At 51.7% G+C, this 57,671-nt stretch carries 47 protein-coding genes (1 of these 47 running past the window's edge); 24 read left to right on the top strand and 23 right to left on the bottom strand.

Going from position 1 to position 57,671, the window contains the following annotated elements:
- Positions 1–204, top strand: a 204-nt coding sequence (locus tag PsAD37_RS01775; RefSeq protein WP_193778197.1) for a transposase, incomplete at its 5' end; no start/stop codon positions are given.
- 206 nt (positions 205–410) lie between these two features.
- Here the strand turns inward: PsAD37_RS01775 and PsAD37_RS01780 are convergent.
- Together PsAD37_RS01780 and PsAD37_RS01785 are read right to left on the bottom strand one after the other, a co-directional pair.
- Positions 411–1,004, bottom strand: a complete 594-nt coding sequence (locus tag PsAD37_RS01780; protein ID WP_063294684.1) for a GNAT family N-acetyltransferase — start codon at positions 1,002–1,004, stop codon at positions 411–413.
- 157 nt (positions 1,005–1,161) lie between these two features.
- A complete protein-coding gene (locus PsAD37_RS01785) occupies positions 1,162–2,970 on the bottom strand; it encodes a M2 family metallopeptidase (RefSeq protein ID WP_084407633.1) in 1,809 nt (602 codons plus the stop codon).
- Between the two features lie 400 nt (positions 2,971–3,370).
- Between PsAD37_RS01785 and PsAD37_RS01790 the strand changes: the two genes are divergently transcribed.
- The 5 genes from PsAD37_RS01790 (at position 3,371) to PsAD37_RS01810 (ending at position 10,285) form a co-directional block, all read left to right on the top strand.
- Positions 3,371–4,699 (top strand): NAD(P)/FAD-dependent oxidoreductase, encoded by a 1,329-nt coding sequence (locus PsAD37_RS01790; RefSeq protein ID WP_063294724.1) that lies wholly within the window; start codon positions 3,371–3,373, stop codon positions 4,697–4,699.
- Positions 4,700–4,838: 139 nt separating this feature from the next.
- Entirely contained in the window at positions 4,839–5,435 is a 597-nt protein-coding gene (gene wrbA / locus PsAD37_RS01795; protein ID WP_063294686.1) for an NAD(P)H:quinone oxidoreductase, read from the top strand.
- A gap of 212 nt (positions 5,436–5,647) precedes the next feature.
- Positions 5,648–7,096, top strand: a complete 1,449-nt coding sequence (locus PsAD37_RS01800) for an MFS transporter (protein ID WP_063294687.1) — start codon at positions 5,648–5,650, stop codon at positions 7,094–7,096.
- Positions 7,097–7,242: 146 nt separating this feature from the next.
- Positions 7,243–7,962: an aquaporin Z gene (gene aqpZ / locus PsAD37_RS01805; protein ID WP_342633560.1), complete on the top strand. Its 720-nt coding sequence runs from the start codon at positions 7,243–7,245 to the stop codon at positions 7,960–7,962.
- 235 nt (positions 7,963–8,197) lie between these two features.
- Complete coding sequence (locus tag PsAD37_RS01810) at positions 8,198–10,285, top strand: TonB-dependent receptor domain-containing protein (RefSeq protein ID WP_063294689.1); 2,088 nt, start codon at positions 8,198–8,200, stop codon at positions 10,283–10,285.
- Positions 10,286–10,437: 152 nt separating this feature from the next.
- On the opposite strand, the gene PsAD37_RS01815 is transcribed toward PsAD37_RS01810, so the two are convergent.
- Both PsAD37_RS01815 and hrcA read right to left on the bottom strand, forming a co-directional pair.
- Complete coding sequence (locus PsAD37_RS01815; protein ID WP_063294367.1) at positions 10,438–11,256, bottom strand: molybdopterin-synthase adenylyltransferase MoeB; 819 nt, start codon at positions 11,254–11,256, stop codon at positions 10,438–10,440.
- Between the two features lie 16 nt (positions 11,257–11,272).
- The gene (gene hrcA, locus PsAD37_RS01820; protein ID WP_057463266.1) at positions 11,273–12,358 is read right to left on the bottom strand and encodes a heat-inducible transcriptional repressor HrcA; all 1,086 of its coding nucleotides are present in this window, start codon (positions 12,356–12,358) and stop codon (positions 11,273–11,275) included.
- A gap of 191 nt (positions 12,359–12,549) precedes the next feature.
- On the opposite strand from hrcA, the gene rph reads away from it, so the two are divergent.
- From rph to PsAD37_RS01850, 6 genes are all read left to right on the top strand, one after another.
- Positions 12,550–13,269 carry a ribonuclease PH gene (rph, locus tag PsAD37_RS01825; RefSeq protein WP_082596820.1) on the top strand — a complete coding sequence of 240 codons (720 nt, stop codon included), beginning with the start codon at positions 12,550–12,552 and terminating at the stop codon, positions 13,267–13,269.
- Positions 13,269–13,910, top strand: a complete 642-nt coding sequence (gene rdgB, locus PsAD37_RS01830) for an RdgB/HAM1 family non-canonical purine NTP pyrophosphatase (protein ID WP_063294690.1) — start codon at positions 13,269–13,271, stop codon at positions 13,908–13,910. Before rph ends, rdgB begins: the two co-directional genes overlap by 1 nt.
- Before the next feature lie 79 nt (positions 13,911–13,989).
- Positions 13,990–15,153: a radical SAM family heme chaperone HemW gene (hemW, locus tag PsAD37_RS01835; protein ID WP_063294691.1), complete on the top strand. Its 1,164-nt coding sequence runs from the start codon at positions 13,990–13,992 to the stop codon at positions 15,151–15,153.
- Between the two features lie 372 nt (positions 15,154–15,525).
- Positions 15,526–17,046 (top strand): polyhydroxyalkanoate depolymerase, encoded by a 1,521-nt coding sequence (gene phaZ / locus PsAD37_RS01840; protein ID WP_244272468.1) that lies wholly within the window; start codon positions 15,526–15,528, stop codon positions 17,044–17,046.
- 108 nt (positions 17,047–17,154) lie between these two features.
- Complete coding sequence (locus PsAD37_RS01845; RefSeq protein WP_063294363.1) at positions 17,155–17,568, top strand: DUF2852 domain-containing protein; 414 nt, start codon at positions 17,155–17,157, stop codon at positions 17,566–17,568.
- A 176-nt stretch (positions 17,569–17,744) separates the two neighbouring features.
- Positions 17,745–18,488, top strand: coding sequence for a M48 family metallopeptidase (locus PsAD37_RS01850; RefSeq protein WP_063294692.1), 744 nt, complete (start codon positions 17,745–17,747; stop codon positions 18,486–18,488).
- On the opposite strand, the gene PsAD37_RS01855 is transcribed toward PsAD37_RS01850, so the two are convergent.
- The 7 genes from PsAD37_RS01855 to rsmI all read right to left on the bottom strand — a co-directional run bounded on the left by PsAD37_RS01855 (position 18,489) and on the right by rsmI (position 28,796).
- Positions 18,489–20,891, bottom strand: a complete 2,403-nt coding sequence (locus PsAD37_RS01855) for a transglycosylase domain-containing protein (protein WP_244272466.1) — start codon at positions 20,889–20,891, stop codon at positions 18,489–18,491.
- Positions 20,892–21,186: 295 nt separating this feature from the next.
- Positions 21,187–22,029, bottom strand: a complete 843-nt coding sequence (locus PsAD37_RS01860) for a GNAT family N-acetyltransferase (protein WP_153039662.1) — start codon at positions 22,027–22,029, stop codon at positions 21,187–21,189.
- Between the two features lie 360 nt (positions 22,030–22,389).
- Positions 22,390–24,627 (bottom strand): PAS domain-containing hybrid sensor histidine kinase/response regulator, encoded by a 2,238-nt coding sequence (locus PsAD37_RS01865; RefSeq protein ID WP_208991638.1) that lies wholly within the window; start codon positions 24,625–24,627, stop codon positions 22,390–22,392.
- 64 nt (positions 24,628–24,691) lie between these two features.
- On the bottom strand, positions 24,692–26,218 hold the full coding sequence (locus PsAD37_RS01870; protein WP_063294728.1) for a YifB family Mg chelatase-like AAA ATPase: 1,527 nt from the start codon (positions 26,216–26,218) through the stop codon (positions 24,692–24,694).
- Positions 26,219–26,409: 191 nt separating this feature from the next.
- The gene (gene gshB / locus PsAD37_RS01875; RefSeq protein ID WP_082826980.1) at positions 26,410–27,384 is read right to left on the bottom strand and encodes a glutathione synthase; all 975 of its coding nucleotides are present in this window, start codon (positions 27,382–27,384) and stop codon (positions 26,410–26,412) included.
- A gap of 118 nt (positions 27,385–27,502) precedes the next feature.
- The gene (locus tag PsAD37_RS01880; protein ID WP_108818555.1) at positions 27,503–27,910 is read right to left on the bottom strand and encodes a YraN family protein; all 408 of its coding nucleotides are present in this window, start codon (positions 27,908–27,910) and stop codon (positions 27,503–27,505) included.
- Complete coding sequence (gene rsmI, locus PsAD37_RS01885) at positions 27,876–28,796, bottom strand: 16S rRNA (cytidine(1402)-2'-O)-methyltransferase (protein WP_063294729.1); 921 nt, start codon at positions 28,794–28,796, stop codon at positions 27,876–27,878. The genes PsAD37_RS01880 and rsmI overlap by 35 nt, the downstream gene beginning before the upstream one ends.
- A gap of 358 nt (positions 28,797–29,154) precedes the next feature.
- Between rsmI and PsAD37_RS01890 the strand changes: the two genes are divergently transcribed.
- The 3 genes from PsAD37_RS01890 to coaBC all read left to right on the top strand — a co-directional run bounded on the left by PsAD37_RS01890 (position 29,155) and on the right by coaBC (position 32,264).
- Entirely contained in the window at positions 29,155–30,387 is a 1,233-nt protein-coding gene (locus PsAD37_RS01890) for a penicillin-binding protein activator (protein WP_063294694.1), read from the top strand.
- Positions 30,388–30,546: 159 nt separating this feature from the next.
- Entirely contained in the window at positions 30,547–30,912 is a 366-nt protein-coding gene (locus tag PsAD37_RS01895; RefSeq protein ID WP_057463154.1) for a hypothetical protein, read from the top strand.
- 149 nt (positions 30,913–31,061) lie between these two features.
- On the top strand, positions 31,062–32,264 hold the full coding sequence (coaBC, locus tag PsAD37_RS01900) for a bifunctional phosphopantothenoylcysteine decarboxylase/phosphopantothenate--cysteine ligase CoaBC (protein ID WP_063294695.1): 1,203 nt from the start codon (positions 31,062–31,064) through the stop codon (positions 32,262–32,264).
- Positions 32,265–32,322: 58 nt separating this feature from the next.
- Here coaBC and PsAD37_RS01905 read toward each other — a convergent pair whose 3' ends face one another.
- From PsAD37_RS01905 to PsAD37_RS01920, 4 genes are all read right to left on the bottom strand, one after another.
- The gene (locus PsAD37_RS01905; RefSeq protein WP_063294696.1) at positions 32,323–33,969 is read right to left on the bottom strand and encodes a GMC family oxidoreductase; all 1,647 of its coding nucleotides are present in this window, start codon (positions 33,967–33,969) and stop codon (positions 32,323–32,325) included.
- Between the two features lie 251 nt (positions 33,970–34,220).
- Positions 34,221–34,721 carry an MmcB family DNA repair protein gene (locus PsAD37_RS01910; RefSeq protein ID WP_063294697.1) on the bottom strand — a complete coding sequence of 167 codons (501 nt, stop codon included), beginning with the start codon at positions 34,719–34,721 and terminating at the stop codon, positions 34,221–34,223.
- Between the two features lie 75 nt (positions 34,722–34,796).
- Positions 34,797–35,822 (bottom strand): hypothetical protein, encoded by a 1,026-nt coding sequence (locus tag PsAD37_RS01915; RefSeq protein WP_208991639.1) that lies wholly within the window; start codon positions 35,820–35,822, stop codon positions 34,797–34,799.
- Between the two features lie 59 nt (positions 35,823–35,881).
- Positions 35,882–37,252 carry a DEAD/DEAH box helicase gene (locus PsAD37_RS01920; protein WP_063294699.1) on the bottom strand — a complete coding sequence of 457 codons (1,371 nt, stop codon included), beginning with the start codon at positions 37,250–37,252 and terminating at the stop codon, positions 35,882–35,884.
- Positions 37,253–37,691: 439 nt separating this feature from the next.
- Here PsAD37_RS01920 and PsAD37_RS01925 point away from each other — a divergent pair, with 439 nt between their 5' ends.
- A complete protein-coding gene (locus PsAD37_RS01925; RefSeq protein WP_063294700.1) occupies positions 37,692–38,009 on the top strand; it encodes a helix-turn-helix transcriptional regulator in 318 nt (105 codons plus the stop codon).
- A gap of 11 nt (positions 38,010–38,020) precedes the next feature.
- On the opposite strand, the gene PsAD37_RS01930 is transcribed toward PsAD37_RS01925, so the two are convergent.
- On the bottom strand, positions 38,021–40,024 hold the full coding sequence (locus PsAD37_RS01930; protein WP_063294701.1) for a bifunctional DedA family/phosphatase PAP2 family protein: 2,004 nt from the start codon (positions 40,022–40,024) through the stop codon (positions 38,021–38,023).
- A 324-nt stretch (positions 40,025–40,348) separates the two neighbouring features.
- On the opposite strand from PsAD37_RS01930, the gene pap reads away from it, so the two are divergent.
- Positions 40,349–41,836: a polyphosphate:AMP phosphotransferase gene (gene pap, locus PsAD37_RS01935; protein WP_063294702.1), complete on the top strand. Its 1,488-nt coding sequence runs from the start codon at positions 40,349–40,351 to the stop codon at positions 41,834–41,836.
- A 38-nt stretch (positions 41,837–41,874) separates the two neighbouring features.
- Here the strand turns inward: pap and PsAD37_RS01940 are convergent, their stop codons facing one another.
- Positions 41,875–42,765 (bottom strand): hypothetical protein, encoded by an 891-nt coding sequence (locus tag PsAD37_RS01940; RefSeq protein ID WP_063294703.1) that lies wholly within the window; start codon positions 42,763–42,765, stop codon positions 41,875–41,877.
- A 663-nt stretch (positions 42,766–43,428) separates the two neighbouring features.
- A complete protein-coding gene (locus tag PsAD37_RS01945; protein ID WP_063294704.1) occupies positions 43,429–44,412 on the bottom strand; it encodes an aldo/keto reductase in 984 nt (327 codons plus the stop codon).
- 73 nt (positions 44,413–44,485) lie between these two features.
- On the opposite strand from PsAD37_RS01945, the gene PsAD37_RS01950 reads away from it, so the two are divergent.
- Positions 44,486–45,409: a LysR family transcriptional regulator gene (locus PsAD37_RS01950; protein ID WP_244272467.1), complete on the top strand. Its 924-nt coding sequence runs from the start codon at positions 44,486–44,488 to the stop codon at positions 45,407–45,409.
- Positions 45,410–45,419: 10 nt separating this feature from the next.
- Here the strand turns inward: PsAD37_RS01950 and PsAD37_RS01955 are convergent, their stop codons facing one another.
- The 3 genes from PsAD37_RS01955 to PsAD37_RS01965 all read right to left on the bottom strand — a co-directional run bounded on the left by PsAD37_RS01955 (position 45,420) and on the right by PsAD37_RS01965 (position 49,529).
- A complete protein-coding gene (locus tag PsAD37_RS01955; protein WP_063294705.1) occupies positions 45,420–46,604 on the bottom strand; it encodes an FAD-binding oxidoreductase in 1,185 nt (394 codons plus the stop codon).
- A 174-nt stretch (positions 46,605–46,778) separates the two neighbouring features.
- Positions 46,779–47,978, bottom strand: coding sequence for an acyl-CoA dehydrogenase (locus PsAD37_RS01960; RefSeq protein WP_057463143.1), 1,200 nt, complete (start codon positions 47,976–47,978; stop codon positions 46,779–46,781).
- Between the two features lie 12 nt (positions 47,979–47,990).
- Positions 47,991–49,529 (bottom strand): aldehyde dehydrogenase family protein, encoded by a 1,539-nt coding sequence (locus PsAD37_RS01965; protein ID WP_063294706.1) that lies wholly within the window; start codon positions 49,527–49,529, stop codon positions 47,991–47,993.
- A gap of 310 nt (positions 49,530–49,839) precedes the next feature.
- Here PsAD37_RS01965 and PsAD37_RS01970 point away from each other — a divergent pair, with 310 nt between their 5' ends.
- Positions 49,840–50,763 carry a LysR substrate-binding domain-containing protein gene (locus PsAD37_RS01970; protein ID WP_063294707.1) on the top strand — a complete coding sequence of 308 codons (924 nt, stop codon included), beginning with the start codon at positions 49,840–49,842 and terminating at the stop codon, positions 50,761–50,763.
- A 64-nt stretch (positions 50,764–50,827) separates the two neighbouring features.
- Here the strand turns inward: PsAD37_RS01970 and PsAD37_RS01975 are convergent, their stop codons facing one another.
- Both PsAD37_RS01975 and PsAD37_RS01980 read right to left on the bottom strand, forming a co-directional pair.
- On the bottom strand, positions 50,828–51,247 hold the full coding sequence (locus PsAD37_RS01975; RefSeq protein ID WP_063294708.1) for a PaaI family thioesterase: 420 nt from the start codon (positions 51,245–51,247) through the stop codon (positions 50,828–50,830).
- Positions 51,248–51,473: 226 nt separating this feature from the next.
- Positions 51,474–52,328 carry a GNAT family N-acetyltransferase gene (locus tag PsAD37_RS01980; protein WP_063294709.1) on the bottom strand — a complete coding sequence of 285 codons (855 nt, stop codon included), beginning with the start codon at positions 52,326–52,328 and terminating at the stop codon, positions 51,474–51,476.
- A 238-nt stretch (positions 52,329–52,566) separates the two neighbouring features.
- Here PsAD37_RS01980 and mtnA point away from each other — a divergent pair, with 238 nt between their 5' ends.
- The 5 genes from mtnA to dnaA form a co-directional block, all read left to right on the top strand.
- Complete coding sequence (gene mtnA / locus PsAD37_RS01985; RefSeq protein ID WP_063294710.1) at positions 52,567–53,673, top strand: S-methyl-5-thioribose-1-phosphate isomerase; 1,107 nt, start codon at positions 52,567–52,569, stop codon at positions 53,671–53,673.
- 89 nt (positions 53,674–53,762) lie between these two features.
- A complete protein-coding gene (locus PsAD37_RS01990) occupies positions 53,763–54,536 on the top strand; it encodes an enoyl-CoA hydratase (RefSeq protein ID WP_057463137.1) in 774 nt (257 codons plus the stop codon).
- A gap of 178 nt (positions 54,537–54,714) precedes the next feature.
- Positions 54,715–54,981: a 30S ribosomal protein S20 gene (gene rpsT, locus PsAD37_RS01995; protein WP_063294711.1), complete on the top strand. Its 267-nt coding sequence runs from the start codon at positions 54,715–54,717 to the stop codon at positions 54,979–54,981.
- 679 nt (positions 54,982–55,660) lie between these two features.
- Positions 55,661–56,095 (top strand): rhodanese-like domain-containing protein, encoded by a 435-nt coding sequence (locus tag PsAD37_RS02000; RefSeq protein ID WP_063294712.1) that lies wholly within the window; start codon positions 55,661–55,663, stop codon positions 56,093–56,095.
- 176 nt (positions 56,096–56,271) lie between these two features.
- A protein-coding gene (gene dnaA, locus PsAD37_RS02005) for a chromosomal replication initiator protein DnaA (RefSeq protein ID WP_057463134.1) crosses the window boundary here: on the top strand, positions 56,272–57,671 show its 5' portion. Its footprint extends 67 nt past the window's final position; 1,400 of the gene's 1,467 nt are visible here — the first part of the coding sequence; its start codon is at positions 56,272–56,274; the stop codon falls past the right edge of the window.

The following is a 57,671-nucleotide window of genomic DNA, read 5'->3' on the forward strand; positions in this document are numbered from 1 at the left end:
GGTGCATGGTTTTTATTCCTCCCACCTTACAGTCCGGATCTCAATCCCATCGAGATGGCATTTTCCAAACTCAAGGCCTTGATCCGCAAGGCCGCAGCAAGAAGTTATCAAGCACTGTGGCAGGCCGCAGGCCAAGTCTGCGACCTCTTCACAAAGCAAGAGTGCAACAACTTCTTCAAAACAGCTGGATACATGACCGATTAAACGCGACAAGCTCTAAGAAAGACCTGCGGAACACTGGAGCGGGTCGCCCATCCGCAGCCAAAAAAATCCAAACTATCGCTTCTTGAATAAGTCACTGTGATCGGTGCCTGAGGTGTCTGCCATTACACCCCGCACGATCACCTCTCATGGGCGCCCTGCTGGTCTGCGGCCCACCCTCCGCAGGCCAGCACACCACACAATTGCGTCTAAGTCTCTGACCAACTGAGGCTTCTGCTTAACTTAATCCTGTTCTGAATACGCAAGCCACTAGGTTCTCTCATCCCTCTCATAAAGCTCGTGGGGCAATCCATCCTCTGTGAAGTCTTTGCAATAGCAAAAGCCTGCGCGTTGAGAGCAGTGCAGTGCAGAAGTGTTTTCGGTCGGTGACCAACGCAAAAGAACTGATCCTCAGCGCAGACAAGCGGCTTCACATGCTCAACTGCAGCATTCAGCATGACTGTTCCTAGTTGTTGGCCTAGGGAAGCAGGATCGCCGATGTAGTAATCGAAGCTAACACCAGCTATTATGCCAATTGTACCGGTGCCGTACTCTGGAAAGTCGCGGTTCAGATACCATTGCAGATAATCGAAGGGCGCGCCGTTAAGCTCCGCGATCAGGCAGTTGGTTGGATGATTGTTCGAAACGCGGCACGCATAGCGCTCTGTTACTTGCTCAAGCGTGCTGGGCTCACGCTCATAAAAGGGCCGCAGATGGGGTTGGTTGAGCCATTCATGCAATAAAGGCATGTCCGAGACGGTAAGGGCCCTCAGTTGAACAGTGATGCTTTGCGCCTCGCTCATGACCAATGCCTCCGTTTTCCCTGCGTTCAAAACTCTAGCCCATCCAAACTTGCTCCAACAGGCCTCCAAATAAAACAAACCCCGCCATGAAAGACGGGGTTTGATAATATCCGGCGGACTTGCAGGCCATTAAGGCCGGCAGGATTACCTTGCTGGTCTACCAGCCGCAGGATTTGCCAGAATTTTGCTCGTCCAGATAAGCTTGGAGTGGAGCAAAATATTCAAGAATAGCTGTCGCGTCGGCTTCACGGCTTCCGGTGAAGGCCTCCAGGCTGTCCTGCCATGGAAGCGCAGCGCCTGTTTCCAACATCGCGTTGAATTTCTCGCCAACTTCCTTGTTGCCATAGATGGAGCACGCCGCCAGCGGTCCTTCCCATCCGGCAAGGCGACAAGCCTCACGGTAAAACTGGAACTGGAAGATATGCGCCAGAAAATAGCGAGTGTACGGCACGTTGTTTGGAATGTGGTACTTGGCACCTGGATCAAACGCATCCGCAGCACGGTCAACCGGAGCCGCAACACCTTGATACTTCTCGCGAAGGTCCCACCAACCGTCGTTATAGGTGTCTGGAGTCAGCTCACCGTTAAACACCTTCCAGCGCCACTGGTCCACCAGCAGGCCAAATGGCAGAAATGCGATCTTGTCCAGTGCCTGAGCCAACAGGATGTTGGTGTTCACCTCTTCTGAAGCATCAAGCGACAGAAGGCCGATCTGCTTCAGGTAGTTAGGTGTAATAGACAGGCTCACCATGTCCCCAATAGCTTCATGGAACCCGTCGTTCGGGTCATCTTGATACATGGGCGATTGGTGGTTATAGGCGCGCTGGTAGAAGTTGTGACCCAGCTCATGGTGAACGGTGTTGAAGTCCGACCCCGTCACCTCGGTGCACATCTTAATGCGCAGATCATCCTTACCATCCACATTCCATGCAGATGCATGGCACTGCACATCCCGGTCGCGCGGCTCGGTAATCAACGAGCGCTCGTAAAACGTTTCAGGCAGCGGGTCAAAGCCAAGCGAGGTGAAGAACCCTTCCGCCGTCTTCACCATCTTGAGCGGCGTATAGTTCTGTTCTTCCAGCAGCTTGGTCAGGTCGTAGCCCTGCTCGTTCCCGTCTGCAGCAACAAGCGGATAGATGTTGCCCCAGGACTGAGCCCACATATTACCCAGCAAATGCGCGGGGATTGGCCCGTCTGCAGGCACTTTATCGGCTCCGTAATGATCCACCAGCTTATCACGCACATAACAATGCAAACTGTCGTAAAGCGGCTTCACTTCACCCCAGAGACGATCAACGTCCTGCCGAAAATCATCCGGGTCCATGTCGTACTTGGAGCGCCACATGGAGCCTGTGTCTTTAAAGCCAAGCTCGCTGGACCCCTGGTTGGCGATGCCGACCATCTCCGTGTACATGTCCTTCATAGGCGGAGAAACAGTGCGCCAGCCTTTCCAGACTTCCAGCAGTTTGTCGTAATCACGACTCGTCGCCATGATGCGGCTGAGCTTGGAAAGAGACAGCGCCTCGCCATCAATCTCAAACTTGCCCGTACCGTAAATGGTTTCCATCTGGGTATTGATCTGCGCAAGCTTCTTGATCTTTGCAGGATCATTCTCAGGGGCAGGCAATGTCAGGTTCAGCTTCAAAAGCTTCATCTTGCGAGCAAGGTCTGGCGGAAGGTCAAGGCCGTCATACTGCTTGGTCTGATTGGCAAGAGAAACGTAGAGCTTCGTGGTGCGCTCCGACATTAACGCATTCAGCCAGTTGGTGTCATAGGTGATGAAATTGGCATTCACCCAGGCAACGCGGCCTGCTTCCTCGCCGATCTCCTGAATGGCTTTCTCGGAGGTTTCAATAAACGTTCTCGCATCCTCAACGCTGACTTTCTTCTCGGCGTCAGCCTGTGCTGAACTCAGCGGAATGAGCGCAAGTGAAAGTGCGGGTAATACAGATAATAACCGCTTCAAAGCAGCCTCCCCAACCATGGCATATTTTAGAGATTTCAGACGAATTTCTAGTGCATAATCTCTCTGTTATGCCGTTACGGTAATGGTTTTATCCTGTAAGTCTATCCCGTTTTACCGCGATATTTCTCCTATTTTGGGTTCCAACTAGCAAAATTATTGCATTAGCAATTTAGAAGAATCTTCAACACTGAACCCGTTTCACGCACAAAGCCGCAATGCCTGAAAACGTATAATGATTGTGCTTGAAACCACGTTTGGGATGAGCGGCAGCTCCCTGCGCGAGTCGCAGCAAATACCGTGTGGGTCAGGTCCACACAGTGATCACGCCGCGTTCACTCATCTGGTGGTATGTCCCACAATTAATGCCCCGGGCCATCACCCCTCATCATTTGAGTTGAACATGACAGACATGTCCAGAAGACAATTGCTGCTCTCCGGTGCCGCCTTCTCTGCCGCCCCTCTCTTTGTTGGCCGAGCACAGGCAGCAGATACGGATGTTGTGGTTGTTGGCGCTGGAGCGGCGGGCATCTCTGCTGCACGCTCACTGAAAAGCCGCGGCTACTCTGTCATCACAATCGAAGCATCAGGCCGCATCGGTGGTAGAATTCTCACAGACACCGAGAGCTTTGGTGTTCCGTTCGACATGGGGGCGTCTCGCCTTCACAACAGAGCAAACAACCCGTTTGCCGATTATGGCATCGCCAACGGGTTTGATATCTATCGCGCACCTGATGAAACCCTCATGTATGTGGGTGATCACCCCATAAACCAGAATGAGCAGGCAGAATTGCTGTTGGCACAGCGGAAGGCTCTGCAAGCAATGTGGCGTGCTGGTCGCAATGGGCTGGATGTCTCCCCCGCCAGCGTCATTCCAGATCTGGGCAATTGGAGCCTGACCGTTGATTTTCTGATTGGTGCCTACGAAATCGCAAAGGATCTCGACAGCTTCTCGTGTGTCGACTGGTTTTCAGCAGAAGGGGGTAGTGATTTCTATTGCCGGCAGGGCATTGGCGCGCTGTTCCAGCACTCAGCGCAGGACGTAGCGGTACAAACCGATGTCACTGCAGAGAAAATTCGCTGGGGAGGTCAGGGCGTACAGGTAGAAACCAGCGATGGCACCCTAACCGCTAAGGCTGTGGTTGTAACAGTTTCAACGGGCGTTCTTGCTTCTGGCGATATCCAGTTTGACCCTCCTCGGCCTGCGCGAAAGCAAGAGGCAATTCAAGAGCTTCCAATGGGTCACTACTTCCACGTTGGTTTGCTATTGAGTGAAAATATCTTCGGCACCAGTTCAGATGCCTACTTCAACTACAAGGTGGAGGAAGAACTCAACGGCTCTCCGAAAGCCTTTGGAGCATTGACCAATGCAGGTGGAACAGGCCTCTGCTATTTCGATATGGGCGGAGATTTCGCAAAACATCTGCTCGAAGCAGGCAACAACGCTGCCTACGACTTCGTCGTCTCTGAACTGAAACGCATGTTTGGCAACCAGATCGAAAAATACATCATAGAGTCAAACAGCTACGACTGGCTTCATAACCCATACACCTATGGCTCATACGCCGCGGCCAAACCAGGCGGTTTCTGGGCCAGAGATGAAATGAGCGAGAGCATTGCAGATCGCATCTGGTTTGCAGGAGAAGCCATGAGCCCGGATGACTGGTCAACAATCGCCGGCGCCCACAAATCCGGCATTACTGCTGCGCAGGAAATTGCGGAAACTGTTTAACCTCAGATGCTCAGCGGTGCTTGAACTTGGTGTTCTCACAGCCCCGGAATTTCTGGATATGATAGAGGTGTAGTTTCTGTAGGGTTGCAGTGCCGATGACGGGATCAGCTGGTCATCGTTTATCCCTGCAGGAGCAAACATGACCAAAATTCTCATTCTCTACTACTCAGCCTATGGACACATAGAAACTCTCGCCAACGCCTTCGCGGAAGGTGTTGAAGAAGCTGGCGTCACCCCCACAATCAAACGCGTACCAGAGCTGACGCCGGAAGAAGTTGCGCGTGCACACCATTTCAAAATGGACCAGCCCGCCCCAATCGCTGACCCTAATGAGCTTGCAGACTATGATGCCATCATTTTTGGTACTCCCACCCGGTTTGGAAATATGGCCTCGCAAATGCGCAGCTTTTTGGACCAGACCGGCGGATTGTGGGTTCAGGGCAAACTGGCAGGCAAGGTGGCAAGCGTTTTCACGTCCACTGGATCAGGGTCTGGCAATGAGACCACAATCACATCCTTTTGGAGTACGCTGGCCCACCAGGGAATGGTCATTGTGGGATTGCCTTACACCTGTCCTGAGTTGTCAGACATATCTGAAGTGTTAGGTGGGTCACCCTATGGAGCCGGCACCATTGCGGGAGGTGACGGTTCCCTCAAGCCAAAAGAAAAAGAGCTGAAAATGGCTCGCTTCCAAGGAAAACATGTGACCGAAATAGCGAAAAAACTCAGTGCCTAAACCCTAAGAAGAGTGCCAGCAATTGCGGAGGATGCCCGGAGGCAATTACGCCGATGAAGCTTGCAAAATCCTCAATCGCAGTTCAGGATCCTGGAAAATATCTCAGACAATGTCCTTGACCTCAACTTAACCTGAGGAGTTAGAACGCTCCAAAACACCAGCAAAGAAACATAACAAATATGTTGGTTGGAACGTTCTTGAAAGGAATTTAAATGCAGGAAACGGGCGCAGGCCCCAGCAGCAGTTGGGGTGAACTATTTACGGGTAAACAGGCCATTGCTTCATTGGTTTTGTCAGGTGGGATCGCGTTGCATGCCGTGAACACTTACATCTCTGCAACCATGCTCCCTTCCATCACCGCTGACATTGGTGGGTTGGACTATTACGCATGGAACACCAGTCTCTTCATCCTTGCTGCAATTATAAGCGCAGCCGTTGCAGGCAAAGTATTGCAGCGTATTGGTGCGCGGCAGTCCTTCTTCCTCGCAGGCCTTGTGTTCATGACGGGCAGTGGCTTGGCCGCGATTGCACCCAACATGGCAATCATGCTGCTGGGGCGTTCCGTTCAAGGAGCTGGCGGAGGTCTTATCTTCACCTTCTGCTATTCCATGATTGCATTTATGTATCCAGAACGGCTCTGGTCTCGTGCTTTCGCTCTACTTTCAGGCACATGGGGCATCACCACACTGTTTGGCCCGGCCATTGGCGGCATTTTTGCTGAGCTGGGTGTATGGCGTGCCGGGTTTGGAGTTCTGGTTCCCATCACAATCCTCTACATCATCGCCACGCTTTCCCTTTTGCTAAAACATCAGGAAAACGGTGGCTCTGTGCACGCCGTACCTGTTGGTCAGCTGGGCCTACTTGCAGGGTCCGTGCTCGTACTCTCTATAACCAGCGTGTTTGAAGAGGTGATCTGGAGCATTCTGGGCGCTGCCCTTTCTGTTGCAATGATCTTGTTGCTGATGAAGCGTGAGCAGAAGGCATCCACTCGCCTTTTTCCCAAAGGCGCCTTGGTTTGGGGATCGCCGCTTTTCTTTGTATTTGCCAGCATGGCCCTGTTGATCCTCTGCGTGAATACGGAATTTTTCATGCCGTTCTATCTCCAGAAGTTGTTCGCTGTTTCTCCGTTATGGGCTGGATACATTGCAGCAACGGTTTCAATTGGGTGGGCTTCAATGGAGGTCTATAGCGCTCGTTTCACAGATCAGGCCATGCGCAGAGTGGTAAATGTTGGTCCAGTCCTCATGGCCTTAGGTCTCATCACGCTGGCTGTTGTCCTCCCAACCGGGACTGAAGGCAACCTCATGTTACTCTCCGTAGTGACGTTGGCCCTCATCTGCATTGGTGCAGGCATTGGCATCGGCTGGCCGCATCTGGGTGTGTTCGCTCTTCATTTGACGCCGGATGATGACAAAGAAAACGCTGCTTCTGCTCTGGCAACGGTTCAAACATTCGCCGTAGCGTTCGGTACCGCGCTCGCTGGCCTCATTGCCAACTCAACCGGCTTCAACAGTACGGTTGGGACTGCAGGTATTGCCAACTCAGCCTTCTGGCTCTTCTCCAGTTTTGCGGTCTTTGGCATTCTCGGCATATTCAGCGCACGCAAAATCACCAATTGGCATGTAAGTGCCGATCTGAAAGAGGCTGAGACACACTTCTAACTATATGAAGAAAAAAGAAGTTCCGCCTCCATCCGTGCTGGTGCCTTCCGAAAGATCTAGCAATGCATGCTTAAGGCAATCGTTAGAGTTCAGGTTGCCCTAAACGTAAGTTGGAAATTTCACTGTGATACGTCCCTCAGATCAATATGAGGAGAAGTGCCATGTTGAGGAAGCTAGGAGCAGAATTTGTAGGTACCTTTGCTCTGGTCTCCGCTGTGTGCGGCGGGGCATTGGTATCCTACGCACCGGTTGAATGGTATGGCGGATCTGGCCTGCTGGGTGTTGCTTTTGCCGTTGGTCTTTCAGTTGTCTGTATGGCTTATGCGTTCGGCAATGTGTCAGGTGCTCATTTCAATCCATCGGTGACCATCGGCCTTTGGGCTGCAAAACGGTTCCCAACCTCAGATGTGGTCCCCTACATCATCGTGCAGGTGATTGGCGGTACAGCAGCAGCCTTTGTATTCTGGATCATTCTCGCCCATGGCCCGAGCGACCCTCCGGGCTTTGCCTCCAACGGTTATGGGGAGCATTCAAACGGTGGCTTTTCCGAAATAGCAGTCGGCATTACCGAAATCACAGTCACAGCGATGTTCCTGATCGTCATTATTGGTGCAACTTCCCAAAAAGCACCCGCAGCCCTCGCTCCGCTTGCCATTGGGCTCATGCTCGCGTGCATGCACATCATCGCGATTCCGATTTCCGGCGCGTCTTTGAAACCGGCTCGGTCCACGGCGACCGCTGTTATTAATGGAGGTTGGGCACTTGAGCAGCTTTGGTTGTTCTGGCTGGCACCAATAGTTGGAGCGCTCATCGGAGCGGCAGTCTGCTGGATAATCGGCACCTGTGGTCGTGAGGAAACAGATTAACCAACGGAGATGCAATCGTTTTTTGGCCTCCTTCGCAATCAGGAACCTGCGAAGGAGGCTTTTCTGATGAATGCACTCAATCCCCAGCTAGGGAAAAACCCTCAATTTAAAACTTGACTATTATATTCATGTTTATAAAACACGGATAGAAACAACGTTTGCAAAACGCAAACACAAGCTAGCCAAAGCAGCGTCTCAGCCAGCCACTCCCATAAAAATTCAGACTGAGGCGACCATGTCCATTTCGCGCTATTCCCGTGCGGCCCTCCTGGCCAGCACAACCCTCTCGCTCGCCCTGATTTCTGCGGCTGTTTCAGCGCAGGAAGCTAAACAGCCTGTTGCTGCCGACAGCCCTGCAACCATGCTGGATGAAATCATTGTTTCAGCAGGTAAAGAGAAGGTGGCGATTGATACACCTCAGGCTGTGACTTCAGTCTCTCAGGAGCAAATTGAAGCAGCCCAAGCAAGCACATTGGGTGAGATCCTCGATGCGGTCCCGGGGATCACCACTATAAATGCTGACAATGCGCTGGGGCAGTCCATTAATATTCGCGGTATCGGCTCTGCTCTCGGTTCCGGTGAAAATCGTAATATCATTCAAGTGGATGGCGTCACCTCCTACTTCGAGATGTACCGTGCTGGCTCTTTCTTCTTCGATTCTGAATTGCTTAAGGAAGTCGAGGTTCTACGTGGGCCAGCTGCCTCCACATTATTCAGCGCAGGCGCGCTTGGTGGTGTGGTCAGTGCGCGTACGAAAGATGCTAGCGATTTGCTGGAGGGAGATGACAAACTGGCCGTCCGCACCAAAGCTATGTGGGACTCGAACGGCAATGGTGCGCGAAGCACAGTTACAGTCGCTGCCCGACCTCTGGAAAATCTGGAGCTATTGGTCAATCTGAACTATGGCCGTGATGGAGACTATGAGGGTGCTGATGGCGCAGACCTCGGCAACTCCCGCATGACAGATCTCTCAGGCCTCGCCAAGCTGAAATACAGCTTCGGTGTCGATAACGATCAATCTCTTACTGCAAGCTATTTCAACGTCAATAAGTCTGGGTATGGCCTATATGACCAGACCACCTTTAGTCCCGGATTTGGTTATGCGGACCAAACCACAAGCGAACAACAGGCACTGCTTGCTTACGAAAACGCTTTTTCTGGCAATGATTTGTTAGATGTAAAAGCGCAGGTATCCTGGAGCCAGACCAAGCGTGATCTAAATGATATCACCTATCGCAATACTCGGCCAGGTGGTCCGCCAGCTCCATTGGGTACTGAAGCAGAGTATGTCTACAACAACTGGCAGGCAAAACTGGAAAACACATCGGAATTTCGGCTTTCCGAAGGCGTAGAAACCTACTTCACCTACGGGGTGGAAGGGAAATATCAGGAGCGTCTTAACCCGCGTCTGAATCCGGATGGAAGCTCAACGCCGGGCTCCTCATCTCATCCAGAAGGTGAAACACATACTCTTGGTGTGTTCGGGCAGGCTGAGTTTGTAATTCATGACCGCCTTACACTCATTCCTGGAATGCGTGTTGACCATTCTCGCCTGAAGCCGGGGACTGGCGTGGCTCTGCGTAAAGATCTGGATGAGACGGCTTATTCTCCAAAACTTGCGGCAATTTATGAGCTGACAAACTGGCTGAATGTCTTTGGTTCTGTTGCACACACAGAACGCATGCCAGTTTTGGATGAAGTTTTCTCGGGTGATGGCTTTACCGATCTCGGAAAAGAGAAATCTAACAATTTTGAAGCTGGCTTAGGCTTTAAATTCAATGACGTATTGTTGGAAAATGATAGCCTTCGCTTCAAAGTAACGGGCTTTTACAACAACATCGACAACTACCTCTATTCCTCTCGCGATCATGCAACGGGCAAGACAATCACAACTGCTATTGATGAGGCGCGGATCAAAGGCATCGAATTAGAAGCAGGTTATTCCTCTGACAGCTGGTACGGCAATCTGGGTGCTTCAGTCACACGGGGTGACAACCTTTCTGATGATGAATATCTGGATAGCGTAGCGGCAGATAATCTTTTTCTTTCAGTAGGATATAAGATTACAGACTATAATCTAGATGTTTCCTGGCGCTCTGATTTATACGCAGAACAGGACCGCGTGAACGAATCTGACGATGCTTCGCCAGGTTATGCGCTGCACAGTGCGCGTTTAGCCTGGAAGCCTGAAGATGGATTCCTTGCAGGCTCAGAAGTACGCGCTAGCGTGACTAATATCTTCGATCAGAAACACACAGCGCATCTGAGTGAAACCGAAGGCAAAGGTCGGTCCTTTAAGCTTAGCTTGGCGAAAACGTTCTAAGCCTCACGGCGGTGCGCTGTAAATGCAGCGCGTCTGGCAATGCTGGTGAGACAGGTTTGCCTGAATGAGGCTAGGCCTTCTGTGGCGGAAAGGCTGGGATCGGCGGGGAAGAAATTCTCCGCCGTTTTCTTTTGTAACTCAATTACGCTGGATCAGCCGTGCTCAATTTCCAGCATTTCACTCCATGTTTTTGGGGTGTCGCCGTTGAGCGGGTTCTTTGCAGAGCGTTTGTACTTGATGGTTTCAAAATGCATGCTCAGTGTGTCTGCCAGCAACAAGCGCCCAACCAGACCTTCACCAAACCCAACGATTTCTTTGATCACCTCAAGCGCCTGCAATGTGCCAACCAGACCTGTCAATGCACCCAAAACACCCGCCTCTGTGCAGGTTGGGATGGAGCCAGCCTCAGGGCGTTTGGGGAACAGGCAGCGATAAGTTGGGTTGATGTAGTTGCCCTCATCATCGCGCTCAAATGGTTTCAGCAGCGTAACAGAGCCGTCAAACTGACCCACAGCAGCCGTAACCAAAGGACGGCCAGCATAAAAGCACGCATCCGAAACGAGATAGCGAGTGGCAAAGTTATCAGAGCCATCAACAACGATATGGTAATCGTTGATCAACGCCATGGCATTTTGCCCACTAATGCGTGTCGGATGCGGAACAACGCGCACATTCGGGTTCAGCCGAGCAATTGCCTCTGCCGCACTGGCAACCTTAGGCTCGCCAAGTTTTTCCGTGTCATGGATGATCTGACGCTGAAGGTTAGACAGCGAAACAACATCATCATCAACAATACCGATAGTGCCGACGCCAGCCGCCGCCAGGTATTGCAGCACTGGTGCGCCAAGTCCTCCAGCGCCGATTACCAGAACGCGCGCAGCTTTAAGTTTCTGTTGCCCAGGACCACCGACATCTCGCAGGACGATGTGGCGGGCATAACGTTCCAGTTCAGAAGCTGTAAGGGAAAGCAATTGGGACTCCAGTAGTTTAACCGAGCATACGGCTCACCAGTCGGGCTGTGTAATCCACCATGGGAATGACACGCGCATAATTGAGACGAGTCGGCCCGATAACACCAAGAACGCCCACAACGCGCTGTTCACTATCGCGGTATGGGGACACGATCAAGGAAGAACCGGAAAGCGAGAACAGCTTGTTTTCTGACCCGATAAAAATACGTACGCCTTCGCCGCCCTTTGCAAGATCAAGCAGGCGGATCAGTTCACTCTTGTTTTCCAAATCATCAAACAGTAGGCGAATACGCTCCAGATCTTCCTTCGCACCCACGTTTTCCAGCAGGTTGGAGCGTCCCCGCACGATCAGTGTTCCGGGATCATTCTTGTCTCCACCCCAAACAGCAACACCCGCATCCACCACTTTGGATGTCAGCGTGTCTAGTTCGGCCTGAAATTCGTTTCGCTGCCGAACTAGCTCAGATTGCGCATCGGCTAGCGTGCGGTTTCTGATGATGGAGTTGAGGTAATTCGAGGCTTCGGTCAACGCAGACGGTGGCAAGCCAGCAGGCAGATCGACAACACGATTTTCAACGGAACCGTCCTCACTCACTAGCACAACAAGCGCTTTAAGCGGTTCAATCTGCACAAACTCGATATGGCGAAGGGTAGTGTCTGTCTTGTTGGAAAGAACAACCCCTGCCCCGCGGCTCAGGCCAGATAGCATCTGACTGGCTTCGGTCAGGACTTGCTCCGGTGTTTTCTCACCACCTTTAGCCTTCACCTGAACCGCAATCTGCTCGCGCTCTTCCTTGGTCAGGTCGCCAACTTCCAAAAAACCGTCCACGAACAGACGAAGACCAGACTGCGTCGGCAAGCGTCCGGCACTGGTGTGCGGAGAGTAGAGCAGCCCATGGTGCTCCAGATCTGCCATTACGTTGCGAATAGAGGCCGGAGACAGAGGCTGCGAAAGCCCGCGTGCAAGGTTGCGAGACCCCAACGGTTCGCCGGTATCAAGGTAGTTCTCTACAATGCGCCGGAAGACCTCACGGGAACGCTCATCAAGATCCTCAAGAGGGACAGAAGGAGGAACGCTCGTCACGGTATCGGTACTCCACATCAACAGCAGGTTTGGGCCAAAGCCTGTATTCAATCCCTAACACAGGACAATTGAACAGCCAAAACTCATTTTTAGCAGAAAATAGCCTCTCAAACCAAAACCAGCCTTTGCGCTAACGGCAATCCGCAGCTAAAAGATCCGCAATACCATTTGTGAATTTGTAGCTATTAAGCAACCCGAGGGAGCTTGCCTTGAACCGTCCATCCAAACGTACACCAGAAGAAATGCGTCCAGTCAGCCTGGAGCGCGGTGTTGCCAAACATGCCGAAGGCTCCTGCCTGATCAAATTCGGCGATACCCATGTTCTGTGTACCGCAAGTTTGGAAGAGCGTGTTCCGCCGTGGCTCCGTGGTCAGAACCGTGGCTGGGTAACTGCAGAATACGGCATGCTGCCACGCGCAACTCATGACCGTATGCGCCGTGAATCCTCTGCAGGCAAGCAGTCTGGCCGTACTCAGGAAATCCAACGCCTCATCGGCCGCTCTCTGCGTGCTGTCGTTGATCTGGGGGCACTGGGCGAGCGTCAGATCTCCGTTGACTGTGATGTCATTCAGGCAGATGGCGGCACCCGTACAGCATCCATCACCGGCGCATGGGTCGCTCTGCACGACTGTCTGAAATGGATGGAAGCGCGCGACATGGTCAAAACCGATAAGGTTCTAAAAGACCACATCGCAGCGATCTCCTGCGGCATCTACGAAGGTACTCCGGTTGCTGATCTGGATTACATCGAAGACTCCTCTGCTGACACTGACGCAAACTTCGTCATGACTGGCAAAGGCGGCATCGTTGAAATTCAGGGTACTGCTGAAGGTGAGCCATTCTCCGAAGAAGAACTCGGCCAGCTCATGGGTCTTGCAAAACAGTCCATTTCCAAACTGGTTGAGCTGCAAAAGCTGACGGTGCTCTGATGCAGGCAGACACAACAGAAAACCGCCGTCTGGAACCTGGCAAGCTCGTGCTTGCCAGTCACAACAAGGGCAAGCTGCGCGAAATTCAGGATATGCTTGCACCGCATGGCTTTGAAGTTCTCTCTGCTGGTGATCTGGACCTGCCAGAGCCGGTGGAAGATGGCGACACGTTTGAAGCAAACGCTGCAATCAAAGCACTTGCTGCGGCAACGGCCACTGGCCTGCCTGCCCTTGCAGATGACAGCGGTTTTTGTGTAAACGGCCTCAACGGCGATCCGGGCATCTACTCCGCACGTTGGGCCGGGCCAGGCAAAGACTTTGGCGTGGCCATGCAGGCCGTGCAGGACAAGTTGACCGAAACGAACGCTACAGACCGGACCGCTTACTTCGTTGCTGTGCTGTGCATGGCATGGCCGGATGGGCACACTCAGTTCTACCGTGGTGAGATCCATGGAGAACTGGCATGGCCTCCGCGCGGTCTGGAAGGCTTCGGCTACGACCCAATGTTCGTTCCGGAGGGTTTTGATAGAACCTTCGGTGAGATGGACAAGCAAGAAAAACACAAAACAAAAGAAGGCGAAGCGCTGTCACATCGCGCCCGCGCCTTTGTTAAGTTTCAAAAAGAGTGTTTGCCAGCGTAATGCGTGTTCCCGAAAAGTGGATACCGGTTTTCGGATAAGAACTCGTGCAAAATACGTTGGCAATCACAAAGGAAAAAGAATGACTGTGTCACCGGTTGGCGGCTTTGGGATTTACGTGCATTGGCCTTTTTGTTTGGCAAAATGCCCATATTGCGACTTTAACTCCCACGTGCGCCACCAGCCGGTTTCGCAGGAACATTACGCCAAAGCTCTGGCGACAGAGCTGGCACGCTGTGCGCAGATGGTGCCGGGTCGCACGGTTGACTCCGTCTTCTTCGGCGGCGGTACACCATCTTTGATGGAGCCGAAAACCGTTGAGACAATCCTCAATGAAGTTGCGCGCCTCTGGCATCTGCCGTCCACCGCTGAAATCTCCATGGAAGCCAACCCAACCAGCGTGGAAGCAACCCGCTTTGCAGGCTATAGATCTGCAGGCGTAAACCGCCTCTCCGTCGGTATTCAGGCGTTGGATGACAATGAACTGAAGATCCTTGGTCGCCAGCACTCTGTTTCGGAGGCGATTCAAGCCGTTGAAATTGCACGTAAAACTTTCCCGCACATCTCATTTGATCTGATCTACGCCCGCCCAAATCAAACCTTGACGGCATGGGAGCAAGAGCTCAACCGTGCTATCGATCTGGCCGCTGATCACCTCTCCATGTATCAGCTCACCATCGAAAGCGGCACCATGTTCCAGCGCTTGTATGCGGCTGGAAAGCTGGAGATGCTGGACCCTGATCTAGCCGCAGACATGTTTGACCTGACACAGAAGGTCACCGCAGCACGCGGTTTGCCGGCCTATGAGGTCTCAAACCATGCGGTGCCTGACGCTCAGTGCCAGCACAACCTCATTTACTGGCGTTATGGTGATTACGTCGGTGTTGGACCGGGTGCACACGGCCGATTGACGCTGGAAGATGGCACCAAGCTGGCAACCTCGACTGAAAAACATCCGGAAACATGGCTAGGTTTGGTTGAAAGTCAGGGCCACGGCTCTATTTCTGAAGACATACTTGGTCATGGCGAGCAGGGTGACGAGTTGTTGTTGATGGGTATGCGATTGCATGAAGGCATTGACGTACCACGTTATGAACAGCTCTCTGGCCGTCAGTTCAATCCGCAGAGATTGTTAAATCTGCAGGAAAACGGCATGGTAGAATGGGTAAGCAACACTCGCCTGCGTGCAACGCAAGCTGGCTTTCCCCTACTGGATGCCGTAATTGCTGAGCTGGCTTCCGATTAGCATTCCCAAATAAAATTCATTAGCGATTTCAACTTAGTGAAATAATTGCAGTCGAATTACTCGATTCGATTGGGGTATTAATTTACATATTGTGCAATGCAACATAATTGATTACACTGACATGTACCTCAGCGATGGTGAAGAACCTATTGATCTTCAATGCAAGTTAAGGTTGGTTTGAATTTCTCCATGAGTCTATGTTGCTGAAAAGGTATAGAGCTGTCTATACTTTTGCGGTGCAGCACTTCGGGCTAAAGTGTATTCGTGTTGCGGAAATCAAGAATTACATGAACAAGAGTTGGCTGAAGCGAACGTCTTGGGAGGAAACATTCTGTGCTGTTCTACCACTTGTATGAAATGAACCATGCAGCGATGTCCCCTGTCCGGGCTGCAGCGGACATGACAAGATTGTGCTTTCAAAACCCGCTCAATCCCATGTCACACACGCAGGTTGGTCGCACGGTTGCTGCATCCTGTGAGATGCTTGAGCGCGTAACCCGTCGTTATGGCAAGCCGGAGTTTGAGCTCGACTCCACTGTCGTGGATGGCAAAGAAGTAGACATCACGGAAGAAATTATCTGGGCGAAACCATTTTGCGGCCTGTTACACTTCAAGCGTGATTTACCTCAAAGCAGAAAAGGCGATCCTAAAATTCTGATCGTCTCACCCATGTCTGGCCACTATGCAACTCTTCTGCGCGGCACTGTTGAAGCCTTACTGCCAAATCTGGATGTTTACATCACGGACTGGGAAGACGCGCGACAGGTGCCTGTCGCTGATGGCCGTTTCGACCTGGACGATTACATCGAATACATCATGCAGATGCTGCATTATCTGGGACCAAATACGCACGTTCTGGCGGTTTGCCAGCCATCCGTTCCAGTTTATGCAGCCGTTGCCTTGATGGAAGAGAACGGAGACAAATGCGCTCCGGCGACTATGACGCTGATGGGTGGCCCAATTGACACCCGCGAAGCGCCAACCGCCGTGAATGATCTGGCCGTCGAAAAAGGTATCGACTGGTTCAAGCGCAATGTTGTCATGGAAGTTCCCTTCCCGCACAAAGGCTTCACGCGACAGGTTTATCCGGGCTTCCTCCAGCTCTCTGGATTCATGAGCATGAATCTGGATCGGCATATGGTTGCCCACCGCGATTTCTTCCAGCATCTGATTGAGGGTGATGGCGACAGCGCTGAGAAGCACCGTGACTTCTATGATGAATATCTCGCTGTTATGGATCTGACCTCCGAATTCTATCTCCAGACCGTGGAAACCGTGTTCATCGAGCATTCGCTGCCAAAAGGCGAAATGATGCATCGTGGCAAGATGGTTGATCCGAAAAAGATCACCGGCACGGCGCTGTTTACCGTTGAAGGCGAAAACGACGACATTTCTGGTGTTGGCCAAACCCAAGCGGCTCAAAAGCTGGCTGAAAACATCCCATCCAACCGCCGGTTGCACTACATCCAGCCCGGTGTAGGCCACTACGGTGTGTTTAACGGTTCAAAGTATCGTTCTGAAATCGCGCCACGTATCGTCAAATTCATTCAGGATAATCCAAGAAACGTGCGTGCGGAGCAAGTTTCCAAACGTGCAGCGAAAAAGACCCTGCGTGAAAACACCTCTGAGAAAATTGCGGGTGACCCACTACGCGAAATCCTGCTTGCTGAGCCAAAAGGCGCTGCAGATGACCTGCAGTTGATCAGCGGTGTTGGACCTAAACTAGAGCGGGCTTTGAACGGCGCAGGTATCTTCCACTACTGGCAAATTGCAAATCTGACAGAACATCAGGCCGCGGCGCTGGACGATCGTTTGGATATTCGCGGACGCATGGTTCGGGATAATTGGGTTGAGCAGGCACGCCGTCTCAATGAAACAGTGCATTCCAACTGAACGTAAGTGAAGATAACTCATCGTCTAATAAAATTTCATTCTATCTCTTGAAAGTAAAATAAAATCATCCCATCTCAAGCTTGTTGATTTGAGAAAGGGGTGATTTTAATGAATGTAAATGCAATAAAACCCTCCTGGAATCCTCTAAGTATTGCACTTATGGTTCTTGGATTCGTAGTTTTCTGGCCTCTTGGCCTTGCTATGCTTGCCTACATCTTATGGGGCGACAACTTTAATGGCTGGAAGCGTGAAGCTAAATGCCAGTGGAATCGTAGCAACTTGAAAAATACGATGGACAATATGCAAAATGCGACCCGCAGCGGTAATGCTGCATTTGACGACTACCGTGAAAAAGAGCTGACCCGCTTGGAAGAAGAGCGCAGAAAGCTTGATAGCATGCGTCAGGAATTCGATGATTACATGAACGACCTGCGTCGGGCTAAAGATCAGGAAGAATTCGACCGCTTCATGAGAAACCGCCACAACCGTCCAGGCGAGCCATCTGCTGGTGAAGCAATCTAGTGGTTCTCAAAGGCTCATAACAAGCCTCTGGTGCTCTGCTTTTGCAGGGCACCCTTTTGTGCGTTGAGGCTTACTCGCAAAGCAACACACACGCTAAAGTAATTCGCACTGGTCGACTTTTAAATCGCCCCTTTCTCTGCAATAACGAGAGCGACCAGTGCAATTTTTGAGGTGATATGGGGTTCTTTGCGACAAAGGTTTTGCCGGAGTTTATTGAGGTGGATCTGGGGCATAAGCCTCTGCAAATCCGCCTGAAACGCAACTCCAGAGCAAAACGCTATATCCTTAGAATTCCCCCTGGAGACCCAACACCCGTCATCACTGTTCCTGCCCGTGGCAATTTGAAGACAGCACAGGATTTCGCCAACCGGCAAATCGACTGGTTGAAGCAAAGATTGGGTGCTCGCCCGGATACAATCAAATTTGAAGAAGGTGCTCGCATCCCAATCAAAGGTGTGTCGCACACCCTGCGCTCTTCCGGCAAGTTACGTGGGCTCGCGAAGCTTGATCTTGAAGACCAGACGGAGGAACCGCTGCTGTTACTACCCGGAGAAACCCAAAGCTTTCACCGCAAAACCAAAGACTTCCTGCGCAAGTTAGCTAAAGAAGATCTTGAAGCACACGTACAGCACTTCACGAACAAGCTTGGACGCAACTATCACAGCATCACACTGCGAGACACCAAGAGCCGTTGGGGCTCCTGTTCGCATGATGGGAAACTATCGTTCTCCTGGCGCCTTGTGATGGCGCCACCCGACATTTTGGAGTACGTAGCCGCTCACGAAGTTGCTCACTTGGTGAAACTGGATCATTCACCAGAGTTCTGGCGTGTTTGTGAGCAGTTAGCACCCCACACAAAGCAAGCCCAACGCTGGCTCAAAGAGCACGGCTCTCAACTTCACCTTTACGGACAGGAATAGCTAACCACCGCCAAACAACCTTCCAAGCAGGTCCAGCGGGCTTGTGCTGGTGTTGTTTTGTGGGCGCGGAGCTGTTGTTGCTTGAACTGCAGGCCTTGGTGGCTGTGGTTGCTGAGGAGCTGCCACAAATGTTGGTTGACGACGCTTAGGCGCAGTGCCCGGTTTCAACAATGGTGATGTTTCGGCAAGATTAATCGGCACACCCGGCAGTCTGGCAATCGGGATACCCTGATGCTCTGTCTCCATCACCCATGCCCAGATTTCTGCTGGCAGTGTACCCCCACTCACCTTCTTCATCGGCTTGTTATTATCATTCCCAAGCCAAACCGCAGTGGTGAGTGAGTTTGTATAACCAATGAACCACGCATCTTTGTAGCCTTGCGTTGTACCGGTTTTGCCTCCCGCCGGTCGTCCAGCCAACAGAGCGCGTTTTCCTGTGCCTCCATAGACTGTTTGTGCCATCATAGTATTGATTTCACTCAGCTTATCTCCACGAACAACGCGTCCTGTACCATCACCGGAACGGCGATAAAGCACTTTGCCATGTTCATTTCGAATTTGCCGTACCACATGAGGAACGACACCATATCCGCCATTGGAGAAAGGCACATACGCAGCTGCAATCTCAAGCGGGGTAACCTCTGACGTTCCAAGAGCGATGGATGGATTGGACTTGAGCGCGGATGTAATGCCCAGACGACGTGCTGTACGCGCCACATTGGCTGGGCCAACCTCATGCGCCAGCTTTGCTGCAACGGTGTTGATCGAAAATGCAAGCGCTTGCGTCAATGTCACATCGCCGTAGTATCGCTTGGTGTAGTTCTTCGGCGTCCAGCCCCTGTAGGTGACACGAGCATCCCTGCGGACAGTATTAGGGGTCATACCCCGTTCTAACGCCGCAAGATAGACAAACGGTTTGAAAGCAGATCCCGGCTGTCTGCGTGCATAAACAGCGCGGTTGAACTGGCTTTTCCTATAATCAACACCGCCAACAAGAGCACGGATTGCACCACTGCGATTGAGCGTAACAACCGCGCCTTGTGTCACATTAAACTCTTGGCGAGACTCCGCAATTCGAGTGGTCAGCGCCGTTTCTGCCGCTTGCTGCATGTCCCAATCGATGGTGGTATCGACGATGATGTCCTCGCCAATAGAGCCGACGAAGCCAGGTAGCAACTCCATCACATAATCAGCAACATAATTGCCACTGCTACTGTTGTGGCTTGTGACCACGTGCGCCGGGTTGAACAGGGCATTCTTGGCGTCATCAGCGGTGATGAAGCCAGCCTTGTGCATGGATGCGATCACCACCTGCGCACGACCTTCTGCAAGAGCGGCATTGCGTGTGGGGGCATATTTACTAGGTGCTTTCAGCAGGCCTGCAATGGTTGCCGCTTCAGCAAGGTTGATGAGATGAGCGGATTTTCCAAAATAAACCCGCGACGCGGCATCAACACCATAAGCCCCTGCGCCGAGATAAACCCGGTTAAGGTACATCTCCAGAATTTCGTCCTTGCTGTAATTCCACTCCAACCACAGCGCCATCACCACTTCCTGCATCTTACGTCGCATGGTGCGCTCAGGCTTTAGGAACAGGTTCTTCGCCAGCTGCTGTGTGAGTGTTGATCCGCCCTGCACAGTTCGCCCGCTGGTGTAATTGACAAATGCAGCGCGGGCGAGACCAATTGGATCGATGCCGAAATGATATCTGAACCGCCTGTCTTCGATAGCCATCACAGCTTCAGGCAGATACGTAGGTAACTGCTCCAAACGGACGGCCTCTCCGCCGGTATCCCCACGATTGGCGATCAAAGTGCCGTTTGCTGAAACGATGCGCACGTTAGGTGGGCGTTGCGGAACAGCCCACTCCGAAGCTGGTGGCAAATGCGCAGCGTAATAGGTGAGAATACCGCCAACAACGACGATCCCCCAAATGCCAAGTACGACGCTCCAATACATGGAAAAGCGAAAGGACTTCCACAAAAACCGTCGAAATTTGCTTTGGCTCTTTGGTTTGCCAGAGGAGGTTGCTGCATCAAGAGCTGCCAGTGTCTGTTGACGTGCCTTGCGGCTAGGTTTCTTGGCAGGCTTCTTTGCTGACGCTGCTTGCGCAGGCCTGGGACGCTGAGGAGCAGGTTTTCTGGCCTGTGCCGTTGGGTTTTGAGGTGAAGAGCGTTGCCCTGATGATGATTGCTTGCTTGGAGCACTGGCCTTGCTCGGACGGCGAATATAATCTTCGACCTCGTCCGGACGCAATGCGACACCCTGCAAGCGTGGGCGTTGAGGTTGTGCTGGGCGTTTTGGCCGCTGTCCTTCGGGATGTTGAGGTGGCTTGCCGGAAGGGCGTTGCCCGGGGCGCACTGGCCTCCGTTTTCTGCCATTTCCATTTTGGCCTGTCGCCATAACTCTAAAACACCTCAGTACCAATCACTCAAATTTTGGGCAAATATTGCCATTAAAGATTGAGCAAGCCTGAACAAACTCAGGCTGCTGACCGCTTGGGAGAGAGGTCGCAACCTGGATACAAAACACGAACGATTTTAGGGAAACACGCTTAATTGAGCGTTAAGCTATTGAGGTGAATTGCGCGCAGTTGGCCGGGAAATGCCACAAATATGCAGAGATGCTAGCGCTTCTACGCAAATATAACAGGGCGGAAACCCGCCCTCTCCATTTTGAGACACTGATCGCTCTGTGATCAGCTGGAATACCGACTGGCATCTTGGCCATAGTAATTCACATAGCGTGAGTTCAGCTTGGACACTGGCATGATGATCAAAACATCAGTGGTGCCGAACTGGTGATCAACAACTGCTCCGTTACCGATATAGGCGCCAAGGCGTAGATATCCTTTAATCAGCGGTGGCAGAGAACGAAGCGCAGCGCGTTGATCCACCTGATCTTTCGCAATGCGGTTCATTTCCACATACTGGTCTGGCAGCGCTGATACGTGCCATTCTTCCGGTGTACTAGCAAAGTGGTGCAGGAAGGAAAGTTGCTCAGCAAGAAGATCAGGATCGGTACCTTCGATAGAGGCGCAGCCAATCATTACATCTACATTGTGCGTCAGCACATAAGACCAGATGCCATGCCATAGCAATTCTACGGTCTTCTTGGTGCGATAAGGTTTCAAAACACAAGAACGACCGAGTTCCATGAAATTCAGATCACTGTGACGATCCAGAATCCCTTGAATATCAAACTCGCCTGCTGTGTAGAAACCGCCATTGAGCTGTGCAAGTTCCTGACGGAGCAATCGGTATGTGCCTACAATCTGCGGCTTGAGTTTGGAAAACGGTTTGTTGCGAACCTGACTGTTGTGATCAACGACCAATAGATGATCACAAATCTCGTCATAACTGTCGCGATCAAGACGCGATAACTGCGTTTGTGCATCTGCAATAGCGGACATCTCTTCGTAAAACACTTCGTAGCGTAAACGTTGAGATTGCTTGAGTTCTTTGGCTCCGTTGGAAAGACGAACCTCGAGTGGGCCGACCTTACCGAGGCTTTGTCTTGCCTCCGGCATTTTTCCAAGCATTGCCTGAGGGATCCACCGTGGCGCAGGTCGCCCTGACAGTTTGCTCGGTGTAATTTTTTTTAGGACTTTCATCGGGGAGATATGTCCAGATCCAGCCATACTATTATTATCTCATATTGCTTAGGTATTTAAGAAACATTGCAATAATGAGAACGCCTTTCTGAATTTGCACCAATCGAGTCACCCATGTCAATTTTGGGTAGTCAATTTGTGATATAAGCCCATTTTAGGACAGTTGAGTGACATAACACCAACATTTACCCGGGTAACGACGCTCACATCTGCTAAACAATGCTGCGGTCGCGGTTAATCTGAGTATAACAACCGCCTCGTGATATTGAACAGGCTAAATATACCGAGCTATCCCTTAGCATAGCGTTTTAAAACAGCTTCGAGATCCTGCTTTTTTAGGGGTTTGCTTAAAAAACCGTCTGCTCCGGCATTAAGAGCCTCTTCTTTTGCGTCTGGCATAACATCTGCTGAAACAACATAAATTGGCACCTGCGATGCGGTTTTTTCTTCTCGGCCTCTAATTTTTGAGATGGCTTCAAGTCCATCCAGACCGGGCATGTGCAGATCCATGAGCACAATATCAAACGAGCCGCTGGCACAGAGCGAAACAGCCTTATGCCCATCCTCAGCAAGCTCGGATGTGTGGCCCAGTTTGTCCAGTAGTGCTTGAACCAGCATCCAGTTAATTGGGTTGTCTTCGGCCACTAACACATTAAGGTTTGTGCTTTGGCCTTGATGTGTAGACGCCACCTCTTCTTCTGTTACATCGTTACCAACCTCGTCAGTCTGCAGCGAGGTGGGTGAGAACACCCGAAGTAATGAGCTGCGACGAACAGGACGGGTCAAGTAACCAGAAAACTCTCCGGTCTTGATATCGGCAATCCGCGCCCGTTCCTGAGGTTTAATGAGGACAAATATCTCGGGTGCACTCTCAGATTGCTGCCCATAGAAATTGCGAATGCGTTCTACATATTCTTCACCAACAAGCAAACGGTCAAACTGTGTCGTAAGAGACAAACCTTCTAGTTCAGCTGCTGCCAGAACCTTGGTGTGATTGAAACCGCTTGTGCTCAGCGTTTTATAGACGAGGTCGGCCTCAATCTTATTGCTGGTCATGATCGCGATACGATCATCATGGTCTTTTACAAGGTCCTCTGAAATCTCATCAACTGGCATCTCAAGAAGGAAAGTGGAGCCACAACCCAGCTGACTCTGAACGGTGAGTGAACTTCCCATAAGCTCCGCTAGCCGTTTGGAAATTGCCAAGCCCAGGCCAGCTCCATCGAACTTACGGTCACGCCCATATTCACCCTGTTCAAACTCCCGGAAGATGCGAGCTGCTGTGACGTCATCCATGCCGGGGCCAGTGTCTTGAACAGCGAACTCCAGCAAGTGGTGGCCTGTAGTATCTGTAGTGACTTGCAGGGCTAAAGAAACACCGCCTTCTTCTGTAAATTTGATCGCGTTTCCAACCAGATTATATAGGATTTGCTGCAACCGTGCCGGGTCACTCTGGATGGTTTTTGGTACGGCTGGATTGATAAATGAACCAATCTGCAGCCCCTTTGCATGGGCTTTGGGAGAGAGCAGCTCCACAACGCGCTCCACTAACGGAGCAAGCTCAACATTGCCAGTCTCTAACTCCAACTTTCCCGCTTCGATCTTGGAGTAATCAAGAACCTCATCAATGAGCATCAAAAGTGTGGAGCCTGAAGTTCTGATCGCATTAATGTAATTTTGCTGCTCTGCAGTGGTTGTCGTGTCATCCAACAAATCCGCCATGCCCAAGACACCGTTTAAGGGCGTGCGAATTTCGTGACTGACCATCGCGAGGAAGCGAGATTTTGCCTCGCTGGCATTTGCAGCATGGTCACGGTCTTCCCGTAGCTTTTGCTCAGCTTGTCGCCTATCTGTGACATCAGTCAGGATCCACTGAATGATAGGAGCTCCACCGCTGCCATCGCGAATGCTCAGGCGCAGGAGTGAATACCAGCGGGTGCCATGTTTTGTGCGCAAGGCAACGTCTTCGGTGGTCCCAGCAGCCCCTTCCTCAAGATCAGGAGTAAAGTCTTCGGCATAAGGCAGATGAATGGCCCCTCCGATCTCAACTCCAAACCCAGCTGGAAAATTGCGTTTTCCTGCATCATTGACAGACAGCACCACTCCATTGCTATCACAACGGATTACAATGGCGCCCAGCGCATCCAGAATAGAACGGTGCCGATCATCCGCTTCACGCAGCTGCCAGTCAGTATCGCTAGCTAATTCTGATGGGTCTTCAAGTTGCTCCACTTCACTCTGGATTTGAGCCGCTTTCCAACTTTGGGCGATAACGTCACTTGCTGGAAACCGGCGAAACAAGACAGCGCCAGCCCCAAAAGCAAGCAACACAACATAGAAACCTTGCAAGGACTGCCAATCAGTTAGCAGCAGCGCAATCAGCAAGCATATAACGCCCACGAAAATGGAGAGGCTCTTTAGAACAAAGGATGATTTCTCGGTGATTTCGCTTTGCTTAATCAGAGACACGCGAGCCTGAGTAACAACATGGGTGCTCTCCTCAGTTTTCAGTCTCCGTTTCAACACAGCTTTTGCTCCACCTGAACTATTTCGGTAAATCAGTAAAATTCAATTGGTAGGATATAACAGATTATGCTGCGGCCAAATAGGCGGAAGAGCGTTTGAAACTCAGGGCCTCGGCCAAGTGAATGCGCTGAACGGCCTCTGACCCGTCCATATCTGCAATTGTCCGTGATAGTTTCAAAACACGATGGTATCCACGTGCAGAAAGACCAAATTGTATGGAGGCCTGTTCAATCAACTCCTTACTGCCTTGATCCAATGCAACAATTTGCTCAATAGTCCGCGCACTGGCATGTGCGTTGACAGTGATATCTAACCCAAGAGAGGCATAGCGAGCTTGCTGTATTGCACGAGCACGTGCCACACGTTGAGCAACCACCTGCGAACTCTCAGAAGTGCACGGGCTGATCAGGTCTCTTGCAGAAACCGCGGGAACATGCAGTTGCAAATCCATCCGGTCAAGGAATGGCCCGGACACTCGTGATTGATAAGAACTGGCGCATTTTTCGCCTCGCCTGCAAGTGTGTCCCGGCTCTCCTGCATAACCGCAACGGCAAGGGTTCATCGCAGCAACCACTTGCACCATAGATGGGTAGCTCACACGATAATTGGCACGAACAATCGTCACCACACCGTTCTCAATAGGCTGTCTCAAGCTGTCCAGAACGGAACTATCGAACTCTGGCAGCTCATCCAAAAAAAGCACACCATTGTGAGCCATGGACACTTCGCCGGGTCTGGCTTTTATGCCACCGCCAACCAGTGAGGCCATGGAGGCAGAGTGATGCGGTGCCCGGAAGGGACGTTGATTGCTCAAGGCACCATCTTCCAGCTCACCTGATATGGAAGCGATCATGGAAACTTCCAGCAGTTCGCGAGCTGATAGTGGCGGCAAAAGAGCAGGTAACCTGCTCGCGAGTAAGGTCTTCCCAGAGCCTGGAGGGCCAACCATCATCAGGTTATGAGAGCCAGCCGCTGCAATCTCCAGTGCTCGCTTCGCTGTTTCTTGCCCTCGAATATCGGCAAGGTCCAGTGAACTAGCAGCTTGTGGAGAGCTACGCGGTTTTGGGGCAGAAAGAGTAATGTCACCTTTCAATGCGCGGTAGAGCTGAACCAGTGATCCCGCAGCCATAATTTTCAGGTTCTCATCCGCCCATGCCGCTTCAGAGCCGCAACTTGCTGGGCAGATCAAACCTTTCCCGTTTGCAACAGCAGCGATTGCAGCTGGAAGGGCTCCGTTTACGTGCGAAATGCTGCCATCCAGTGAGAGCTCACCTAGAACGAGGAAGCCTTCGACAGCTTCCGCAGGCAATGCCCCCATCGCCACCAAGAGGCCAAGTGCAATCGGAAGGTCATAATGTGATCCTTCCTTAGGTAGGTCAGCCGGAGCCAGATTAACCGTCACACGTTTGGTTGGTAGCGCGAGGCCGGTAGCAATGAGTGCTGACCGAACCCGCTCCTTGCTTTCTGCAATCGCCTTGTCAGGCAGGCCAACAAGAGTGAAATAGACGGATCCGGGGCTAATCTGGACCTGCACGTCAACATTTGCAGCGTCGACACCCTGAAAGGAAACGGTAGAGATGCGAGCGAACACCAGACACTCCTGCGACCACAATTTATCATCATTGTAGTAATTAAGCAGGAACGAACAGGAAACACACAAGCCTTGAATACTCAGAAATACGAAAGCCCCCATAAGAAGCTTTATCTGAAATCTCTGAGTTCATAATTGAAAGTCACTGGGAAAAGAAAAGCCCTGTCAACCAACAGGGCCTTTGATATTTTTTAGCCTTCCAGCTTTTTTTCAAGCACATCCCAGACCATGCCGGCCACATCTGGCCCGCCCAGCTTTTGGATTGCGCGAATGCCAGTCGGAGCTGTCACGTTGATTTCAGTGAGGTTTCCGTCAATCACGTCGATACCAACGAGAATGAGTCCTTGCTCCTTCAGTGTCGGCCCAAGGCGCGCGCAAATCTCTCTTTCGCGTTCAGTCAGGTCACTGTCTTTTGGAGACCCACCGCGTACCATGTTGGAGCGCAGGTCACCTTCTGCAGGGACACGGTTTACTGCACCAGCAAACTCGCCATCGACCAACAAAATGCGCTTATCGCCGTGTTTCACATTCGGTAGGAACTTCTGAATCACCCAAGGCTCGCGAAATGTGACGGAGAAGAAGTCGTAAAGAGAACCGTAGTTCAGGTCATCCTTGGTCACGCGGAATACAGCAGCGCCGCCATGTCCAAACAGCGGCTTCATTACGATATCGCTATGGATATTGCGGAACTCGTCGATCTCTTCACGATCATGAGTGATCAGCGTTGGTGGCATCAGGTCGGCAAACTGGGTCACAAACAATTTTTCTGGCGCATTACGCACAGAGACTGGATTATTCAGGACCAGCGTTGTCTCGGAAAGCTTTTCGAGAATATGGGTTGCAGCGATATAAGCCAGATCAAACGGAGGATCCTGACGCATCAGAACGACATCCATATCAGACATGTCAACGCGCTGAGGCTCACCAAAACTGAAGTGATTGCCAGCTTCGTCGCGCACGGTTACCGGCTCAACGCGGCACATAACCTTTTCACCCCACAGCGCCAGACGCTCTGGGGTGTAGTGATACAGTTCATAACCACGATCCTGCGCTTCCAGCATCAGTGCAAAAGCACTGTCGCCCGCAATGTTGATGGTTGAGATATGGTCCATCTGAACGGCGACTTTAAGCGGCCGCTTGGCACCAGAAGAAGCTGCTTTGGACATGAGGCACTCCTGAAATAACGCTGGGATAGAAATCCATGTAAATAAAAATGGATGTTAGCTGCAGATATGTGGGTCAGAAAGCAATTTGTCTACATTTTTGCGATAAAATATTTGTTTCCTAAAAAATTTCAGCTTCAAAAAGATTAGGGAAGTGCTGGGCTTCTCCATGTTTGGGAAGAATAACCGCATCAAATCTCAAGGTTTTTCCAACCACATCGTTGTGATGGGAAACCCATTCTCGGGCAGCATTTGCAATCCTTCGTTGAGAGCGTTGCGTGATTGCATATAAGCCATCATCCACACCCCGCCTGGCTTTCACCTCTACAAACACGATCGTCTGGTCTTGTTCGGCGATCAAATCGATCTCGCCCTGCTTGGTTTTGTAGCGTCTTTCAAGAATCTGCCAGCCTGCTTGGCGAAGCAGCATCTCTGCTTTTAGCTCCGCCTGTAGTCCTTTTCGATAAGCAGCCTGCTTCTTAAGAAGGTTGCTTTTAGTCGCTCTCGGGCTCTTCTGCGGTTCCTGCATTTTTAAGCTCCATAGCACGGGCATAAATCGTCTTTCGATCCACCCCGGTTGCTTTGGAGACTTTCTTCGCTGCTGCGCTTACTGGCATTTCTTTCAATGCCTCGAGCAACAGTTCGTCTGCATCAACCTCGGTCAGTTCCTGCTCTTCAGGTGGTGAAACAAGAATAACAATTTCTCCCTTAGGGCGATCCCCCGAATAGAAATCACTCAGTTCTGCAAGGGTACCACGCTGGAAGGTCTCAAACCGCTTGGTCAGCTCGCGTGCAACAGCAGCCTTACGCTTCCCAAGAATTTCAGTCATATCGACAAGAGAAGCCCCAACTCTGTGAGGGCTCTCATAAAACACCAGTGTCGCTGGAATATCTCTCAGTTCTTCAAGACGTTTCTTTCTGCCGTGGGTCTTATTGGGCAGAAAACCAGCAAACAAAATAGTGTCAGAGGGTAAACCGGCGCCAACCAGACCGCTCAACATGGCTGAGGCACCTGGAATTGGCACAACCTTGTGCCCGTGCTCTACGACATCACCAACAAGCCGAAAGCCGGGATCAGAAATGAGCGGCGTACCAGCATCGGAAACCAATGCAACGGCTCGTCCAGCACCCAATGTCTCCAAAATCTTAGGCAGTTGTCTGTGGGCATTGTGCTCGTGATAGGTCATCATCTGCGTGCGGATGCCATAACGCTGCAACAAGACACCCGTCACACGAGTATCCTCGCAGGCAATAAGATCACAAGCAGCCAAGGTTTCTAGCGCACGGATTGTGATGTCTTGCAGATTGCCGATTGGGGTCGAAACGATGTGCAATCCCGGTTCAATCCGTTTAGCCGTTAGCGAATGCTCGCCAATATAGTATTTCCGCTCGGATGCAGCTTCGGAATGATCCATGGTCGCCTCGTGAGAGCTCCAGAATGGAGCAAGTTTTGCACAGTAGAGAGTGCACATCTAACCAACAAACCGCAAAATGACTAATTACAACGGGGAGTTTTTGACAGAATCCTTAAAAAAATCTCGGATTTCCTTGGGTTGAGGCTGTATTAACTGCGTTGGATCTGTAGAAATAAACCAAACTAAGGCATATCTTCTGAGAAGTGGGGTCCGGTTTTCGGATAAGAGTGTGCGCATAATAATCGATTAGAGCATGGCGCGTGAGCAATCGCGACGAGTTCTAAATGTAAATTGCCGGATTTCATCCCTTGCAAAACGAGGGATTGATCGAACGGCCTTCGGAATAGATGGGGCATCCATGAGCTTAGGATCAGCCACACTGCGTGGAATGAGCTTCCGCAAACTTGTGACAGGGGCTGCGCTCGGCGTCTCCGTCCTGTTGGCTGGCTGTGTTAATTCACCTAACTTCTCATCGGTGAACACTCCTTTTCAGCCTGATTTAAACCCAAACGGCCAGCCGCAGCTGGTCTCGGGCCGTGCCATTGGCAATGGTTCCGTTCGCGTTGGCCTGTTGCTGCCATACTCTGGCGAAGGTCAATCAGCAGCTTCTGTTGCCACTCTTTTCGAAAATTCCGCCAAGCTCGCGCTTGAGGATTTTCAGGGTGCTGACATCCAGCTGCTCGTAAAAGACACTGGTGGAACCTCTGAGGGCGCAAGCATTGCTGCCCAGCAGGCGATCAGTGAAGGCGCAGAACTCCTCATTGGTCCGGTTTTTGCCCCGGCTGTTCAGGGTGCATCTGCTGTTGCACGCCGGTCTGGTGTTCCAATCGTTGCATTCTCCTCTGATACCAATGCAGCAAAGCCGGGCACATATCTGCTCAGCTATCTGCCTGTATCTGACGTAAACCGCATCGTGTCCTACGCAGCAGAACAGGAGCGCCGCTCCTATTCCGCGCTGTTGCCAAACAATGCCTATGGTGCGGTTGCTGAAGCTGCATTCCGTCAGGTTGTTGGGCAGACAAATGGCCGTATCATCACCATTGAGCGCTATATCCCGGGCAATGCTGAAGACATCCGCGCCCGCGTTGCTAGCCTGAGCCGCTCTATTTCGCAGGTGGACACTCTGTTTGTTCCTGAAGGTGGCGGCGTTCCTCCTTTTGTGATGCAGGTGATGACCGAAATGGGTGCAAGCCTTGGTGAAGTGAAGATGATTGGCAGTGGTCAATGGAACACACCGGACATCCTCCAGTCTCCTGTCATGGTTGGTAGTTGGTTCCCAGGTCCGGATAACCAGAGCTTCGAGCGTCTCGCGACCCGTTATCGTGAAACCTATGGCTCCCAGCCACCGCGCAACGCTTCTTTGGCTTATGATGCAACAATTCTGGCCGCTGGGCTGGTCCGCTCCGCTGGGCCTGATCGCTTCTCTGACCGTGTGTTGACCAATCGTGATGGTTTCCTCGGCATTGATGGTATCTTCCGCTTCCAGCAAGATGGCCTGAATGACCGTGGACTTGCGGTTTATGCTGTTTCTGGCAAGAGGACTGCAGAACCAATTGCTCCAGCACCTCGCAGCTTCTCCGGCCAATTCTAGGCTCTGGAACTCCTGATGCTGAAAGCCTCGCTCGCAAGAGCGGGGCTTTTTTGTGTTTAGCTCTGAAAACTCTCTCCAATTGCACTTGTTATCTTGGGGCTGTGGTGATCGAAAAAGCCTAATCTGCATTGGCAAAATCGCCATTAGAGGCAAGGAGCCATGCAGGAACTACGCTTTCATCATGTCGGTATTCCAACCAGCGAAAAGCTGCCGGAAACGCACCACAACAAAACCCTCAAACTCACTGCAACGGGTTATTTTGAGGGGCCCTATGCCATTGAGTGGATGAACTTTGATGATGACAACCCACTCCCCGAGATAATCAAGACAACCCCTCATGTTGCCTATGTGGTTGATGACCTTACCGAAGCTTTGCAAGGTAAGAACGTTATTTTGTCTCCGGAAAGTCCGGCCAAAGGCGTTTGGGTCGCCTTCATTCTGGAGGGTAGAAACCTCATCGAACTCATGCAATTTGACAAGCCCGAAGAAGAAATTTGGCCTCATCCCGGAAAATTCAGGATCTGAAGGCGCTGCACTGTTACCGCGATTTACCCAATGGGACGAAAGGCCTTTAGGAAACTAATGAAATCCGGAATGAAAACGGGTAGAAATACCTCAGGAAATGAGTTGGCGGGCCTGATGGTGATCAAGCCTGCGCAAAAGGTGGTTTTAAAATGCTTTCAGACAAGCGCATTCTCCTCATCATCACAGGCGGTATTGCAGCCTATAAATCGCTGGATCTGATCCGCCGCCTGCAAGAGCGAGGTGCGAAAGTTCGGGCAGTTCTGACCAACGGTGGTTCTCAGTTCATCACACCGCTTGCTGTTGGTGCATTGACGGGCGACACAGTCTTCACCGAGCTGTTTGATAGAGAAGCCGAACACGATGTTGGCCACATTCGCTTGTCGCGTGAGGCCGACCTTGTCGTCGTCGCCCCAGCCACAGCAAACATCATGGCAAAGATGGCACACGGATTGGCCGACGACCTGGCCTCCTGTGTGTTACTGGCCAACGACAAGCCAGTGCTCGTTGCCCCTGCTATGAATTCCAAAATGTGGAGCCACCCGGCAACCCAGCGTAATGTTGCTCAGTTGAAAGCGGATGGCCTGAATTTTGTTGGCCCCAATGCTGGAGAAATGGCGGAAAAAGGCGAAGCAGGGTATGGCCGCATGTCCGAGCCGCTGGAAATTGTTGGTGCTATTGAAGATCTCCTCTCTCCAAAAGAACAGCCTCTGAAGGGCAAGCGCATTGTTATCACAGCTGGTCCAACCCATGAGCCAATTGATCCAGTGCGTTACATCGCCAACCGCTCCTCCGGCAAACAAGGCTACGCCATTGCAGAAGCCGCCGCGAACGCTGGGGCGCAAGTGACACTTGTCTCAGGCCCAACAGTGCTGTCAGACCCGAAAGGCGTTGAGACAATTCGCGTTGAATCTGCAAGCGCTATGTTGGCTGCCGTTGAGTGCGCGCTACCAGCCGATATCGCGATCATGGCTGCAGCCGTTGCAGATTGGCGGGTTGCTCACGACAGCAATCAGAAAATCAAGAAAGACGGAACAGGTTTGCCACCCGCGCTGAGCCTTGTCGAAAACCCGGATATTCTGAAAACAGTAGGACATTTGCAGGGCAAACGACCGAAGCTGGTGGTTGGTTTTGCTGCCGAAACAAATGATTTGATCAATAACGCTCGCGGAAAGTTGGAGCGTAAAGGTGCTGATCTGATTGTAGCAAACGATGTCAGCCCCGAGAATAACGTTATGGGCGGCGACAACAACACCGTCCGCCTCGTGACCCATAACGGCGTGGAAGATTGGCCGAAAATGGGTAAGGACGAAGTCGCTCGCCAGCTCGTTAAAAAGATCGCAGAGCTGGCTTAACCTGTTCGCCAAACTGTCACGTTAGAAGGCCGGTATGTTCGTACCGGCCTTTTGCTGTTTAGGCTGAAACCTGCTCGCTCTCGTGTTCAGTGCTCAAAAGCGGCTTTCCGAGGATCATGTCTGAAGCCTTCTCAGCGATCATGATTGTCGGCGCATTGGTATTGCCTGAGATCAGCGAAGGCATCACAGAAGCATCGATCACACGCAAACCTTCCAGCCCGTGCACTTTCAGGTCTGGTCCGACCACCGACATCTCATCTGTGCCCATCTTGCAAGTCCCGACAGGGTGATAGATCGTCTCCGCCCTCTCCCGCACTGCTTGCTTGATGCTGCGCTCATCACGGCCAAACTCGTAGAGCATGTCCTCCCGGTAGTCAGAAAGCTCTGGCCCTTCCAGAATATCCCGTGTCATGCGGATACCCTTGACCAACACATCCATGTCTTCCGGATCTGTCAGATATTTCGGGTCAATACGCGGTGCATCCATCGGATTTGCTGAGTTGAGCCCAACTTCCCCAGTTGATTTTGGCCGCAAAACGCAAACGTGACAACCAAACCCGTATCCGCCATAGAGCTTCCGGCCATGGTCATCGATGATGGAGATGACGAAGTGTAGTTGAATGTCAGGCCTGTCCAGCTCCGGGCTAGTCTTCAAAAAAGCTCCACCCTCTGCTGCCGGAGAAGCAATTATGCCAGAGCCGTCTTTCCTCCAGCGCAGTATTTCCTTGATCAGCTGAATGCCCGGCTTCAACCCCAATCCTAGCATATCCGTTTTATTAGAGCGATAGCTGATGGTGTAATCCAGATGATCCTGCAGGTTCTTACCCACACCAGGCAGGTCATGCAGGACTGGAATGTTGTGTTTCGCCAGCTCATCCGCTGGTCCAACGCCAGAAAGCATGAGCAACTGCGGAGACTGGAAAGCACCGGCTGAGACAATAACCTCACGACTTGCTTTCACCGTCGCAAGTTTGCCCTTCTGGCTGTATTCAACACCAACGGCTTTCTTGCCTTCAAACAACACCCGAGTGCTGCGGGCATGCGTGATCACTGTCAGATTGAGGCGATCCATAACGGGATGAAGGTAGGCAGCAGCAGCTGAACAGCGCTCGCCTTTTTTATCATCCTCATGGAACTGCGTGACTTGATAAAGTCCAACGCCCTCTTGATCTCCGCTGTTAAAGTCATTGTTGCGTTTAATTTGCCTGCCTTCAGCTGCAGCTAAAAAGGCGTGCGAGATTGGAAGAGGCGAACGTTGCTCGGAAACGTGTAAAGGTCCATCGGCCCCATGCATTCCGCTTTCACCGCGCTGATTGCATTCAGATTTTTTGAAGTAGGGCAGTACATCATCAAAAGACCACCCTTCAGCACCCTGCTCCACCCAACCATCATAATCCTGTTTTTGGCCGCGGATGTAAAGTTGAGCGTTGATTGCGCTGGAACCACCCAAAGCCTTGCCGCGTGGGTGGAATGTGGTTCTGTCGTTCAGCTCCGTTTGTGGAACTGAGTTAAAAGCCCAGTTGTTGATGGCAAAGGGCTTTGCGGAAACCATTGCTGCAATGCCAAGAGGTGCCCGTACCAGAACGGACTTTCCTTCACCTCCAGCCTCAAGCAGGCAAACAGTTACTGAAGGGTCTTCTGTAAGTCGGGCTGCAAGCACACACCCTGCTGAGCCGCCTCCAACAATCACATAATCAAAATCCATTGGCCCCTCCCCAGAAACACACCACACGTCCGAAAGCCCTCAACTCTCCCAGAAATGAAATAGCAAAAATGCCTAAAGCACTTTTCTCTCGCCCCAATACGGACAAGCTGCTTTATGTTTCAATGTTAGTGAGACTTTCCCCCAACGGAAACCTGAACATTCTGGTGAGTATGTTATGCGCTGAACTTCTCTGAGAGCGTTCTTTGAAAATAATATTTGAACGCAGAGGCTTACTGAGGTTCTTCCCCAGTTTATCCCCTGCGCAGGTTTCTCTGGTTCGGGTCGGTCAGGTCGTGCAGTCTGCTCGCTGCAGCCTGCGCAAATCGCAAAATCACTGCTTTGCGGGTGGCAGCAGAGAGCTTGTGTTCCGGAGCTTCGCGAATTATTTCTGCCATGTAATCATCAGCCAGAATGAAGCCGGTTTCTTCGGGAAAGATCTCTTGTGGAACGTCCGCGCAGGTAGCAAAAAACAGCCGGTCGCAATAATCGCGATATTCATGCCATTTGTTGTCTGCTTTGAAGTCCTCGATGGATGACTTGATCTCGATAATCCAAATCTCGGACTTCTTGCCAAGCACCACCAGGTCAGCCCGGCGGCCTGAGGCCAATGTGATTTCTGGTAGGCTCGTATGACCCAGCACTCGCAAATAGCGTTGCACTCCACGCTGGATTTTCAACGCACGCTCGGACTGACGACCATCGACCAGCGGATCATCCAGTTGAACGCGATTTGAGCCCTTCACAAATTCCATGAAATTGTTCCTACTTTGTTCTTAGTGATACTATCAAGCTGCCAAACAATTTCAATCCAAGATTAGATCAGAACCTCATTGGGTTTCAGGTAATACGAATTCCAGCGCGGCTGCCAACTGCAGCATCCGCCCATCAATCGGAAACTGCGCTACGCAGTCAGTGAGCGCTTCCTGAGCTTTCGGGCGCTCAGCGCAGCTCAAATACAACTCTGCTGCACGGATCAAGAAGCTCTTGCGCCAACGCTTTGGTGTCGTCTTCAGTACAGCATCATCTTTTAAGGCAATGCCCCATTCCTGAAGTAGTTCAGCACCCCTTTGGGGCTTTCCTTGCAACGCAAAATGCTCCGCCCTTAGCAGCCCGTAGCCCGGATTATTAGTGAGCGATCTCGATACATCTGGCAGAGACATCAGAGCGTTCTCTGCAAGCGCCTGCCCCAAACCAACAAACTCCGCGCAGTCAGCAAGGCTTGGCGAAATAAGGAGCCCTCGTGCCGAAAGCAACTCAGAAACATCGCGCTGAAATGTCTTGATCAACTGGCGAACGATGTTGAGAGAGTAGAGCTGGTCATGCAAAGCATGCGGCCCTGCAACCCCATAACAGAAACGCTTCTCACAATGCGGCAATCGCTGCATGGCAAGGTATCCGGTCATGTCAATCCAATCGAACAGCCCGAAGAGGATGTGAATGGGATACTTCATCCCCCCAGACATAAGCGCCAGCAGATCCGCCTTATCAGGAGCAGGAGATTCCAGATATGCAGTACTCTGCGAACCTGCCATGCCCAAGCTCAACTCTGGCGAAAACGCATAAATCTCACCGTCCTGGCGCCGCAGGCCAGTCATCAGCGCGCCATAAGCCCCCATGGATGCGCCGTAATAGACAATGCGCTCTGGGTTCTCCTGCGCAATCGCGTCGTCAATCGCACGGTCAATGTCCTGCTCTGCTCTCAGATACCATTGTGATTCGGTATCATTCAGAAAGACGCAGGAATGCTGCGTCTTTGCAAACAAGCGCTCTAGCCCGAATTTACCAGAGGGTATCCGGACCTGAGAGAAAACAATCACTAACACACCGCTGCGACCACCGGATTGGAATTTCACTTCCAATCCGTGAGAGGCCACACTCGGCACTATCTTAAGACCCGGCATTAAGCGAAGACTTAAGGCTTCTTACGCTTGAGATAAACGCCACCACCGGAAGCAGGCGCTGAAGACGTGTCAGATGACTTGCTTGGCGACCGGCGTGGAGGTGCTTTTTTACCCGGCTTGGCAGAAGATTTGCCCTTTGGCTTTTTAGCGAACTTACCGCCGCCCGGGCCTTTCCGCTGCCCACCAAGTTTCTGTTTTTTTCCCGCCAATTGCGCACTGCTGCGTGCACTTTTCGGCTCGCGATCTGATGGGAAGAAGGTGTATCCATCCATCTCAGGGATCTTCTTGCCGATCAGCTTCTGAACAGCACGCAGCATGCCGCGATCTTCTGGCAAACAGAACGTAATAGCGTTTCCGCTCTTACCCGCACGCGCCGTACGGCCAATGCGGTGCACGTAGTTCTCGGTCGCGTTCGGCATGTCAAAGTTGATCACATGCGAAATGTCTGAAACGTCAATCCCGCGGGCTGCAACATCAGTCGCAACAAGGGTTTTCAGCTTACCGCCTTTGAACTTGTCCAGCGTCTTCTGGCGTTCTGCCTGAGACATGTCGCCATGAATAGATTCTGCTGGCACACCGTCTGCATTCAGCCGGGCAGCAAGCCGCGCACTGCCTTTTTTGGTGAGCGTAAACACAAGAGCGCGCTCGCACTCTTCCGTTTCAAGAAGCGTCTTCAGCAAAGGATACTTGGCGTTATCTTCCAGATGCGCGATCTTCTGAATTACAGCTTCTACTGTTGTTGCTGGTGGCGCAGTGCTCACCTCAACAGGATCGCTTAGGAAGCGACCAGCAAACTCACGAATTTCTGCAGGCATAGTTGCTGAGAACAGCAGTGTCTGCCGTTTTTCCGGCAGCAGATAAGCAATCTCTTCCAGCTCTGCGATAAAGCCGAGATCCAGCATTTGGTCCGCTTCATCGAGAACGAAGATCTCCAGCTCATCAAAGCTGACACCATTCTTGCGATGCAAGTCGAGCAATCGGCCAGGTGTCGCCACCAGCACATCCAGACCACGCTGCAAAGCACGGAACTGCGGAGGAAACGGCACACCGCCAACAACGCAGCTGGAGTACATTTTGGTGCGACCTGAATAGGCCTTGATGTTCTTTGAAATCTGATCCGCCAGCTCGCGGGTTGGCGTCAGAATAAGGCTGCGCACGCTCTTCGGCGCTGCGCGATACCGGCTCTCAAGCAAGCGCTGAAGAAGCGGCACTGCGAAAGCTGCGGTTTTACCCGTTCCGGTCTGAGCAAGACCAAGCAGGTCCTTGCCATCCAGAATGTATGGAATAGCGTTTTCCTGAATAGGTGTTGGCTCGTCATAACCTTTAGATTTCAGGGCGATCTGAAATGGTTTTGCAACACCAAGTTTGTCGAAGTCGGTCAAAAAGTGATCTTTCGAATAAGCAGAGTGTCCGAAGCCGGTTCTGCTGATTTCATCATGTGTTTTTTGCGTGTCCCGGAAAATCAGAAACCGTTTTTCGATTTAGGATGCGCACAAAACAAGCTTGAAGAAGTTTGCCTTCGAGAAATCCAGCACAAAAGCAGGCAGCTTCAATTAATTCTACTGGAATAGTCTCTGAGGCTCGGTTTGATCGGGCTATTAACATAGACCCGCCACATTATGCTAGAATTATTGCAGGAGAGCATAATATTCTGGTTGTCCCGACAAGAAAAGGACGACAAATTTGGTTAGAGCAGTCCAGCTACTTGCATGTTTCATGTTCTTCTTTATGTATGGGGACCAAGAATAATGACGCTGCTTTTATGGCCCACATCCTATAAATGGCCTGCTGCTAATAACATTAAAGATTAGGGTTCGAGCTTTGATTGATGCAAATTTTGAAGACTTAGAAGAAAACGCTGAGGAAGCTTCGCGGCTTCTTGCTAACATGGCGCATCCCAAGCGCTTGATGGTGTTGTGTCGACTGGTACAGAGCGAATGTACTGTAGGTGAACTTGCAGAAGCTGTTAATCTTAGTCAGTCCGCGCTGTCACAACACCTTGCCAAGATGCGTGCCAGCAATCTGGTGTCCACCCGTCGTAGCGCCCAGACAATTTATTATTCTCTGGCAAGTGCCGAAGTGGAATCCGTTCTGCAAACTCTCTATGGTCTGTATTGCGCTCCTCAGGAAGAAGCTTAGCAGAGCCTGCTTTAAGGCCCCGCAATTACCACAGAGCTACCATCCCACCTGCGCTTCTCTTCTGCATTCGGTAGCTGGTTGAACATGTGAAGATCCACTGGAATTTCATCTTCAGACTTCAGACCTGAAAACTCACCAAACAGACGGATGGTTTCTTCGTCCAGCGCACCGCCGATATACAGATTGGAGATCTCTCCGTTCACATCGGAGAGCTTGAACCGGGTTTCCCAGAGCCAAAACACCTGTCTGTGGTCCTGATCGCTTTCGTAAACCATCGTCAGCGCAGGTAGGAAGCCTGCATTGGTGTGTGGTACCGGAGGCAGTTCGCCAGCAGGTGTCTCGCCTTTCAGGTATCCCGTAGCCGTTGGAACAGACCATTCCGGCGCCTTGCGCCAGCCCAGTTCTGTCAGTTGTTTTTCCAACTGTTCCGGCGTACCGGACCATTGCAGTGTTATGGGCTCTTCCAGTTCACCCGTAATGGATACACGCTTGGCAGGCAGCAAACGCCAGTCCTGCAGGCGCCAGCTGGATTTCTGGATCACAACGGATTCGCTGCGCGGCTCATAAGCCTCAGCAGTTGTCTTATAATTGGTGCTGATGTGCCAGACGGAAGCAATCGCCAGCGCACTCAGCGAAATGATCGTCAGCGCGGTTCTGCCGACTTTCTCGTTGTGAATGTGCCCAAACACAAATGAGAAGAAGAAGACCGTTCCGGAGCCAAACAAGAGACCAGCCAGCACGTCTGAAAGCCAGTGCGCTCCGAGATAAACTCGTGAGAAACCGATCAGGATCGCAAAGGTTGCCGCTAAAGAATAGATGACCGTCTTGCTCAAACGAGAGCGCTCATGAGCCACCAGAACCGCAATCACTCCAATCAGAACCGTATTGATCGTCGCGTGCCCGGATGGGAACGAAAATGAATCTGCGCCGGTATACAGCTCAATCGGACGATCGCGGCCAATCAATGCCTTGGTGATCACCACAAAGATTGAGGAGCTGACAATCGCGATGACAAAGCCCGTCGCTCTGCGCCATGCCTTCCGCCCAAACAGATAAAGCCCAACAGCTAGTGTCACGGTTGCAGTGACATGACCATCGCCCATCATGGTGATCATAACCATGACCTTATCGATGATCGGTGTCCGCGCGATCTGGAAGAAGTTGCTGATTGCAAGATCAGCCCGCGCCATCGGCATTCCCGGCGCCACGGCACCCGTAAACCAGATGAAGCCTGGCAGCGTGACAAGCAGGAAGAACGCAGACACCAGCATCCCCACACTACGTGGGTTTTCAGGGTCATACGTCCGTGCAACCCATTGGCTGAAGCGACCAGGACGGCGGGCAAACCAATTGACTGTTGCCTGATGAGAACCGCCAACGATTGGCAGAATAAACATGATCAGCCAGCGGATCAGGGCCACGGCAATCAAAAGAACTAGCAGCAAGCCACCAAGAATAATCGCCAGACGCGTATTGAACTCGCCAATCGCAAACAGAGCAGATCCAGCCATCACACCAGGTATCAAATGGATCGCGGCCCATGCGAAGGCTGATGTCACGTTGAAGAACGTAAAGCGGCCAAAACTCATGTCCGCCATACCAGCAATTCCAGGCACGACAGATTTCACGCCCGGCACAAAACGGCCAATAAAGATGCTCTTACCGCCATGTTTGGCAAAATAGTCTTCACCGCGCTGCAACCAATCCGGATACCGGCTTAATGGCCAGATAGTGCGCACTTTGTCTTTGTAAAAGTAGCCAAACCAATAGGAAAACGCGTCGCCGGTTACGGCGCCTGCGGTTGTCCATAAAAAGATGCTCAGAAAGGGCAGCTCACCAAGGCCAATTAGCGTTCCGGCGCCCACAAGAACAACCGTGCTTGGAAACACCAGCCCAATCAGAAAGAGCGCTTCGCCCATTGCGACGATAAAACAGATAAGGCCAGCGAATGCTGGATTTGCTGCAATGAAATCAACAATGTGATTGAGGAATGTGGTGACGAAATCGACGTTCACTGAAAAGTCTCTAGCTCTTTCTTAAATGACTTAGATCGCTCGGTGGCTGCTTGAAATGTATACATAGTGCCAAGGTGACCAAAATAAGGTCTGCATTCTGTTACATTTATATGCAGGCATCTGGCGCTTTGAAAGGGAAATAACAAGCCCTAATCCCTTTAAAAAGCATAATAGTCCCACTAATCAGACCCATACGTTAATTCTGGTGACGAAAAAAATCGTTTAGCTCTTTAAGCAATAATACAGAATGGCTATTCTTGGCTCCAAAGCCGAATGAGCAAAAATAACATTTTACGCCATGCCCCAGATGCGAAGGTCACTTGCATGTTTCAGTCTGCAAACATTCCTCAGACAGTCAGTAAAGAGCTGCTTCAAAAAAGACTGCCTGAACTCCGTGAGGAATTGTTGGAAGTTCAGCATAAGCTGAGAGAGAACAAAGCTTTTGCAACGATCATTTTGCTCGCTGGCGTAGATGGCTCGGGTAAAGGCGCGGCGATCTCCCGTTTGTATGAGTGGATGGACACCCGCTATCTGTTCTGCAACGCCTACCATGAACAACGCAGCGAGTCCGAAGGCGCCCGGCCAAACTACTGGCGTTACTGGCGTGATCTGCCTGCACGGGGTGAAACCTCCATTGTGTTTGGCTCCTGGTATCAGGAACCTTTGCGTGATGCCGTTATGGGCAAGATTGATGATGCAGAGCTGGAGCGCCAGCTGTCTGCCATCAACCGCTTTGAAAAAATGCTGGCTTACGAGAACATTCTCCTTCTGAAGTTCTGGTTCACGCTTCCAAAGGAAGACCAGCAGGAACGCCTGCATGATATCGAAGTCAAAGGCAAAAAAGGCCGCAACTTCATTGAGGAATGGTCCGGCTCAGAGCACTATCGCGCTGCTCAGACCGCTGGCGAAAAAGCATCCCTGCAAACCAGCACCGGTTACGCCCCTTGGTTTGTGATCCCCTCTCAGGATCCGGATGTTCGCGATCTTGCGCTGGCCGAAACCATCGCACAATCCATGAAGAAGAAGCTGGAAAGTGGAAACGGCAATCCGGTCTCAGCTCCAGCTGTGGTCACGACCCTGTCGCAGGCCAATGCGGTGGATGCGATTGATCTGACAGCGACGATCTCCAAAGAAGATTACAAGGCAGAGCTTGAAGAGCTTCAGGACAAGATGGCGTATCTGACAGACCGCAAGCGCTTCAAGAAATTCGGTTTCATCTCCGTGTTCCAAGGCAATGATGCAGCTGGTAAAGGGGGCTCAATCCGCCGCCTCACCCGCTCCATGGACCCGCGAAATTACAAGGTGCACCCAATCGCAGCCCCTTCACTGGAAGAAAAACTGCACCCGTATCTTTGGCGTTTCTGGCGCCGCCTACCGAAAAAGGGCCACAGCGCAATCTTTGACCGCTCATGGTACGAGCGAGTTCTCGTGGAGCGTGTCGAAGGCTTCTGCTCCGAAGCGGACTGGATGCGTGCTTACAACGAGATCAACGCTTTCGAAAAAGAGCTGACGGATTCCGGTTTCGTCCTCTGCAAGTTCTGGCTTGCGATCTCAGAAGAAGAGCAGCTGCGTCGCTTTAAAGCCCGTGAAGAAACCGCCTACAAGAACTACAAAATCACCGAGGAAGATTGGCGCAATCGTCTCAAATGGAATGAGTACGCCATCGCAGCGGGCGACATGGTGGACCGCACCTCTACCCGCTACGCCCCGTGGACGCTGATTTCTTCCGAGGACAAGCGCTACGCCCGTATTCAGGTACTCAGAACCACCGTCAATGCCCTCGAAAAAGCGCTGAAGAAGAAAGAGCGCTAAGCGCTCCCCTTCACCAAGATCCTAGCTACCTTATGCTGTCAGGCTCTGTTGTTTGACAGGACTTCTGACGAAACAAGCTTCACGTCGCTTCCATTCGGAGACACTATAATTTGTGCTTGGATTTGAAGTGATTTTTTCGCGCCCTCATATGAGTTAACCTGCTCATTCAACGACTCCCGTGAAGATTCGTCCGCTGTTGTTGCCACATCTTTAGAGAACCGATAGTCGATCTGCAAAGAACCATCTGCAATCGTTTTGACATCATATTGCAGCTCGGCGTCGTTAGCAGCACATGCTATGGGGCCAGCTAATTCTTGATCCAGACCTTGAATACAAATTGCAGTTATTGCGTTTAAGTGTTCAGGTGTAAACCTACGGAATTCTCTTATGTCGGAGACCGGTTGGCCATTAATTTTATAGTTTTTGCTAACTTTAATTGGTCCATCATTAGTAGGATCAAGGGACCGCTCAAAGTCTGCTTTCAATTGTTGATCATATTTTCCAGCAGTAGCCTGCTCTAAGATACATAGTGCCAGATCCAGTTCTATACGTTGCCTCGCAACTTGGTCAGTGTGAGGTTCTTGCAGATCTAACTTCAGCGTGTAGTCGTCGCCTACCTTGTAGGTTACGTCTTTGTCTGACCTAATAATCGAGAAATTGTCGGTAAAGTTTGCCCCAGCGAGAGCACGTAAGTTTTGAAAGGCATCATATTTTTTTTCATCTGTAACGCGTGGATCATAAAGATCAAACACCAACTTCTTCGCAGCCTCACGGTCAGTACCGCAAAACCAGTCAGCAATCTTGTCCCAAAGCCGGGTGGCGGGATTGCCGATATGGTCTCTGTCGGACGCTGCTTTGATGGTGTTTATATTTCCAGCAGTAAGACTGGTGTCAAACAGTGTGCCGCTTAAGCCAATTAATGGATTCATGTTCCATACTCCTTCAACAGTGTTGCTGACAATGAGAGCGTTTAACGCTCTATAGAGTACAATGCACAAAGACGTAGCGTCTTGCTGTTTTCTAAAACACTAATCGATGAAAAACATGCACTAAAAGCACCGCATGGCAGTCCATGCAGTGTTGAAGCTAAGGGTCCCGAACTTGGGATGAGCAAGGCGAGCAGGCAGTGCCTGCGCTACTTGTTTAAATATGTTTCTTCGGCAGTGGTTGCTCGCCTCGCCCGGGCTTTCTTGTAATGAACAACGTCGCCTCTTTGCCTGTAAGGCACGATAGCCAGTTTCCCGGAAAGACAGTGGCTTACCCAGACACGTTTCCATGCCCAAACAGTTCCTCCGTCTTTGACAAACACATCTGTAAAAGCAGGTTTTACTGCCGGTACATTTGCAATTGTCGCCGCGTGATACCCTACAAACTTGGGCCCTTCCCCTCAAACCATGCGGTCACGTTTGAAGTTCGGTTCACCGGACCACTGGAAAGATACGTTACTTCTCCCAATAGCCCCACCCAGCCCACGCCTCACCGACGGACGGTCCGCCTGCAGCCCGTTGCGTGGGCATGTCTCTCAGAGTATGGGAGAAAACTGGGAGGGGAATAAGTTTTATGGATTACTCAGTGTTGCTCTGAAAGCCTGCTTAGGCATTAACGCCCTTCATACCTTCCGGAGTGTATCTCTCGCCCGCTACAGGGATGCGTGCAATCGCATCTTCCAGTGCGTGCACCTCCTCTGTGGACAGCTCAATGTCAGTGGCAGCAGCGTTCTCTTCCAGATACTTCAGTCTCTTCGTGCCCGGAATTGGCACGATATCGTTCCTTTTTGCCAGCAACCACGCGAGGGAGAGCTGTGCAGGTGTGCATTTCTTCTGGTGTGCGGCCTCTGTTATCACTTTCCTGATGCCCTCATTGACGAGCAGTGCGGCTTTCGAAAATCTTGGCAGATTCGCGCGAAAGTCGCCCTCTTCAAACTCCGTTTCTGAGTTCACACTACCCGTCAGGAACCCTCTCCCCAAAGGAGAGTAAGGGACAAACCCAATGCCAAGCTCACGGCATGCAGGCAAGATCGCGTTTTCGACGTCACGAGACCACAGTGAGTATTCTGTCTGAACAGCTGCAATTGGATGAACCGCATGCGCCCGGCGCAGCGTGCTCTCGTTGATCTCACAAAGCCCGATATTGCCAATCTTACCCTCCTCAACCAGGCGGGAGAGCTCGCCCATGACATCCTCAACGGGTTGCTCCGGGTTAACGCGGTGGACGTAGTAAAGATCAATGTAATCAAGCCCCAAACGCTTCAGAGAGGCCTCACAAGCCTGCCGCGCATATTGCCGACTATTCTCGATCGTCCGCTTGTATTCGCCGGGTTTCCGATTGATGCCGAACTTTGTTGCGATCTTGAGAGGTGCTTTCGTTTCCTTCAAAAAACGGCCAATCAGCTCCTCATTGTGGTGAGGGCCATACATGTCAGCCGTATCGAAGAAATTTATGCCCAGTTCAACGGCTCGTGCCATCACCTCCAAGGACACGCTGTCATCGTGTGAGCCATAAAACTCACTCATCCCCATGCAGCCCAGACCAAGCGCTGAGACGTTAAGTTTAGATCCAAGTTGGCGAGTTTTCATCAGAAGCTTCCTTGTGTTGCTGCTGAATACTTGCCATCTTTCAAAGATGGAAAATACGAGCAAAAATGGAAAGTTGATTTCCAATAATGGAAATAAGCTACTGCATGATCTCGTCTGGGACGATACGAAAGCCTTCCTCGCTGTCGCGAGAACAGGAACGCTCAGCGCCGCTGCTCAACGCCTGAGCATCGGTGTCGCAACCCTGTCGAGAAAGGTTGATCGCCTCGAAGAAACGCTGAAAATACCTTTGTTCGTAAGGCATCAATCCGGTTATCAGCTCACAGAGGATGGCCGCGACCTGCTGGCAAAGGCTGAAGCATTGGAAGCAGCGGCCTCGGCATTTGCTTCAGAAGCGAAGGCCCTGGCTGGGATTTCCGGAAAACTCCGCCTAGCTACAGCAGAAAACATGGCTACCCACCTGATTTTGCCCGCATTGCCTGAGCTGCGCACAAGCTATCCGGACCTTCATATCGAAATCCTGACCGATGTGCACTCAGTTAACCTGCACCGGCGAGATGCAGACCTCGCCATACGGATGGTAAAACCGGAAAGCGGCAACGTCACACTTCGCCGCTTGGGAACGCTCGGCTTTGGCCTTTATGCAAGCAAAGAATATCTGCTCAAGCGGACCGAACTCGAAAAGCCTGAGAGCTATGAGAACGACCACTGCATATCCTGGAGTGAAGCGCAGGCCCACCTTTCCGCAGCACAATGGACTCGACGTGCTTTAAAAGGCCGTGAGCCCGCAGTTTTAACCTCATCAATCGCCACGCAAGTGGCCGCTGCCAAAGCCGGGCTCGGTCTGGCAGTCCTCCCTCACTTCCTTGCAATAGAAGCTGGGCTTGTGTGCTTGGAAGCCAACATCGGCGTTGATCAACAAATCTATCTGGTCATGCACTCTGACCTCGCCCACTCTCCCCGAATGCGCGTCATGGCAGACTTCCTCGCCGACCTGATCATCAAAAAACGAGCCAGATTAAGCGGTCCACTTCAGTAGGCTGCTCTTCTTAAACCACGTTCCGCTCAATCAATGGCTTGTTTGCAGTCAGACGCTCAACACCAAGCTCGGAAAGATCCAGCGTCTCATAGCGGCCTGTTACGATATGTTCGGCAAGGCCGCGTCCCACCGCCGGGCTCTGCTGAAGGCCGTGACCTGAGAAACCAAGCGCGATGTAAAAGTCTTCAATGCCGGGCACTGGGCCCGTAAACGCGTTGTGGTCGAACAGGTTCACATCATAATGCCCTGCCCATGCCGCACCGGGCTTGATGGCCTCAAATGCAGGAATACGGTTGGCGAGTGTTGGCCAAAGGTGTTCCTCGAAGAAAGAATAATCGACATCATAGTCGAAGGAATCCGGGTCTTGCTCTTCATCCGGTGAGCTGCCACAGATAAAGCCCGTCCCTTCAGGGCGCACATACGTGCCATTCGGATCAATCAGCAACGGCAGACCCGGAACCTCATCGCGGCACTCAAAGGTAAAAATCATCCGCTTTTTGGAGTGCACAGGGGCTTCAAAACCAGCTTCCATGCAAATCTGAGCACCACCTGACGCGCCTGCTGCATTCACCACAACGCCAGCTTCCACCTGTTCTCCGTTGGAGAGCGTCAAAATCCAGCTGCCGCCCATAATTTTCTCAAGGTGAACCACTTGATACGGCTCATAAGGCACGTTCAGGGAGCGCGCTTTGCGGCGGAAGGCCTGCATCAGGCCATATCCATCAAACCAACCTTCGCCAGAAAGACCGTGACAGCCAGCAGAAAGATCAGAGACGTTGAGCCACGGAAATTTGGCTTTCAGCGCATCAGCATCCAAAAACCCAATGTCCGCACCCATCTTCTGTTGAAGCGCGTGGTTCTCTTCCAAAATGCTGCGCTTGTCTGGCGTTGCGAGAAAAAGATAACCGCTCTCAACCAGATCAATGCGTGGGTGTTCGCCGTCAACTTCCAGAAGACTGCCAATATTGCGCAGGAAATCGATGCCATAGAGCGAAATGTCGATGTTCACGGCAGAGGAGAACTGTTGGCGAATAGAAGCGGCAGAAAGCGCCGAAGCGCAATGTTGGTAAGACGGGTCTTTCTCAAAGACCGCAATGCTACCCTTAAAGTCGTCGCGTTGTGCAAGATGGTATGCCACCGATGACCCGATGACAGCCCCCCCAATAATAGCAACATCCACTGAAGCTATCGCCATAGTCACACCTGAATACTGAGAAATGAAAAAGGTAAGAACCGACGCCCGAAACAATTAGGCGGGTATTTGCGAGCGCCGGTCTAAAAGGGAGACGAAACGCCTCCCAAGAGCATCAAGCGTAATCTCAAAAAAGGCCTCCCAGCACTTTCATGAGACTACGATGCTGATCAGGGCTTAAAAGAAAGCCTGAAGGCCAGTCTGTGCACGACCCAGAATAAGGGCGTGAACGTCATGCGTACCTTCGTAAGTGTTGACGGTCTCAAGGTTTTGAGCATGGCGCATGACCATGAATTCCTCAGAGATACCGTTACCGCCGTGCATGTCACGTGCCTGACGCGCGATATCCAGCGCCTTACCGCAGTTGTTGCGCTTCACGATGGAAATCATCTCAGGAGCAACGCGGCCTTCGTCAAACAGACGACCAACACGCAGGGAAGCCTGAAGGCCGAGGGTAATCTCGGTCTGCATGTCTGCCAGCTTCTTCTGGAACAGCTGTGTTTGTGCCAGAGGACGGTTGAACTGCTTGCGATCCATGCCGTATTGGCGAGCACGCATCCAGCAGTCTTCCGCAGCGCCCAGCGCACCCCAGGAGATACCGTAGCGAGCGCGGTTAAGACAGCCAAACGGACCTTTCAGGCCAGAAACGTTAGGCAGTAGCGCGTCTTCACCCACTTCCACGTTGTCCATCACGATTTCACCGGTGATAGAAGCACGCAGAGACAGCTTGCCCTCGATCTTAGGGGCTGAAAGACCTTCCATACCCTTTTCAAGAACGAAACCACGGATCTGGTTGTCATGCGCTTCAGACTTCGCCCAAACCACAAACACGTCTGCGATTGGGGAATTGGAGATCCACATCTTGGAACCCGTGATGCGGTATCCGCTCTCGGTCTTCACAGCGCGGGTGCGCATGCCAGCCGGGTCAGAGCCTGCATCCGGCTCGGTCAGACCAAAACAGCCAACGTATTCACCGGAAGCAAGCTTCGGCAGATACTTCATGCGCTGCTCTTCAGAGCCGTAGGCGTAGATTGGGTACATCACCAGCGAGGACTGCACACTCATCATGGAGCGGTAGCCACTGTCCACACGCTCGACTTCGCGGGCAACAAGGCCGTAGGCCACGTAAGACGCACCTGAACCACCGTATTGCTCTGGAAGTGTCACGCCAAGCAGGCCCTGCTCGCCCATCTCGTTAAAGATGGAGCGATCAGTCTTCTCTTCGCGGTAGGCTTCCATCACACGTGGCAGAAGCTTTTCCTGAGCGTAGGCACGCGCGCTTTCCATGATGAGAACTTCGTCTTCATTCAACTGGTCGCGCATGAGGAACGGGTCTTCCCAATTGAAGACGCCTCCGCCGGTTGGATCACTACTCATGCTCAAAATTCCTTATTCAACGTCAAACTTCACACCCTGCGCCAATGGAAGAGCGCCAGAGTAGTTGATGGTATTGGTCGCGCGGCGCATGTATGCCTTCCAGGCATCAGAGCCAGCTTCACGGCCACCACCAGTTTCTTTTTCACCACCGAATGCGCCGCCAATTTCAGCACCGGATGGGCCAATATTGACGTTTGCAATGCCGCAATCAGAGCCAACAACAGAAACGAAGGTTTCAGCTTCACCCATGTCTTTGGTGAAGACGGAAGAAGACAGACCAGCACCAACACCGTTCTGAATTTCAATCGCTTCATCAAAGTCGCTGTAGCGAACGACGTAGAGGATCGGAGCAAAAGTCTCTTCCAGTACAGGACCAACCTGACCTGGCATTTCAACAACAGCAGGCTGAACGTAATAGGCATCCGGATACTCATCCGCCATCACGCGCTGGCCACCATGCACGGTGCCGCCGGCAGCTTTCGCAGCTTCCAGAGACTTCTGCATGTTGTCATAAGCGTCTTTGTCGATGAGCGGACCGATCAGCGTGCCTTCTTCGGTCGGAATGCCGATCTTCACAGAGGCGTATGCCTTGATCAGACGTGGGATCAGCGCGTCATAAACGCTGTCATGCGTGATCAGACGGCGCAGAGTAGTACAGCGCTGACCGCAAGTACCCATTGCAGAGAAGGCCACGCCGCGCAGGGTCAGGTCCAGATCAGCAGATGGGGTCACGATCGCTGCGTTGTTGCCACCCAGCTCAAGGATGGACTTGCCGAAGCGCTGTGCAACACGTGGACCAACCTGACGACCCATGCGAGTGGAACCGGTTGCGGAGATAACAGGCACGCGCTTGTCATCGACCAGCGTCTCACCGATTTCACGGCCACCCACGATGACTTCCAGCAGGCCCTTCGGTGCATCATCACCAAACTTGGCAACCGCACGCTCAAACAGCGCAGCACATGCCATTGCTGTCAGAGGGGATTTTTCAGATGGCTTCCAAACAACGGAGTCACCACAAACAAATGCCAGTGCTGCGTTCCAGGACCAGACCGCGACTGGGAAGTTGAACGCGGAGATCACACCAATAACACCGGATGAGTGCCAGGTTTCCATCATACGGTGACCCGGACGCTCAGTCGCGATGGTCAAACCGTACAGCTGACGGGAAAGTCCAACTGCGAAATCGCAGATGTCGATCATTTCCTGAACTTCACCCAGACCTTCAGAGGTGATCTTGCCTGCTTCCAGGCTCACCAGCTTGCCGAGGTCATCTTTATAAGTGCGAAGCTCTTCACCCAGCAGGCGAACCAGCTCACCACGACGAGGTGCAGGCAGCTTGCGCCACTCTTTAAAAGCATCGTGAGCACGACCAATTGCAGCGGTGGTTTCCGCGGCGCTGTCTTCTTTGATCATCGCCAGTGTTTCACCGGAGTTTGGAGAAGTTGCAGCAAGTGTGCCCCCTTCCAAAGCAGCGCGGGCAACACCCATACGCTCCATGAGTTCAATTGTTTCTTTTGCGAATTGCGCGGTATCCAGACCTACGGTCATTGAAGCCCCCAAAGAGTGAGAAACAGTCAGTTCGAAATTTGAGCAGAGTTTCTCTTGTCCTGTTCACTGGTAAAAGCTACGTCTTTTCCATTATTCATTCGCATATGGAATGACTGATAATTTCGCTTGGATCTTGCGCTAGTGAGAAAACTGCTTAAAATCAGTAGGATAATAATGGGTATCGGCCTATTTGAGATTCTGTTTTAAGAAGGAGATGATGCCAGATAGAACGAAATTTAATCGTGTTGGGTGTGCTTAACCTCGCGATTTCAGGAGTTTCGAGCTGTTCACGGCATCATGAGAGGTCAGGATGAAGCGTGGTTTTATCCCCCCGATAGACTGTTTGATCGCATTTGAAAGCGCAGCGCGGCACGGCAGTTTCACGCGTGCAGCTGAAGAATTGTTCCTGACGCAAGGCGCAGTCAGCAAACAGGTGCGCCTTTTGGAAGGTCGCTTGGGTGTTGAGCTGTTCAAACGGATTCGCCAGCGCATTGTTCTGACGGATGCAGGGCGTATCTACCTGCATGACATCCGCGGCACGCTGGAAAAGATGACCAGCGCGACCCGTCAAGTGATGTCCTTTGCAGGCAGTGAGGATGTGCTCAACGTCGCAGTGCTCCCAACTTTCGGCACGCGTTGGCTCGCCCGCCGCCTCCCCCGTTTCCACGAGCGCTACCCGGAAGCCAGCTTCAACCTCTCCGTCAGACTACGCCCATTCGATTTCTCGGTAGAGCCATTCGACGGCGCCATCCATTACGGCGAACCTGTCTGGGCAGGAGCCATTGCGGAGCCGCTGTTTCAGGAAGAGGTCATTCCAGTTGCCTCCAGAGCATTTCGCGACAGACACAGCCTGCGTGCGCCGGAGGACCTGATTGACGTTATGCGCCTGCACCAGTCAACACGGCCAGATGCATGGCAAAAATGGTTCTCGCTGGCAGGTGTAGAAACAGACAGCGCCTTTCAGGGCCCGCGCTTCGATCAGTTCACCATGATCTCACAGGCCGCCGCCTCCGGCTTGGGCGTGGCACTGGTACCGAAGTTCTTTATCGAAGAAGAACTCGCCGCAGGCACTCTGGTCCGCCTGTTCGACATCAGCTTAAAACTCTCCTCCGCCTACCACTTCGTCTACCCCGAAAACCGCACCCTGCGCCCAGTCGTAAAATCCTTCAAAGCCTGGCTCCAGGAAGAAGCCCACGAACAGCAGTTGGACCGGGAGACGCTGTTACCGCAGTAGATAATGGAGCACTTTTTATCCATTCAAGAGTTGAGACCACTCATTGTACAAGGTTCAGGCTTCATTATTTAATTTTCCGTATCAGGGCGGTTGCAGAGGCACGAGCGATCAGTTTGTCATTTTGTTTCAGCTCTCCCTCAAGAACACATACGGTTCCTCCTTTAGAGATCACATGACCAAAACCAGTCAGGAGACCGACGCGTGCTGGGGCAATGAAGTTTATCTTCAGTTCTAAAGTGGGGGCGAATTCGTTCTCATCCAGCATTGCAGTTAAAGCAGGGCCCATCGTGTCATCCAGCATTGCTGCCAGAAACCCGCCTTGTATATTGCCTACAGGATTGGTGAATTCCTCTTTGCCATCAAATTTGATAATAGATGTGCCTGCACTCGGATCAACTTCTATGATCTTTGCCCCCAGAGTTGCTGCGGCTCTTGGTAGTGGAAGTTCGCCATCCAACATTTTCTGAAAAATGCCTTTTCCCATGTCTTCCCCTCTCCGTTGACTATTGCCTAATAGGAACAATCGGATCAGTCAAAATGAAGACTGGCCAAGGTGCCCAAACAAGAAGACAAAAGCTTCGAATATTGATTAGACAATCACTAGTTTCTGTCGTCAAGCACGTGCAACAAGCAGAATTTCTTCGTGAATGCTATGCGCTGTGCAGTTTCTTAAGTTCGGAATTCGGAGTTTAGAGCTTTGTGAGCCACCTCTACCCCAGCTCATAACTCGCAAAGCTGTAGATCTTGTCGAGGGGGAGGTTAGGGTCCTGGCCCTTATACATTCTGGCGGTAGCGAACACGGGTGATAGGTCGTAGCGCTCTGCCAGTTCCACGGCTTGTTCATTAGGCAAAGGCAGATCAATGTTGATCATCTGCCCTTTGGCGCTGCCAGCAAGGGCGCGGAACAGCAGGTCAGCCCCTTCTGGAGTTTCAGCGGCCATTGGGCCAATGCGATACCCATCACGGGCCGCACGGATAACGCCGTAACCGCGAACAATTCCCTCTTCAACCAGATAGAGGCCCCGGCGCATAGGGTTCATTGGCTCTATCCAGCGTTCCAGAAAAGCGGAGCGCTCTGCCGGAAAGTAGTTGCGGTCATATTTTATAATGCTCGGCAAAATGCCCTTGCCGATGATGGAAATACGCTGATCCATAGGCATGGTGACATCAGATATGCCGCTGTAGCGCATATTTTGATGAACGAGCTTGAAGCCGGATTTGGCGTAATTGTCTTGCTCTGCCACCACGCCATCAAGGCCAATCGTCCGCCCTTCCAGCCGTTTCATGGCGGCATTCCATATGACAGCCCCAAGGCCCTGCCTGCGAAACTCTGGATGACAGATGTAAAAGCCAAGAAAGCCATAGGCCTCACCGTATTGAACGGCAGACACCATTGAAACCAGCTGATTGTTTAGATAGCAGCCAAGAAAACCGCCGGGATCCGCCGCATAATAGGATGGTGCATCATCTTCACCTGGATTCCACCCCTCTTGGGCGGCCCAATCCAGCATGGTCAGAATGCCATCTTCATCCATAACGCGAATTTCAGTATCCAGCGGAGCCATCGGAAGCCTCTTTCATCAACCCGGCAAAGTTGAGGTGTAAACTGACGTAAGAGAGTCAGCGTAGCGCAGTATGGTTAAAGAGGAGATGAAAGGCTTTCATCTAATTGGACCATGCGGAAACTGCGGACTGCAGAACTTTATGAGGAAAAGAAACCGGACGCGATAAAATGCAGATGGAGCCACGGAAAAATCCGATAATCTGACGCACAAACCGCATACATGGGTAGGAGACGTCGCGATGAAGGTTCATGGTAAAGCATACCGTTCCATTTGGCCGCTGGAAGCTGGAAAATCTGTCGGGATCATCGACCAGACGTGCCTCCCTCATCGTTTTGTCGAGGTTGAACTGCGCAATCTGGAAGATGCAGCAGTTTCCATCAAGGATATGTGGGTTCGAGGTGCTCCGCTGATCGGCGCAACAGCCGCCTTTGGTGTTGCGCTGGAAATGGCGCGGGACCCAAGCGATGCAGCACTAAGCAATGCGTGGCAGGTGCTCCACGCAACCCGCCCCACCGCGATCAACCTGCGCTGGGCACTGAATGACATGCAAAACCTGCTCTCAGATCTACCATTAGAGCAACGAGCGGAAGCCGCGTGGAAGCGGGCCGTCGTGATTTCGAATGAGGACGTGGCCTGCAACGAATCCATCGGCAAGCACGGCCTCAAGCTGATTGAAGAGATCGCCGCGCAAAAGAAACCGGGCGAGACCATTAACATCCTGACCCACTGCAATGCCGGCTGGCTGGCAACCGTGGACTGGGGGACAGCCACCTCTCCGATCTATCAGGCCCACAACAAAGGCATCAAGATCCATGTCTGGGTTGATGAAACCCGCCCGCGCAATCAGGGCGCAGGCCTGACCGCATGGGAGCTGGGAGAGCACGGCGTTCCTCACACGTTGCTGGTCGATAATGCAGGTGGTCATCTCATGCAGCACGGCATGGTGGATCTTTGCATCGTGGGAACGGATAGAACCACCGCACACGGCGATGTCTGCAACAAGATTGGCACCTACCTCAAAGCGCTCGCAGCTCATGACAACAGCGTCCCTTTCTTCGTGGCTTTGCCTTCGTCAACCATCGACTGGACCGTTGCGGATGGCCTGAAGGAAATTCCGATTGAAGAGCGTGGCGGTGAAGAGGTCGCGTGGATTTCAGGCGAAAACGCGGATGGTAAGGTCGAGAAGGTGCGCATTTGCCCGCCAGAGACCCCCTTGTCCAACTTCGCGTTTGATGTGACGCCATCAAAATACGTCACCGCCCTGATCACCGAGCGCGGCATCTGTGCAGCAAGCAAAGAAGGGCTCGCAGCACTGTTTCCAGAGCGGGCAAACACCGACGCCTGATAGAACTAAGACAAACGGATACCTTGCCGCTAAGCCATCACTCTTCAATGTTAGGGCAGAAATCCAAGTTGATTTATTGGGAGGGACATATGTCCTACGAGAATATTCTGGTTGAGACACGCGGCAAGATTGGCCTGATTACGCTAAATCGCCCGAAAGTATTGAATGCACTGAACAGCGACCTGATCGCTGAGCTTGATGAAGCACTGAACGTATTTGATCGCGATCCTGAAATTGGCGCGACAGTCATCACCGGCTCTGAGAAAGCCTTCGCGGCGGGCGCTGACATTAAAGTGATGGCAGAATACGACTATCCGCAGACCTATTTGATGGACTTCATCACCAGCTGGGATCAGATCGCACAAAAGCGTAAGCCGATCATCGCAGCCGTCGCAGGCTTCGCGCTGGGCGGTGGATGTGAGCTTGCCATGATGTGTGATTTCATTCTGGCGGCAGAATCTGCGCAATTCGGTCAGCCAGAGATCAAACTTGGCGTTATGCCAGGTGCAGGTGGTACACAGAGATTAACAAGGCTTGTTGGCAAGTCAAAAGCAATGGAAATGTGCTTGACAGGCCGTATGATGGATGCATCAGAGGCTGAGCGCGCTGGTCTGGTTTCTCGTGTTATCGCAAATGAGGATCTGGTTGCTGAAGCAATCAAAGCTGCTGAAAAGATTGCAAGTTTCTCGACTCCAATTGTTATGATGACGAAGGAAAGTGTAAACCGTTCTTACGAAGTAACACTTGCTGAAGGCATTCGTTTTGAGCGTCGTTTGTTCCATTCTATGTTTGCAACCAGCGATCAAAAAGAAGGTATGAAGGCATTCATTGAAAAGAGAAAACCTGAATTCGAAGACGGATAAGCCGTTTTTAGGCAGGTCTACACCTTTTTTCGTTGACGAGGCTAAGACTCCCAACTATAAGCGCTCCACAACCAGAGGCGGATTTTGTTCGCCACTGAATTCGTTTGATCGGGGCGGCTTTGGGCGGTCTCGTTCGCGATTTGAAAACAGTTCTTACTGACAGATCAGGACAGAGCCCATGGCCAACACTCCTTCGGCCAAGAAGGCGGCACGTAAAATTGCTCGCCAGACGGCCACTAATAAGGCTCGCCGTAGCCGCGTACGTACATACGTTCGTAAAGTGGAAGAAGCAATTGTCGCGGGTGACCAGACAGCTGCTAACGAAGCATTCAAAGTTGCACAGCCTGAGATCATGCGTGCATCTGCTAAAGGCGTTATGCATGCGAACACTGCGTCTCGCAAAGTATCCCGCATGAATGCCCGCATTAAGGCGCTCGGCGCCTAATCCAATTTTTTTGGACTAAAAAAGCCCGGTCGTATGGCCGGGCTTTTTTGTTAGCTGGATAAGCTTACCCTAGGATAAAACTGGGGCATTTTCACGGCGGATAGCCTGTGGACTAGTCTCGGAGCCTGTCAAGGAAAATTCTTAAAAAACAACGACTTGGTTCTAGGTTGAAATTGTCACAGTTGAAATGAGCAGATTCTTGGTGAGTCAAGAGAAGGCCGGATAATTTTTTTTTATTCGCTTCCCGGGCCCACCATTAACCAAGCGCATATCGAGAAAGTTGTTGAGTTCACTGCTTTTTGCCGAACTTAGCCGTTGACGACATATGAGCTTGACCTTGCGTCATAGAAAGGGCATTTGCGTTTTGTAAACTTTCCGCTATTGCGGGACCAAAATCGGCTGTGTATGGTCAAGAAGAAGTCGGGTTGCTACCCGATCCCAGCATACAAGTTAGAAGAATCGAACCAGGGTCGGGCAAAGATGGTCAGATGGCGTAAAGTCTAGGCGTTGCATTTTATAGTAATTGCAATTTAGACTACTAGAGTTGTTGCGTCATTTTGCTGCTATTGTTGCTTTTCCTTCTGATTTTTCTTGAATTTCGATTTTGAGTCTTTTTATAGTGGCTTACTCATTTGGGTGAGCAAACGTAATGCGTCTAGGTTAGTAAATGGAAGTATCTATGCATGAGTCCTATGCAGGCGATCGAAGTGTAACGGAAGTTTTCGAGAGCCTTAAAGCTGATGGTTCTGCAATTCTTGTAGATGTAAGAACCAACGCTGAATGGACCTTCGTAGGCATTCCGGATCTTTCCAAATTGGAGAAGGAAGTCATCCTTGCTGAATGGCAGGGTTTCCCATCCAATGGCCCTCATGAGGGCTTTGCGAATCAACTTTCTGACGCATTGACGCAAAAAGGACTTGACCAAAACGCTGCGATCTTCTTTTTGTGCCGCTCTGGAGTTCGGAGTAAGGCAGCAGCGATCGCGATGACAACCCTTGGCTACAAAAACTGCTACAACGTAGCAGGCGGCTTTGAAGGCGGTCATGATGCTGAAGGTCATCGAGGCTCGGTTTCTGGGTGGAAGGCTCAAGGTCTTCCGTGGAGCCAAGGATAGCTCCCAAGAAATATTAGAATTTAGCAACGGTGTGTGGGCGCCACACCGATGTGATGTTTTTGTCTAATGACAACGAAATAAAAAAGCGTCTGGTTCAACAAAGCTCGAAATGAGCGCAATAGATTTGATGGTTGAGTATCTGTGGCGGAATACTCAACGGCTGCAAGGAGGCGAGCATGCACGTTCAGGAAGCTCCAGGGCCGGAGCAATGGGATCGCGTTAAGAAACGTCTACGTGTTGAGCTGGGTGAAGATGTATTCTCCAGCTGGTTTGCACGCGTAGACATGGAAGGGCACACCAACGGCACCGTTCGTTTGTCTGTTCCTACGCGGTTTTTGAAGCAATGGATTCAGTCTCATTATTCAGAGCGTCTGATGGGACTTTGGAAAAATGAATGTGATGACATTCATAAGATCGAGCTCACCGTTCGCGGTGCCGTTCGTCCCCGTCCTGCAGCGGCTAAGCCAGCTGCACGCCCAGCACTGGGTGGCAAGACTGATATGCGCCCAATTCAGGTAAATGATCCTGTTGGTCTGCGCGCAACGTCCCCAATGCCATCGATGATGGGCGGTCGAGGTGGTCGTTCCGACCTTTCTTCTAAAGACGTACTCGAAGGGGCATCCCTCGATCCGAAATACGTCTTCGAAAGTTTTGTTGAAGGTGAATCCAACGTTCTGGCTCTTGCAGCAGCAAAGCAAGTTGCAGGCGGCGGTGTCGTAACCTTTAACCCGCTTTACCTCCATGCTTCTGTAGGTCTTGGTAAGACCCACTTGATGCAGGCGATTGCAAATCAAGCCCGTATGGCTGGTCGCCGTGTTCTGTACCTCACCGCAGAGCATTTCATGTACCGCTTCGTTGCCGCGCTTCAGGCGCAGTCTGCAATGTCCTTCAAGGAAACTCTGCGTTCTATCGATCTTCTTCTGATCGATGACATGCAGTTCCTTCATGGCAAGCAGGTGCAGCAGGAGTTCTGCCACACTCTTAATGCATTGATTGATGGTGCTCGTCAGGTTGTTGTTGCAGCTGACCGCGCTCCGGCTGAATTGGAAAGCCTGGATGATCGCGTTCGCTCCCGCCTGGCAGGCGGTCTGGTCGTAAATATCTCCGAACCAGATTTCCAGCTTCGTCGCGCTATCATTGAAGATCGTATGCGTGCTCAGCAGCGCTCATATCCGAACTTCACTGTGCCGGAGGCCGTTCTGGACTACGTTGCACGCAACGTAACCTCTTCAGGTCGTGATCTGGAAGGTGCTTTGAACCGTCTCGTTGCACATAATCAGCTCACAAACTCTCCGGTAACTCTGGAGATGGCTGAAATCACTCTGCGTGATCTCATCCGTGCAGCTGAACCACGACGCGTTAAAATCGAAGATATTCAGCGCGTCGTGTCCAAGCATTATAACGTCACAAAGGCAGATCTGCTTTCTGCACGCCGGACACGCACCATCGTGCGCCCTCGTCAAATCGCTATGTATCTCGCTAAGATGATGACCCCACGTTCTCTGCCAGAGATCGGTCGTCGCTTCGGCAATCGTGACCACACAACAGTACTCCATGCAGTTCGTAAAATCGAAGA

Source organism: Pseudovibrio sp. Ad37, assembly GCF_001623075.1.
Lineage (GTDB): Bacteria > Pseudomonadota > Alphaproteobacteria > Rhizobiales > Stappiaceae > Pseudovibrio.

What these genes read in the sequence shown, in the direction of transcription:
- PsAD37_RS01860 (WP_153039662.1), bottom strand. Translation starts at nt 22,029, where the DNA reads ATGCTTGGAAAAATGCCGGAGGCAAGACAAAGCCTCGGTAAGGTCGGC.
- PsAD37_RS01965 (WP_063294706.1), bottom strand. Translation starts at nt 49,529, where the DNA reads ATGACCGTAGGTCTGGATACCGCGCAATTCGCAAAAGAAACAATTGAA.
- PsAD37_RS01905 (WP_063294696.1), bottom strand. Translation starts at nt 33,969, where the DNA reads ATGGATTTTGATTATGTGATTGTTGGAGGCGGCTCAGCAGGGTGTGTG.
- PsAD37_RS01790 (WP_063294724.1), top strand. Translation starts at nt 3,371, where the DNA reads ATGACAGACATGTCCAGAAGACAATTGCTGCTCTCCGGTGCCGCCTTC.
- PsAD37_RS01990 (WP_057463137.1), top strand. Translation starts at nt 53,763, where the DNA reads ATGTCCTACGAGAATATTCTGGTTGAGACACGCGGCAAGATTGGCCTG.
- PsAD37_RS01800 (WP_063294687.1), top strand. Translation starts at nt 5,648, where the DNA reads ATGCAGGAAACGGGCGCAGGCCCCAGCAGCAGTTGGGGTGAACTATTT.
- hemW (WP_063294691.1), top strand. Translation starts at nt 13,990, where the DNA reads ATGACTGTGTCACCGGTTGGCGGCTTTGGGATTTACGTGCATTGGCCT.
- PsAD37_RS01890 (WP_063294694.1), top strand. Translation starts at nt 29,155, where the DNA reads ATGAGCTTAGGATCAGCCACACTGCGTGGAATGAGCTTCCGCAAACTT.
- PsAD37_RS01960 (WP_057463143.1), bottom strand. Translation starts at nt 47,978, where the DNA reads ATGAGTAGTGATCCAACCGGCGGAGGCGTCTTCAATTGGGAAGACCCG.
- PsAD37_RS01970 (WP_063294707.1), top strand. Translation starts at nt 49,840, where the DNA reads ATGAAGCGTGGTTTTATCCCCCCGATAGACTGTTTGATCGCATTTGAA.
- PsAD37_RS01780 (WP_063294684.1), bottom strand. Translation starts at nt 1,004, where the DNA reads ATGAGCGAGGCGCAAAGCATCACTGTTCAACTGAGGGCCCTTACCGTC.
- mtnA (WP_063294710.1), top strand. Translation starts at nt 52,567, where the DNA reads ATGAAGGTTCATGGTAAAGCATACCGTTCCATTTGGCCGCTGGAAGCT.
- rpsT (WP_063294711.1), top strand. Translation starts at nt 54,715, where the DNA reads ATGGCCAACACTCCTTCGGCCAAGAAGGCGGCACGTAAAATTGCTCGC.
- PsAD37_RS01910 (WP_063294697.1), bottom strand. Translation starts at nt 34,721, where the DNA reads ATGGAATTTGTGAAGGGCTCAAATCGCGTTCAACTGGATGATCCGCTG.
- rdgB (WP_063294690.1), top strand. Translation starts at nt 13,269, where the DNA reads ATGCAGGCAGACACAACAGAAAACCGCCGTCTGGAACCTGGCAAGCTC.
- PsAD37_RS01975 (WP_063294708.1), bottom strand. Translation starts at nt 51,247, where the DNA reads ATGGGAAAAGGCATTTTTCAGAAAATGTTGGATGGCGAACTTCCACTA.
- PsAD37_RS01880 (WP_108818555.1), bottom strand. Translation starts at nt 27,910, where the DNA reads ATGCAGGAACCGCAGAAGAGCCCGAGAGCGACTAAAAGCAACCTTCTT.
- PsAD37_RS01940 (WP_063294703.1), bottom strand. Translation starts at nt 42,765, where the DNA reads ATGAATCCATTAATTGGCTTAAGCGGCACACTGTTTGACACCAGTCTT.
- PsAD37_RS01980 (WP_063294709.1), bottom strand. Translation starts at nt 52,328, where the DNA reads ATGGCTCCGCTGGATACTGAAATTCGCGTTATGGATGAAGATGGCATT.
- gshB (WP_082826980.1), bottom strand. Translation starts at nt 27,384, where the DNA reads ATGTCCAAAGCAGCTTCTTCTGGTGCCAAGCGGCCGCTTAAAGTCGCC.
- PsAD37_RS01855 (WP_244272466.1), bottom strand. Translation starts at nt 20,891, where the DNA reads ATGGCGACAGGCCAAAATGGAAATGGCAGAAAACGGAGGCCAGTGCGC.
- PsAD37_RS01955 (WP_063294705.1), bottom strand. Translation starts at nt 46,604, where the DNA reads ATGGCGATAGCTTCAGTGGATGTTGCTATTATTGGGGGGGCTGTCATC.
- PsAD37_RS01810 (WP_063294689.1), top strand. Translation starts at nt 8,198, where the DNA reads ATGTCCATTTCGCGCTATTCCCGTGCGGCCCTCCTGGCCAGCACAACC.
- pap (WP_063294702.1), top strand. Translation starts at nt 40,349, where the DNA reads ATGTTTCAGTCTGCAAACATTCCTCAGACAGTCAGTAAAGAGCTGCTT.
- phaZ (WP_244272468.1), top strand. Translation starts at nt 15,526, where the DNA reads ATGTCCCCTGTCCGGGCTGCAGCGGACATGACAAGATTGTGCTTTCAA.
- PsAD37_RS01895 (WP_057463154.1), top strand. Translation starts at nt 30,547, where the DNA reads ATGCAGGAACTACGCTTTCATCATGTCGGTATTCCAACCAGCGAAAAG.
- PsAD37_RS02000 (WP_063294712.1), top strand. Translation starts at nt 55,661, where the DNA reads ATGCATGAGTCCTATGCAGGCGATCGAAGTGTAACGGAAGTTTTCGAG.
- hrcA (WP_057463266.1), bottom strand. Translation starts at nt 12,358, where the DNA reads ATGTGGAGTACCGATACCGTGACGAGCGTTCCTCCTTCTGTCCCTCTT.
- aqpZ (WP_342633560.1), top strand. Translation starts at nt 7,243, where the DNA reads ATGAGGAGAAGTGCCATGTTGAGGAAGCTAGGAGCAGAATTTGTAGGT.
- PsAD37_RS01945 (WP_063294704.1), bottom strand. Translation starts at nt 44,412, where the DNA reads ATGAAAACTCGCCAACTTGGATCTAAACTTAACGTCTCAGCGCTTGGT.
- PsAD37_RS01845 (WP_063294363.1), top strand. Translation starts at nt 17,155, where the DNA reads ATGAATGTAAATGCAATAAAACCCTCCTGGAATCCTCTAAGTATTGCA.
- rsmI (WP_063294729.1), bottom strand. Translation starts at nt 28,796, where the DNA reads ATGGATCATTCCGAAGCTGCATCCGAGCGGAAATACTATATTGGCGAG.
- PsAD37_RS01850 (WP_063294692.1), top strand. Translation starts at nt 17,745, where the DNA reads ATGGGGTTCTTTGCGACAAAGGTTTTGCCGGAGTTTATTGAGGTGGAT.
- wrbA (WP_063294686.1), top strand. Translation starts at nt 4,839, where the DNA reads ATGACCAAAATTCTCATTCTCTACTACTCAGCCTATGGACACATAGAA.
- coaBC (WP_063294695.1), top strand. Translation starts at nt 31,062, where the DNA reads ATGCTTTCAGACAAGCGCATTCTCCTCATCATCACAGGCGGTATTGCA.